This is a genomic window from Paenibacillus thalictri (assembly GCF_004307995.1).
GTDB classification, from domain to species: Bacteria; Bacillota; Bacilli; order Paenibacillales; family NBRC-103111; genus Paenibacillus_AF; species Paenibacillus_AF thalictri.
Map to the genome: position 1 here is coordinate 403,700 of NZ_SIRE01000005.1, position 57,671 is coordinate 461,370.

At 49.1% G+C, this 57,671-nt stretch carries 48 protein-coding genes and 1 riboswitch (2 of these 49 running past the window's edge); of the genes, 38 read left to right on the forward strand and 10 right to left on the reverse strand.

Features of this window, described 5'->3' with window-relative positions:
- Nucleotides 1-545, reverse strand: partial view of a Crp/Fnr family transcriptional regulator gene (locus EYB31_RS08395; protein ID WP_131012836.1) — the 5' portion only. 145 nt of this gene lie to the left of the window's left edge; 545 of the gene's 690 nt are visible here — the first part of the coding sequence; it begins with the start codon at nucleotides 543-545; its stop codon lies off the left edge, out of view.
- Between the two features lie 256 nt (nucleotides 546-801).
- Between EYB31_RS08395 and EYB31_RS08400 the strand changes: the two genes are divergently transcribed.
- The 3 genes from EYB31_RS08400 (at nucleotide 802) to EYB31_RS08410 (ending at nucleotide 3,358) form a co-directional block, all read left to right on the forward strand.
- On the forward strand, nucleotides 802-1,560 hold the full coding sequence (locus EYB31_RS08400) for an HAD-IIB family hydrolase (RefSeq protein WP_240762202.1): 759 nt from the start codon (nucleotides 802-804) through the stop codon (nucleotides 1,558-1,560).
- A gap of 225 nt (nucleotides 1,561-1,785) precedes the next feature.
- A complete protein-coding gene (locus tag EYB31_RS08405; protein ID WP_131012837.1) occupies nucleotides 1,786-2,505 on the forward strand; it encodes a GNAT family N-acetyltransferase in 720 nt (239 codons plus the stop codon).
- Between the two features lie 76 nt (nucleotides 2,506-2,581).
- Nucleotides 2,582-3,358: a class I SAM-dependent methyltransferase gene (locus tag EYB31_RS08410; RefSeq protein ID WP_131012838.1), complete on the forward strand. Its 777-nt coding sequence runs from the start codon at nucleotides 2,582-2,584 to the stop codon at nucleotides 3,356-3,358.
- A 148-nt stretch (nucleotides 3,359-3,506) separates the two neighbouring features.
- On the opposite strand, the gene xerS is transcribed toward EYB31_RS08410, so the two are convergent.
- A complete protein-coding gene (xerS, locus tag EYB31_RS08415) occupies nucleotides 3,507-4,586 on the reverse strand; it encodes a tyrosine recombinase XerS (protein WP_131012839.1) in 1,080 nt (359 codons plus the stop codon).
- 305 nt (nucleotides 4,587-4,891) lie between these two features.
- Between xerS and EYB31_RS08420 the strand changes: the two genes are divergently transcribed.
- From EYB31_RS08420 to EYB31_RS08470, 11 genes are all read left to right on the forward strand, one after another.
- Nucleotides 4,892-6,709 (forward strand): cache domain-containing sensor histidine kinase, encoded by a 1,818-nt coding sequence (locus EYB31_RS08420; RefSeq protein ID WP_131012840.1) that lies wholly within the window; start codon nucleotides 4,892-4,894, stop codon nucleotides 6,707-6,709.
- The gene (locus tag EYB31_RS08425; protein ID WP_131012841.1) at nucleotides 6,706-8,259 is read left to right on the forward strand and encodes a response regulator; all 1,554 of its coding nucleotides are present in this window, start codon (nucleotides 6,706-6,708) and stop codon (nucleotides 8,257-8,259) included. The genes EYB31_RS08420 and EYB31_RS08425 overlap by 4 nt, the downstream gene beginning before the upstream one ends.
- A 106-nt stretch (nucleotides 8,260-8,365) precedes the next feature.
- Nucleotides 8,366-9,718 carry an ABC transporter substrate-binding protein gene (locus EYB31_RS08430; RefSeq protein ID WP_131012842.1) on the forward strand — a complete coding sequence of 451 codons (1,353 nt, stop codon included), beginning with the start codon at nucleotides 8,366-8,368 and terminating at the stop codon, nucleotides 9,716-9,718.
- Between the two features lie 88 nt (nucleotides 9,719-9,806).
- Entirely contained in the window at nucleotides 9,807-10,673 is an 867-nt protein-coding gene (locus tag EYB31_RS08435) for a carbohydrate ABC transporter permease (RefSeq protein WP_131012843.1), read from the forward strand.
- A 71-nt stretch (nucleotides 10,674-10,744) separates the two neighbouring features.
- Nucleotides 10,745-11,569 (forward strand): carbohydrate ABC transporter permease, encoded by an 825-nt coding sequence (locus EYB31_RS08440; RefSeq protein ID WP_131012915.1) that lies wholly within the window; start codon nucleotides 10,745-10,747, stop codon nucleotides 11,567-11,569.
- A 279-nt stretch (nucleotides 11,570-11,848) separates the two neighbouring features.
- On the forward strand, nucleotides 11,849-12,589 hold the full coding sequence (cysC, locus tag EYB31_RS08445; protein WP_131012844.1) for an adenylyl-sulfate kinase: 741 nt from the start codon (nucleotides 11,849-11,851) through the stop codon (nucleotides 12,587-12,589).
- Nucleotides 12,589-14,010 (forward strand): sulfatase family protein, encoded by a 1,422-nt coding sequence (locus EYB31_RS08450; RefSeq protein ID WP_131012845.1) that lies wholly within the window; start codon nucleotides 12,589-12,591, stop codon nucleotides 14,008-14,010. Before cysC ends, EYB31_RS08450 begins: the two co-directional genes overlap by 1 nt.
- A 387-nt stretch (nucleotides 14,011-14,397) precedes the next feature.
- Complete coding sequence (locus EYB31_RS08455; protein WP_131012846.1) at nucleotides 14,398-15,855, forward strand: sulfatase family protein; 1,458 nt, start codon at nucleotides 14,398-14,400, stop codon at nucleotides 15,853-15,855.
- Nucleotides 15,856-15,895: 40 nt separating this feature from the next.
- Nucleotides 15,896-16,705 carry an ABC transporter permease gene (locus EYB31_RS08460; protein ID WP_131012847.1) on the forward strand — a complete coding sequence of 270 codons (810 nt, stop codon included), beginning with the start codon at nucleotides 15,896-15,898 and terminating at the stop codon, nucleotides 16,703-16,705.
- Nucleotides 16,681-17,496, forward strand: a complete 816-nt coding sequence (locus tag EYB31_RS08465; RefSeq protein ID WP_131012848.1) for an ABC transporter ATP-binding protein — start codon at nucleotides 16,681-16,683, stop codon at nucleotides 17,494-17,496. Before EYB31_RS08460 ends, EYB31_RS08465 begins: the two co-directional genes overlap by 25 nt.
- A 19-nt stretch (nucleotides 17,497-17,515) precedes the next feature.
- On the forward strand, nucleotides 17,516-18,631 hold the full coding sequence (locus tag EYB31_RS08470) for an aliphatic sulfonate ABC transporter substrate-binding protein (protein ID WP_240762230.1): 1,116 nt from the start codon (nucleotides 17,516-17,518) through the stop codon (nucleotides 18,629-18,631).
- Nucleotides 18,632-18,798: 167 nt separating this feature from the next.
- On the opposite strand, the gene EYB31_RS08475 is transcribed toward EYB31_RS08470, so the two are convergent.
- Nucleotides 18,799-19,497: a response regulator transcription factor gene (locus EYB31_RS08475; RefSeq protein WP_131012850.1), complete on the reverse strand. Its 699-nt coding sequence runs from the start codon at nucleotides 19,495-19,497 to the stop codon at nucleotides 18,799-18,801.
- Nucleotides 19,494-21,041 carry a sensor histidine kinase gene (locus EYB31_RS08480; RefSeq protein ID WP_131012851.1) on the reverse strand — a complete coding sequence of 516 codons (1,548 nt, stop codon included), beginning with the start codon at nucleotides 21,039-21,041 and terminating at the stop codon, nucleotides 19,494-19,496. The genes EYB31_RS08475 and EYB31_RS08480 overlap by 4 nt, the downstream gene beginning before the upstream one ends.
- Nucleotides 21,042-21,146: 105 nt before the next feature.
- Between EYB31_RS08480 and EYB31_RS08485 the strand changes: the two genes are divergently transcribed.
- Nucleotides 21,147-22,526 carry a sedoheptulokinase gene (locus tag EYB31_RS08485; protein ID WP_131012852.1) on the forward strand — a complete coding sequence of 460 codons (1,380 nt, stop codon included), beginning with the start codon at nucleotides 21,147-21,149 and terminating at the stop codon, nucleotides 22,524-22,526.
- Between the two features lie 180 nt (nucleotides 22,527-22,706).
- Here EYB31_RS08485 and EYB31_RS08490 read toward each other — a convergent pair whose 3' ends face one another.
- Complete coding sequence (locus tag EYB31_RS08490; protein WP_131012853.1) at nucleotides 22,707-23,540, reverse strand: AraC family transcriptional regulator; 834 nt, start codon at nucleotides 23,538-23,540, stop codon at nucleotides 22,707-22,709.
- 138 nt (nucleotides 23,541-23,678) lie between these two features.
- Between EYB31_RS08490 and mgrA the strand changes: the two genes are divergently transcribed.
- The 4 genes from mgrA (at nucleotide 23,679) to EYB31_RS08510 (ending at nucleotide 29,573) form a co-directional block, all read left to right on the forward strand.
- Nucleotides 23,679-24,671, forward strand: coding sequence for an L-glyceraldehyde 3-phosphate reductase (gene mgrA, locus EYB31_RS08495; protein WP_131012854.1), 993 nt, complete (start codon nucleotides 23,679-23,681; stop codon nucleotides 24,669-24,671).
- 248 nt (nucleotides 24,672-24,919) lie between these two features.
- Nucleotides 24,920-27,679 carry an alpha-mannosidase gene (locus EYB31_RS08500; RefSeq protein WP_131012855.1) on the forward strand — a complete coding sequence of 920 codons (2,760 nt, stop codon included), beginning with the start codon at nucleotides 24,920-24,922 and terminating at the stop codon, nucleotides 27,677-27,679.
- Between the two features lie 303 nt (nucleotides 27,680-27,982).
- Complete coding sequence (locus tag EYB31_RS08505; protein ID WP_131012856.1) at nucleotides 27,983-28,330, forward strand: YciI family protein; 348 nt, start codon at nucleotides 27,983-27,985, stop codon at nucleotides 28,328-28,330.
- A 7-nt stretch (nucleotides 28,331-28,337) separates the two neighbouring features.
- Nucleotides 28,338-29,573 carry an RNA polymerase sigma factor gene (locus EYB31_RS08510; RefSeq protein ID WP_131012857.1) on the forward strand — a complete coding sequence of 412 codons (1,236 nt, stop codon included), beginning with the start codon at nucleotides 28,338-28,340 and terminating at the stop codon, nucleotides 29,571-29,573.
- A gap of 98 nt (nucleotides 29,574-29,671) precedes the next feature.
- Here EYB31_RS08510 and EYB31_RS08515 read toward each other — a convergent pair whose 3' ends face one another.
- Nucleotides 29,672-30,850 carry an MFS transporter gene (locus EYB31_RS08515; protein WP_131012858.1) on the reverse strand — a complete coding sequence of 393 codons (1,179 nt, stop codon included), beginning with the start codon at nucleotides 30,848-30,850 and terminating at the stop codon, nucleotides 29,672-29,674.
- Between the two features lie 132 nt (nucleotides 30,851-30,982).
- On the opposite strand from EYB31_RS08515, the gene EYB31_RS08520 reads away from it, so the two are divergent.
- Both EYB31_RS08520 and EYB31_RS08525 read left to right on the forward strand, forming a co-directional pair.
- Nucleotides 30,983-32,341: a phospholipase D-like domain-containing protein gene (locus EYB31_RS08520; RefSeq protein ID WP_131012859.1), complete on the forward strand. Its 1,359-nt coding sequence runs from the start codon at nucleotides 30,983-30,985 to the stop codon at nucleotides 32,339-32,341.
- A gap of 250 nt (nucleotides 32,342-32,591) precedes the next feature.
- Entirely contained in the window at nucleotides 32,592-33,512 is a 921-nt protein-coding gene (locus EYB31_RS08525) for a tyrosine-type recombinase/integrase (protein ID WP_240762206.1), read from the forward strand.
- A 224-nt stretch (nucleotides 33,513-33,736) separates the two neighbouring features.
- Here the strand turns inward: EYB31_RS08525 and EYB31_RS08530 are convergent, their stop codons facing one another.
- On the reverse strand, nucleotides 33,737-34,636 hold the full coding sequence (locus EYB31_RS08530; RefSeq protein WP_131012861.1) for an AraC family transcriptional regulator: 900 nt from the start codon (nucleotides 34,634-34,636) through the stop codon (nucleotides 33,737-33,739).
- A 251-nt stretch (nucleotides 34,637-34,887) separates the two neighbouring features.
- On the opposite strand from EYB31_RS08530, the gene EYB31_RS08535 reads away from it, so the two are divergent.
- From EYB31_RS08535 to nrdF, 11 genes are all read left to right on the forward strand, one after another.
- A complete protein-coding gene (locus EYB31_RS08535) occupies nucleotides 34,888-35,739 on the forward strand; it encodes an aldo/keto reductase (RefSeq protein ID WP_131012862.1) in 852 nt (283 codons plus the stop codon).
- A gap of 49 nt (nucleotides 35,740-35,788) precedes the next feature.
- Nucleotides 35,789-36,769, forward strand: a complete 981-nt coding sequence (locus EYB31_RS08540; RefSeq protein ID WP_131012863.1) for an aldo/keto reductase — start codon at nucleotides 35,789-35,791, stop codon at nucleotides 36,767-36,769.
- 115 nt (nucleotides 36,770-36,884) lie between these two features.
- Nucleotides 36,885-37,886 (forward strand): aldo/keto reductase, encoded by a 1,002-nt coding sequence (locus tag EYB31_RS08545; protein ID WP_131012864.1) that lies wholly within the window; start codon nucleotides 36,885-36,887, stop codon nucleotides 37,884-37,886.
- Nucleotides 37,887-38,142: 256 nt separating this feature from the next.
- The gene (locus tag EYB31_RS08550; RefSeq protein WP_131012865.1) at nucleotides 38,143-40,443 is read left to right on the forward strand and encodes a helix-turn-helix domain-containing protein; all 2,301 of its coding nucleotides are present in this window, start codon (nucleotides 38,143-38,145) and stop codon (nucleotides 40,441-40,443) included.
- Nucleotides 40,444-40,683: 240 nt separating this feature from the next.
- A complete protein-coding gene (locus tag EYB31_RS08555; RefSeq protein WP_131012916.1) occupies nucleotides 40,684-41,499 on the forward strand; it encodes an ABC transporter permease in 816 nt (271 codons plus the stop codon).
- Nucleotides 41,500-41,516: 17 nt separating this feature from the next.
- Nucleotides 41,517-42,413, forward strand: a complete 897-nt coding sequence (locus EYB31_RS08560; RefSeq protein WP_131012866.1) for a carbohydrate ABC transporter permease — start codon at nucleotides 41,517-41,519, stop codon at nucleotides 42,411-42,413.
- 18 nt (nucleotides 42,414-42,431) lie between these two features.
- The gene (locus tag EYB31_RS08565) at nucleotides 42,432-44,096 is read left to right on the forward strand and encodes an ABC transporter substrate-binding protein (protein WP_131012867.1); all 1,665 of its coding nucleotides are present in this window, start codon (nucleotides 42,432-42,434) and stop codon (nucleotides 44,094-44,096) included.
- A 151-nt stretch (nucleotides 44,097-44,247) separates the two neighbouring features.
- Nucleotides 44,248-45,693, forward strand: coding sequence for a sulfatase family protein (locus tag EYB31_RS08570; protein WP_131012868.1), 1,446 nt, complete (start codon nucleotides 44,248-44,250; stop codon nucleotides 45,691-45,693).
- 266 nt (nucleotides 45,694-45,959) lie between these two features.
- Nucleotides 45,960-46,168, forward strand: a riboswitch (cobalamin riboswitch).
- 140 nt (nucleotides 46,169-46,308) lie between these two features.
- The gene (gene nrdI, locus EYB31_RS08575) at nucleotides 46,309-46,668 is read left to right on the forward strand and encodes a class Ib ribonucleoside-diphosphate reductase assembly flavoprotein NrdI (protein WP_131012869.1); all 360 of its coding nucleotides are present in this window, start codon (nucleotides 46,309-46,311) and stop codon (nucleotides 46,666-46,668) included.
- A complete protein-coding gene (nrdE, locus tag EYB31_RS08580; RefSeq protein WP_131012870.1) occupies nucleotides 46,655-48,739 on the forward strand; it encodes a class 1b ribonucleoside-diphosphate reductase subunit alpha in 2,085 nt (694 codons plus the stop codon). The genes nrdI and nrdE overlap by 14 nt, the downstream gene beginning before the upstream one ends.
- Nucleotides 48,740-48,767: 28 nt before the next feature.
- Nucleotides 48,768-49,727, forward strand: a complete 960-nt coding sequence (gene nrdF, locus EYB31_RS08585; RefSeq protein WP_131012871.1) for a class 1b ribonucleoside-diphosphate reductase subunit beta — start codon at nucleotides 48,768-48,770, stop codon at nucleotides 49,725-49,727.
- 62 nt (nucleotides 49,728-49,789) lie between these two features.
- Here nrdF and EYB31_RS08590 read toward each other — a convergent pair whose 3' ends face one another.
- Complete coding sequence (locus EYB31_RS08590) at nucleotides 49,790-50,680, reverse strand: LysR family transcriptional regulator (RefSeq protein ID WP_206105443.1); 891 nt, start codon at nucleotides 50,678-50,680, stop codon at nucleotides 49,790-49,792.
- A 28-nt stretch (nucleotides 50,681-50,708) separates the two neighbouring features.
- Here EYB31_RS08590 and EYB31_RS08595 point away from each other — a divergent pair, with 28 nt between their 5' ends.
- Both EYB31_RS08595 and EYB31_RS08600 read left to right on the forward strand, forming a co-directional pair.
- On the forward strand, nucleotides 50,709-51,365 hold the full coding sequence (locus EYB31_RS08595; RefSeq protein WP_240762208.1) for a chromate transporter: 657 nt from the start codon (nucleotides 50,709-50,711) through the stop codon (nucleotides 51,363-51,365).
- Nucleotides 51,350-51,904 carry a chromate transporter gene (locus tag EYB31_RS08600; protein WP_131012872.1) on the forward strand — a complete coding sequence of 185 codons (555 nt, stop codon included), beginning with the start codon at nucleotides 51,350-51,352 and terminating at the stop codon, nucleotides 51,902-51,904. The genes EYB31_RS08595 and EYB31_RS08600 overlap by 16 nt, the downstream gene beginning before the upstream one ends.
- Nucleotides 51,905-52,035: 131 nt before the next feature.
- On the opposite strand, the gene EYB31_RS08605 is transcribed toward EYB31_RS08600, so the two are convergent.
- Together EYB31_RS08605 and EYB31_RS40110 are read right to left on the reverse strand one after the other, a co-directional pair.
- Complete coding sequence (locus EYB31_RS08605; protein WP_131012873.1) at nucleotides 52,036-52,413, reverse strand: hypothetical protein; 378 nt, start codon at nucleotides 52,411-52,413, stop codon at nucleotides 52,036-52,038.
- Complete coding sequence (locus EYB31_RS40110) at nucleotides 52,410-52,559, reverse strand: hypothetical protein (RefSeq protein ID WP_165452304.1); 150 nt, start codon at nucleotides 52,557-52,559, stop codon at nucleotides 52,410-52,412. Before EYB31_RS40110 ends, EYB31_RS08605 begins: the two co-directional genes overlap by 4 nt.
- 316 nt (nucleotides 52,560-52,875) lie before the next feature.
- Between EYB31_RS40110 and EYB31_RS08610 the strand changes: the two genes are divergently transcribed.
- The 4 genes from EYB31_RS08610 to EYB31_RS08625 all read left to right on the forward strand — a co-directional run.
- On the forward strand, nucleotides 52,876-54,624 hold the full coding sequence (locus EYB31_RS08610; protein WP_165452305.1) for a sialidase family protein: 1,749 nt from the start codon (nucleotides 52,876-52,878) through the stop codon (nucleotides 54,622-54,624).
- A gap of 129 nt (nucleotides 54,625-54,753) precedes the next feature.
- A complete protein-coding gene (locus EYB31_RS08615; RefSeq protein ID WP_240762210.1) occupies nucleotides 54,754-55,644 on the forward strand; it encodes an ABC transporter permease in 891 nt (296 codons plus the stop codon).
- Nucleotides 55,645-55,666: 22 nt separating this feature from the next.
- Complete coding sequence (locus tag EYB31_RS08620; protein ID WP_131012875.1) at nucleotides 55,667-56,533, forward strand: carbohydrate ABC transporter permease; 867 nt, start codon at nucleotides 55,667-55,669, stop codon at nucleotides 56,531-56,533.
- A 9-nt stretch (nucleotides 56,534-56,542) separates the two neighbouring features.
- A protein-coding gene (locus EYB31_RS08625) for a response regulator (protein WP_131012876.1) crosses the window boundary here: on the forward strand, nucleotides 56,543-57,671 show its 5' portion. It continues 452 nt past the right edge of the window; 1,129 of the gene's 1,581 nt are visible here — the first part of the coding sequence; its start codon is at nucleotides 56,543-56,545; the stop codon falls past the right edge of the window.

Below are 57,671 nucleotides of genomic sequence, written 5' to 3' on the forward strand. Positions count from 1 at the left end.
GCCGCGATCTCCGCCGTATGCGTTGTGTGAAGCTCCTTGCCGAAATCTTTGGGAAGACCGGTGGAAAGAAGATAAGACGCGAACCTTTCTTCCACCGATGACAACAAATTCACGCGGGATGCCGCTGTGCAGGTCTGAAGTTTATACGCCATATGCCGAAGCAGTTCATTAAGGAAAAGGGGATCCCCCATCAGATGCTGTCTAACTTCCCGAATCGGAACGAATATAAACGAGCAAGGCCTGATGGCCTCTACCCGGGACTGTACAGCCACATTTTGAATCAACTCGATGTCGCCGAAGATCGAAACGGGATGGCAGAACCGCAGCAGAAGGGATTTCCCTGTTTCTAGACTGGAAGACACTCGCGACTGTCCTTCAACTTGAATATAAATTCCGTCCAGCATCTCGCCTTCGGAGAGAATGGTCTCATTGGCATCGTATGTGCGGAAATGTAAGTTCAACGCTGCCACGCTGCTGAACATTTGATCCAAATGATGAGTGGCTATATGGTTTTGGATTCGTTCGGAATCATGATGCGTTTTCATAAAATCCTCCTCAACGGACATGTGGCCGCTGAAAAAGTGAACGCTGCATGAGCGAATCATACTTACGATCGCCAATTGTCCCCGAATTTCTTGAATTTACCTGCTTGTGGCAGGTGAAATTCAGGGACAAAAGCGAACGCTGGCGCTTCTCCAGCATGATTTCGCTCACTTAAGCTACTTTTTCAGTGGCCTCAACGGACATCGGTCCTTTTCATTATAATTCAATTTGCTATCATTAGAAAAACAAGGGGGAATCATGATGATACTGGTTTTTGATCTGGATGGAACGATCTGCTACAAAGGAAAGCCGTTAAGCCCTAACATGGTCGAATGCCTTGACCGCCTTGTTGGAGAAGGGCACGAGCTTATTTTTGCTTCGGCGAGGCCGATACGAGATTTGCTGCCTGTGCTGCCCGATCATCTTCGGTTTTGCTCCTTGGTCGGAGGAAATGGAGGATTTGTCCAGCGGGAGGGCCGTTTGCTTTCGGTTTCGTATCTGGAGAAAAGCATCGCCGATCGCATTTTGCAGCTCATTCGAAAATACGAAGCTGCGTTTTTGATCGATAGCGACTGGGATTATTGTTATACGGGAACCTCCGATCACCCTATACGCCAAAACCTGGACCCGGGTGGCGCAGCCCGAAACCTTGCGCTGGACGAGTTAGCCGCAATGGTCAAAATCGTCATTTTGCAAAGTTCGAATTTTGATCGCTTGTACTCGGAGCTCGCTGCGCTGCCTGTGGCCATCTATTTGCACGGGAACGAGAAGATTATAGATATCAGCCCAAAAGGAATCGATAAATGGACAGGATTGCAGAAGCTGGGCGTTCAGCAAAATCAATTCATTGCTTTCGGGAACGATGCTAACGACGTGCCTATGTTCGTACATGCCCACCGGTCCGTTTGCGTAGGGAATCATGCAGAACTTCAAAACGTGTCGACGGATAACGTCGCGTGCGACGAAGATGAGGTTATAAGGAAAATAGAGGAGATAGCGGCCATCTTAAAACTATAATAAGTATCCGGCGTGTTCCGAAAGCGGCTTTTTTCATGCCAAGGCCCCTGCAAGCAGTCGAGCTTGTTCCGCACGATATTTCTGTGCTTGATGAGGCGGCAGGAGCGGATTATTCCATTATGGTCAATCTTTCACTCCATTATTTTTGCAGATTCTTGGTACTATGAACGTATTAAGTGATGAAAAAATAAGCAGAAACGTCTGAATGGAATGAGGAGTGATACGATGAGCGCTCGAGATATCATCCCGTTATCCGGCAGTGAGCTGATGGAGCTCCATGCGGCAGCGTTGTTTACTCATGATCCGAATATGCGGCTTCGCGCGATTAATGAACCATGGCCGGGCGCGGCCCAAGCTCCCCGTTTTTTCTTAGGGCGGACGATGGAGGGGCCAACTGTACGCCGGTACCGGCACGATCTCTCCGATGAGCTAATTGAGCGGTTGGAAACGTTATGCGCGGAAGAATCCGAATTGTGCGATGTTCAGGCGAAACCGCAGCACTTCAAGGCCTATATGGATTTGCTCCATGCAGATCGTTTCACGATGGGGCCGTGTTATCGGGTTGCGGATCAAGCCCCGCATGCGGTTCGAACGGTCAGCCTTCGCGGGGACGATATAGCTGACGTTTTAAGCGGCGGGTTCGAATGGCTGGCATCGGAAATCGATTACGCGCAGCCCTGTATCGCACTTGTGCTCGACAATCGGGCCGTTTCGGTATGCCGGAGCGTTCGCATTACAGCGCAAGCGCACGAAGCGGGGCTGGAGACGTTGGAGCCGTTTCGCGGGAAGGGCTACGCCGCGGCGGTTGTCGCCGGTTGGGCTGCGGAAGTGAGGAAGATGGGAGCTGTCCCGTTATACAGCACCTCGTGGGAGAATACGGCGTCGCAGCGTGTGGCGGAAAAGTCCAACCTGATCTTCTACGGAGTTAACTTTACGGTCATCTAAGAGCAAGTGGGGACATAAATACCGATTAAGAGCAAGCGGCAACATAAATACCGATAGTTGAAAGGAACAAGAAGTGATGAATATTTTGGAGCATAACGGATCGGCGTGGAATCATCAGGTCGAATCCGGCAACGAATGGACCAAACCCGTGACGGCGGACACCGTCGAGAGGGCCCGACGAGGGGAGTGGGAGATTATTTTGACGCCGACACGTCCCGTACCTTCCGGCTGGTTCCCGGATTTAAAAGACTCAAACGTGTTATGTTTGGCGTCGGGAGGCGGCCAGCAAGGACCGGTATTGGCTGCCGCCGGCGCCAAGGTGACCGTGTTCGATTACTCCGACAAGCAGCTCGCCCAAGACCGGTATGCAGCCGAAAGAGACGGGCTGCAGTTGACGACCGTTCAAGGGAATATGGCGGACTTGAGTTGTTTTGCGGACGCTTCGTTCGATTTTATCGTTCATCCGGTCTCCAATGTGTTTGCCGAAAACATCCTGCCCGTATGGAAAGAAGCGGCCAGAGTGCTGAAAACAGGCGGAACATTAATTGCCGGATTTATGAATCCGCTGGTATACATATTTGATGTGGAAGCGGAGGAACAAGGCCAATTCGTAGTGAAACATTCGATTCCATATGCCGATATTACAGATTTGTCCCAAGAACGTCTGGAACGGCAAATCAGGGAACATACGCCGCTTGAATTCGGGCATAGTCTTGAGGATCAGATTCAAGGACAAATCGAAGCAGGGCTTGTCATAACCGGATTTTACGAAGACCATTTTGGCGGCAAAAGCTCGCTTGACCCTTATATTAACACGTTTATTGCAACCAAATCGGTTAAGATGAAGGCGTAACCACTAGACGCGGGCGCGCCGGCAAATAGAGGGATTCACACTTAAGAGGACTGCCGCCATGCTGCGCAGTCCTCTATTTAACCTCATTTATATTTAATGTGGTAAAGTAATCGCGAAGTGTCATAATAACAACCGAATCGGAAAAGATCTACTCCTTCTGGCGGTCAATTGCTTCAGCCATCGTCTTATCGGTTAAGTGCGCGTATATTTGCGTTGTCTCCGGCGAAGAGTGGCCAAGCTGCTCCTGCGTTTTATATAAATCGTTTCTCATGTAATAGTCGGTGGCAAACGAATGGCGCAGCTTATGTACGGACAGGTAAGGTTTGCCGAAGCGCTTGGCATATTTGACGACCATCTCTTGTATGGCGCGTTTGGTCATCCGTTCGCCTTCTTTTTTTCCGTTGGCGACCGCGAGAAACAGCGCTTTTTCCCGCTTGGACGGACTGTACCGGCTTTGCCGCAGCTCCAAATAAGGAACCAGCAGCTCAATCGCTTCCTGACGGAAATAGACGGGTGTTTTGAACGTATCGTCGTTTTTCCCTTTGCGGTACACGTACGCCAGCTTTTTTTTCAAATCGAGATCGTCGATATTCATATTGACGACTTCGGATACACGCAGCCCGGAATTAAGAATCAGGCTGACGATGCACGTATCGCGCACCTTGTTCAGCTCATAAAAATAAAGCGCTTGTTTGTTATTGGCGATTTCCTGCTGGTACCCGTTGTTCACGTATTCGATAAACTCCCACAGCTCCGCCTCCTGCAGCAGCTTTCCTTCCAGCTTGGCCGCGGTATCCTTTGGTTTGTTCGTCCGCTTGATCTCCAGCTTGGCCATCACATTGCGTTTCAGCAATGGATAAAAATGCTCGTCTTCGGCAATTTGGCTCAAATAATGAAATAATGAGCGGAGCGAGGAGAGCTTGCGGGAGATGGTCGTCCGGCTGTTGGTATTTTCTTTGCGCGTAGCCAGAAACATTCTGAAATTGTCCACGCTTTCCATATGCAGCTTCTCCAGCTCCTCAATCGATACGTCCTTCAGCGATGAGGCGCTGCTGAGCCCTTCGGCCATCAGCCAGGAAAAAAAGGTCTCATAATCGCGAACATATTCCAGCAGGGAAGAAGGCGACAAGTCGGGCAGCTTATAGTTAATGAATTTTTCCACGAACCAAGGCATGGACGGCAGCTTTTTGTCCAGCTCGTGGCGGTCTTTGATTTTGATCACATTCATCGAATAACACCTCGGAACATAAAGTTGTCGAAAGAGTTAACATAATAAATATTATGTATCCTTGATAGCGGTATAAATATAATTGTGCAAGGCTGTACCTTTCAGTATAGTTGACGTTCCAGGCACACACAATGTTTTTGGCGGTACGATATAGAGATAACATGGCCACTTCCGTGTATGACACTGACACTTAAGTTTGGTATTATGGAAATAGCAGGGAACAATACGAGTATCTGGACATCGGCAGCATTGGATTACTTGGACTTGAGCAACGATATCCATCTAGCTGACGGAGGGAATGTTCCATGAGACGATGGAATGACCGAATGTTAAAAACAAAGATGTTTATTTCATTTTCTATTGTCTCTTTATTTATTGTCGGAGTCACTTGTCTTATATTTTATTTCACAAATACTAGCGATATTAAAAACCAGACGTTTTCTTTGTCCAAAATCATCGCCAAACAATTCTCCGAAATGATTGATTTGTATATGCAAAATGTCGAAGAATTATCGCTCGCCATTTCCATAGATCCCGCCATTCAAAGCAATCTATTCGATTTCTCCAAAGCAACAAGTTCCATTGAAAAAGAAACGATCGGTTATAAGCTGAATCCGGTGCTGTTTAATTTCTCCTACCCTAAATCGTATGTGACGAGCATCTCCATCTATACCTCGGACGGTCAAGGATTCCATTATACCAAACCGGCCAACACGAACCCTGACGCTTCGTTTACAGCAAAAGAAGTGCATTCGTTTGCCGGAATGCTGGGCAGCAAATCGTTTATATTAATTCCTGCCAAAGAGAAGCAAACGCTTGCGGGCCAACCCGGCAAAACGGTTTCCTTCATCCGCAGAATTAATAAAATCCCGACCCAAAACATCATTGGATTCGTCAACATTAACGTCAATGTCAACGCGTTTAAGATGGTGCTGACCAATACGAAAGCAAATGAAATTGAAAACAAGATGTATGTTTTGATTGTTAATGACGAAGGACGAGTCGTTTTCGAGAACGGGGCCGGATCCATAGGAAATTCGTCTTCAGGCTTTGACACATCGGTGCTCAAGGGGAATGTACAAGAAGGTGAATTGATGTGGAATGCCGCTCCGCATTTGTACACGTATGAAAAGTCGGAGTATACCGGGTGGAGCACCGTCATTCTTATTCCCAAAGACGTGGTGCTGGCCAAACAGAAGCGGATTCAAAATATCGTAGTGATTGTCGGTTTCATCACGATGATGTTAGTTGCCGCTGTTTCCTACATTTTGTCCCACCAAATTACGCTGCCGCTAAACAAGCTGATGCGGAAAATGTCCCTCGTCGAGCAGGGCGACTTCAACCAAAGAATGGAATATGCCGGGAGAAACGAAATCGGCAGGCTGAGCCGAATGTACAATCATATGCTCGATAGTATAACACGCCTGATCCGAGAAGCGTACGAGTCGAAGCTGGCGGAGAAAAACGCCCAATTATCGGCGCTGCACGCGCAAATCAATCCGCATTTTCTGTACAACACCTTAAACATTATGAAATCAATCAGCCGGTTGAGGGGAGTCGAAGAAGTAGCGGAAATTTCCGAATCGCTCGCCGGGTTATTCCAATACAGCATGAAAAATCTCCATCAGCCTGTAGCGCTGGGGGAAGAGATCGCTCATATCAATAATTATTTTAATATTCAGCAGCACCGGTTTGGCAACCGGTTGGAGCTTTCATACGATATTCCGGACGATCTGCTGCACGCTTCGCTCCTCAAGCTGACCATCCAGCCGCTTATTGAAAATGCGGTAAATCACGGGTTGCGCCGAAAAAGAGCAGGCGGCAAGGTGAAGGTTCATGTTTCGCATGAGAACGGGATATTATGCGTGAGGGTAACCGATAACGGGGAAGGTATCGCTCCGTCCAAGCTGGACAAGCTGTACCGCGCGCTGGAAGCGACCGGGCTGCAGCATAGTCAGGATATTGCCGGGGTCGGATTGTTGAATATCCATCAGCGCATTCAGATGTTTTACGGGAAACCATACGGTCTGGAGCTGCGGAGTAAGCAGGGGGAAGGAACGGAAGTTGCGTTAACGATCCCGTATCATATAGTTCAACCGGTGAAGGAGGAGAGGGCATTATGAATATTTTTGTTGTAGAGGATGAGCGTTGGGCTTTGGCCGAGCTTGCCGAGCTGATGAAAAGCTACGAGCCGGACCACCGGATTTACGTATTTGAAACCGGCGACGATGCCTTAAGCGCGGCCGGTAACATTCATCCTCACCTGGTGATCACCGATATCAATATGCCGGGAATTGACGGCTTGGAGCTGATTGAGCATTTGCACCGGATGGATCCGGCTATCAAAAGCATGATTTTGAGCGTCCATGATCAATTTGAGTATGCGCGCCAAGGAATGAAATTCGGAGTGTTCGATTATTTGCTGAAGCCGGTAAAAAAGGATGCCTTATATAAAGCGGTGGATCAAGCGATCGGGCATATTACAAGCGACAGCAAACGTTCGGAGGAATGGTTAAACGGCTCCATAGCCCAGATGCTCCTGACTGCCGATACGCCGGACTATGACGTGCTGCGTTCCGTGAACCGTGCAGCCTATTTCATCATCCTGCTTCATCTCGATACGGAATCCTCCGCCGTCAAAGGCTGGAAAGATACATGGATTCACGCTCGCGATTTAAAGAAACGATTTGCCGCCGCTTATTGCGCCGAAGAGGAAGTCGTATGCGTCGACCTCGATAGCCGGACAAGAGTACTTCTCATACCGGTCGTTGATGCGGCCCGCACAGACTCGGTCAAACAAAATGCAGCGTCGCTATTTCAACAATTACAATTGCTGCCCGTACCGGCTCATGTGGGCTATGAGGTCAAACCAGAAACGGCGACGCTTTATGCGCGATTCAGCGAATTAAAGCAGCGGATGGACGAGCATATATCGTTTGGGATGCCGACATTCCTTGAGCCGGGCGTAAATCGTCCCGATGCCGATCTAAGCGGTCTGTGGGATAAGGTGCGGTTGATGGAAGCGCAGTATAAAAAAGGCGACATGTTAAAGGCGCAAGCTGTGCTTCGGCAATTGCTGGCCGAACTGGAGCGCAAGCAAATATCGAGACGCCAGCTGAAGTTGTTCATCCACGATATGTTGTATTCGCTGAAATACAGTCTGTATGCTGCCAAAAACGGCATGGTCATCCTAAACGATTTGCAGGAAGACACCGCAATGTTAAACGGGACAGCGGGATATGAACAATTGCTCGAATGGCTGCATGATAAAATCGTCCATCTTTATTGCGGAGCCGAACCAAAGGATTTAAACCCGAAGGGACTGATTCCGGTTCTGCTTCAACTGATACACAGCAATTACCGGGAAAATATTTCATTGCAGCAGTTTGCCGCCGACCACCATGTCAGCCTTGGTTATTTGTCGAGGATGTTCAAAAGCCAAACCGGAACGACCTTTTCGGAATATGTGACAGGTTATCGGATCCGTAAAGCCAAGGAACTGTTGTCGGGTGGGGTCGAACGTCTGCAAGAGGTCAGCCTGCTAGTCGGTTACGAGGACTCCAAACATTTCAGCATGTTGTTTAAAAAAATAGTGGGAGAGTCGCCCATTGCTTATGCAAGACGAAACGCCGCAAAGCAAACGCTTACAAATAGGAAAAATCACCCCCTCTAACAAGTACAATTCACAACTGTTCAATGATTTGTGCCGCAAATACAATAAAATTACAAGCAATTGATGATGCAAAACATCCGACCCAAACAATTAGGAGGAACTTTTCATGAGACGAGCCAGCTTGATTTCTGCAATTTCTTATGCGGCAGTAGTAACCACCGTACTCGCGGGCTGCAGCACTTCCCAGCCTGCCGCCGGTCCCGCCCCCGCCAACCTGGCGCAGACGCCGGCAGCGCCGGCTCCGGCCAAGCAGGCCGATCCGGTAACCCTGACACTGCTGATCGGCTCTACCGGTACTGCGTATCCGGCCACACAAGCGATGGCGGCCGAATTCGAGAAAAAGTCGGGCATCAAAATTAAATTCGACATTAAACCGGACGGCACCGAAGGGGATAATCTGGTGAAAACACGTCTGGCTACGGGGGAGATGGCGGATGTTCTGTTTTATAATTCCGGGTCTCTGCTTCAGGCGCTGAACCCGGAAGAAAACTTTGTTGATTTGTCCAAAGAACCGTTTGTTGCCAACCTGCTTGATTCCTTTAAACAAACCGTTTCTGCGGGCGGCAAAGTGTTTGGCGTGCCGGGCGGATCATCCAATGTCGGCGGCATTCTTTACAACAAGAAGGTATACGAGGAGCTTGGCTTGAAAGTACCGAAAACATGGGCCGAGTTTATCGCGAACTCCGACAAAATCAAGGCGGCGGGAAAAACCGCTGTCATCGGTTCCTACAAAACAACCTGGACGTCCCAATTGTTCGTGCTGGCGAACCAATATAACGTACAAGCCCAGGTCCCTAATTTCGTTCAGGAATATACGGCCAATAAAGCGAAATATGCCACAACGCCGGCTGCGCTCCGCGGCTTTGAAATGACAAGCGAAGCATTTCAGAAAGGGTATTTAAACAAAGATTTTCTCGCTACTACTTATGACGGCGGCTTAAAAATGCTCGCGGAAGGAACCGGCGTGCAATATCCGATGCTGACGCATGCGGTTGACGCGCTGGCGCAAAATTTCCCCGATAAGGTTAAAGATATCGGCGTATTCCCGGTTCCCAGCGACGATGCCAACATTAACGGTTTTACGGTCTGGATGCCAAGCGCTTATTACATCAACAAAAAAAGCAAAAACGTTGACGCCGCCAAAAAATTTGCTGAATTTGCGGTATCCCCTGAAGGGTTGAAGGCCTACATGTCCAAAAGTAAAGCAAACGGGCCTTACGTTGTCAAAGGGGTTAATGTTCCCGATGATGCTTATCCTGCGGTGAAAGAAATGCAGCCTTATTTTGACAGCGGCAAGACGTCTCCTGCGCTGGAGTTCGTGTCGCCGGTCAAAGGGCCTAACCTGGAGAGCATTTTGATCGAAGTTGGTACCGGCCAGAAGAAGGCCGCAGATGCTGCCGCCGATTACGACAAGGACGTGAAGAAGCAAGCCCAACAGCTTAACCTGCCGGGCTGGTAAGATGAGCTTTCCCTAAGCTGTATGTTTTGCCGGCCCTGCAGCACGTTGCAGGGCCGGTTTCATCAACAAGGAGAAGGAGAGATAACGGATGAGATTGGCACAGACCAAAATGTACAGCTACTACTTTTTGCTCCCTGCGGGCATCATTTATTTCGTTTTTTATTTGCTGCCGACCGTCATGTCGTTATTTTTCAGTTTGACGCGGTGGACATTAACGAAATGGCAGTTTATCGGTTTGGACAACTATGTGATGTTTTTTGAGGAATCGGCATTAAAAATCGGTTTTTCAAATACGCTGGTCTACGCGCTTGTTACATGCGCCCTGAAGGTCGTTCTTGCGCTTCTGCTCGCTACGCTGCTGACATCGCAAATCTGGTTTAAGGATTATTTTCGTTCTATGGTGTTTTTTCCGACACTGCTAAGTACGATTGCGGTAGGGATCGCGTTCAGCACGATGATGCATCCGACCCAAGGGGTGATCAACACCGGCTTGGCCGCCATCGGCATATCCGGTCCCGATTGGCTTGGCAATACCAAAATCGCCTTGCTGTCCGTTGCGCTCGTCGATGTGTGGAAGGGCGTCGGCATCGCAACCGTCATATATATTGCCGGCATTTTATCGATTCCTCAGCATTATTACGAAGCGTTGAAAATAGATGGCGGCAACGCTTTCCGGGGCTTTTGGCACATTACGCTCCCGCTTAGCCGACCGGCGATGAACTCGGTCATTATATTGGCTTTTATCGGCGGCTTGCGCAGCTTTGATCTGATTTGGGCGATGACCAAGGGGGGACCCGGCTTTTCGACAGACTTGATCGCTTCCATCATCTACAAGCAATATCAGGCCGGCTTTTACGGACTGGCGACGGCAGGCAACGTTATTTTGTTTATCGCGATTTCCGTATTGGCGTTCCCGCTGTACATGTTCTTGAATCGAAAAGAGGTGGACCTGTGAGTAAAACGGCGCAAAATGACGTTTCCCTGATCCGAACTGCCGAGCAAAAACGGGCCGCCGCCACCGGCAAAATGGCGCAAAAAGTAGTTGTCAGCTTTATATTGCTTGTGCTGTCGACGATTATTTTTTGGGTTCCTTTTTATTTTGTTATCGTCAATTCGTTGAAGACGCCCGCTGCTGCGGCCGAGATGAATATGGCTTGGCCGGCGACGCTGCATATCGCGGAAAATTACAAGGCCGTGCTGCTGGCTGCCGACGGCATGCTGATCCGGGCCTTTTACAACAGTACGCTGCTGACCATTTTGTCGGTTGTGGGACTGGTATTTGTCAGCTCGCTTGCCGGATTTGTGCTGCAGCGCAGGGAGCGGGGCAGGGCGGCATCCATGTTGAACTTCCTGGTGCTTGCGGGACTGATGATCCCGCCGGCGGTTGTGCCGACGATCTGGGTGCTGAATTCGGTAGGTTTGTTTAAAACATTGGCCGGATTAACCATGGTCGAAATAGCGCTGCATTTTCCGTTTTGCGCCATATTGTATAAGGCGTTTACCGCAACGATCCCGAAGGATATCGATGAGAGCGCATTTATGGACGGCTGCAGCGGGTTTAAACTGTTTACCTATATCATTTTCCCGCTGTTGAAGCCGGTTTCTTCCACAATTATCATCATTCAATCGGTCAGCGTGTTTAATGATTTCGTCAATCCGCTGTATTTTTTGCCCGGTTCGGACAATGCGACAGTTCAGCTGACGTTATATAACTTTATGAGCCAATATATCTCATCCTGGAATTTGTTGTTTGCCGATGTCGTGTTGATCTCGATTCCGCCGTTAATTTTGTTTCTTTTCTTTAACAAAAGGATTGTTGCCGGGATGACAGCCGGATCAGTCAAAGGGTAACGCGGCGTCTAGGGCCTGATAATGTTTTTCGAAAAAGACCGCATTGGCTACACGGATGGCGGTATAGACAATGAGGACGTGAGCGCTGCGCACTAATATAAAGGAAAAAACAAATGTTGGAACCCGGGTAGGACAGAGGCCACTGAAAAAGTAGCGTAGTGAGCGAAATCATGCTGGAGAAGCGCCAGCGTTCGCTTTTGTCCCCGAATTTCACCTGCCAAAAGCAGGTACCATTCAAGAAATTCGGGGACAATTGGCGATCGTAAGCATGATTCGTTCATGCAGCGTTCACTTTTTCAGTGGCCTCGTAGGACATGGGATCAGCAAGGAGGAAAGTACATGGAAAGCTCCTGCGGTAGTGTACTTTGGTTTACCGGTCTCTCGGGCTCGGGTAAAACAACAACGGCGCAGCATCTTTACAAGTTACTGAAAGCGGAAGGAAGGTCTGTCGAGCTGCTGGATGGTGACGAACTGCGCACGGCAATTTGCCGGGGGCTCGGATTCAGTCGCGAGGACCGGCTGGAAAATATACGCCGCATCGCCTACGTCGCAAACCTGCTGTCCAAACACGGCGTTACCGTTCTCGTTTCGGCGATTACGCCATACCGTGAAATGCGGGAGTATTTGCGCAAGCACGTTGCCGGGTATGTGGAAATTTACGTCAAATGTCCGCTGTCCGTTTGTGAGGCCAGAGATGTCAAAGGGCTGTACGCTAAAGCCCGGCGTCAGGAAATTAGGATGTTTACAGGAATTTCCGATAGCTATGAGGAGCCCGAACAAGCGGATATCGTCATTGATACTGTACATCAAACCGTTCAAGACAATGTTTTGCATATTACGGAAAAGATTAATGACATTAATCACCTTGCTTTTAGCGGTGGGAAACTGGGATTGGCGCGGGAACAAGCTGCTGTCGGCAAGGCCGATAAGATCGGTAAGACCGACAAAGCCGATAAGGGCACGCGAGGGGCGACCGGTTCAGCAGCCGGGGTTGGCCGTTTGCCTGGGGGAGATCGCTGATGAAAATCATCATGATCTCGCTTGATACGTTAAGAGCAGACCGGCTTGGGTGTTACGGTTACGGCAAACCGACGTCGCCGCACATCGACAGGATCGCTTCCGAAGGGGTTCTTATGGAGCGTGCTTATGCCTCGGATATTCCGACGGAAGTTGCCCATTCGGCTATTTTTTCCGGCAATATCGGGCTCACGACCGGACTGGTTTCGCACGGCTCGGAACTCACTCACCTGCCTAAATCGTTTGATTGGCTGCCGACCAAGCTAAAAGCCGCCGGGTTTGTTACCGGCGCTGTCGACAATTTGTACAATCTGAAGGAATGGTTCGCCCGGGGGTACAGGCATTATATCAACAGCTCCGGAAAGAAGCGGTGGATTGACGGGCGGACGGTGAACGATCTGGCTATTCCGTGGATCCGCGGCCATAAGGATGAAGATTTCTTTTTGTTTTTGCATTATTGGGATGCCCATACCCCGTATTTGCCTCCGGAGCCCTATACGGATTTGTTTTACGGAGAAGGCCGGGATCCGTTTGGGCCCAGCAATCCAAGCATGAACCGGGCGTATTCGCATCCGGCATATCCTTTTTTCAAACATCACCATTACAACTTGCTCGGACCGGTAACGGATGCGGAATATGTGAATGCGCTGTATGATGCGGAAATTCGCTATTTGGACGATTTGCTCCGCGAGTTGGACGAAGTGTTGGAGCATGAAGGCATCCGTGAGGAAACGCTGCTGATTTTGTTCGGCGATCATGGGGAAAGCCTTACCGAACATGATATTTTCTGGGATCACTGCGGTCTTTACGAGCAAACCGTGCATGTCCCGGTTATTATGCGATGGCCCGGGCGTATCCCCGAAGCTAGACGGGTTCCAGGTTTCGTGCAGCATGCGGATCTGATGCCTACCGTCTTGGAGGCGATTGCGGAGGAAACCCCGATCGGCATCGACCTCACATCGTTAACGTTGTCCGGCAAGCTGGACGGACGCAGCTTATGGCCGGCAATTCGCGGTGACAGCGCGGGAACGATGGACGAAGTGTATTTAAGCGAATGTGCTTGGCAGGCAGCGAGAGCAATTCGGACGGAGCAATACAAGCTGATCCGCTACTACGATGCCGGGCCATTCCGGCGTCCTTCGGCAGAGCTTTATGATTTGCGGCAGGATCCGGAGGAAACCGTCAATTTGGCGGACCGGCTGCCGGAGTTGGCTGCAGAGCTGGAAGAGCGGATAAACACTTTTGTAGGGCAAAAGCTGAAGGGACGTCCGGATCCGATGATGGTGCAGATTCAACAAGCGCAGCTGCCGTTTCGCCGGAGAATCGAAATGATTCTGGGCGCTGTCGGTTTATCTTGGGAGTCATGGATGGCTGATCCGCAGCGTGAGCGGTATGACGTTTTGGAGGGCGCCCGAAGGAAATGAATAAACTAAATGATGGAGCCGTACCGCTATTTAAGTGGTGCGGTGATTTTTTTTATCCGGGGAGGAAATAACCAAGGGATGTGAAAGTCTGCTAAAGTTTCGCGCTTTATTTAATGTAGTTAAATAAAAAAAGTTAACATAACAAAAATTATGTATTCTCGAAGTGAATACAAGTATAATGGTACAGGACTGCATTTTTCAGATTAGCTGACAACACGGGTACAAGTCATGTTTTTGACCGTCATGCACTTTACAATGTAAAAAAAGGTTGATAAAATTTCAAACTTATCAGCATCGATTCGTTGCAGTACAATGAACCATGCTGGCGGAAAGCGCTATCAGCAGAGACATTTCATACATCGTCATACAGGGGGGTTAAACGTACATATGAGAATGATTTATATCGATATCGATTCACTCCGTCCGGACCATATGGGCTGTTACGGCTATCAGCGGAACACGACGCCACATATCGATTCGATTGCTGCCGAAGGGGCCAGGTTTAACGATTGCTACTGTGCTTCATCACCTTGCGTACCTTCGCGTGCGAGCTTTATGTCGGGCAGATTTGGCGTGAATCACGGCGCGCTGACGCATTGGGGGCCTGGCTGCGATTTCGATTATCCGGAAGGAGACGGCCACTCCGAAGAAATTCCGTTCCTGACGAGATATTTGCGTAAAGCCGGAATGAAGACGGTTACTTTTTCATCTTTTGGCGACAGGCATCATGCCTGGTGGTATTTCGCCGGTTGGAACGAAGTGCACAGCCACTCGCTGAAGGAAGGCAACGAAGATGCCGACGAAGTAAACGCAGCGGTCATCCCTTGGCTGAAGGCGCACGGGAAAGAGGACAACTACTTCTTGCACATCCAGTATTGGGACCCGCATACGTTGTATACTTATCCGAAAGAATATGCGGATCAATGGAACGGCACGCCTGTGAAAGCGTTCCCGGATGAACAAACGATTGCTGAGCACCAGCACGACAGCTTCCCGCGTTCGGCGACATTCCTGCATTGGGCCGACCGTTTCCCGGAGACGATGCCGGGGCAAATCGGCAATCGCGAAGACTTCGCTCATCTGCTAAACGGGTACGACGGCGGGATCAGCTACATGGACCGGCATATCGGCCAACTGCTCGATACGCTCACCGAGCTTGGCATCCGCGACGAAGTGTGTTTTATTATTAGCGCAGACCACGCGGAATCTCTGGGTGAGCATGGCGTCTACATGGAACACGGCAATGCTTCCGAGTCTGTACATCATATCCCGTTGATTGTCAAAATTCCTGGAGTGACGCAGCCGGGTCAAGTGGTTGACGGTTTCGTCTACAATGTCGATGTGATCGCATCCATTGCCGATTTGGCCGGATTGCCGGTGCCGTCCGGCTGGGATGGAGCGTCGTTCGCGCCTGCTTTGCGGGGCGAGCATTGGCAGGGCAGGGATTATCTCGTGATGGACCACGCCTTGTATGTGTGCCAGCGTGCCGTTCGTGACCGCAAATGGTCGTTTATCCGCACTTACCATGAAGGACTGTACGATTTTCCCCAGGTCGCTTTATATGACATGGAGAGCGATCCGTATCAAACGACCAACGTCGCGGAACAGTATCCGGATGTCGTTCGGGAGATGGACCACCGCCTGATGGAATGGATGCAGACGCACATCTACAGCGCAGGGAGCAAAATCGATCCATTGCAAAAAGTGGTCGAAACCGGGCCGTGGAAATACATGACGGTAGGCGAGTGGATGCGCCGGCTGCAGCGGGACGGCTGGGAGGACGCTGCACAAGATTTGGCCGGAAAATACGGCGCAGAAAGCTTGAAATCCGCTTACGGCGCGTAATGGTACTGCCGAACTGAAAATCGAAGAGGAAGGTACGCTCATGAATACACAAACTTCAGTTCAACTAAGAAAAAAGCAAGTGCCGATATGGAATCGGATTTCCCCCAATATTATGGTGTTTGTCTCGCTTGTGCTTGGTCTTATCGTATGGACGCTGCTGGCGGCGATTCCTACGGTGGGCGCCATTATATCCAGTCCGCTGACGATTATTAAAACATTCGGCACGGAACTGGCGAGCGGCCGACTCTGGAGCAACATCTGGGCCAGCGTGCTGCGGGTATTGGGAGGTTTCTCGCTTGGCTTGCTCCTGGCGATTCCGGTTGCTTTCCTGATGGGCTGGTATCGCACTTTGCGCGGATTAATCGAGCCGTGGATCCAGTTTTTCCGGACCATTCCGCCGATCGCACTGATCCCATTGGTCATCGTTGCGCAAGGCGTCGGGGAAGGAGCTAAAATTTCCGTCATCTTTGTTGCGACCTTCCTGGTTATGGTCATCTCGATCTATCAAGGCGTGCGTAATGTGGACGTGACACTCGTGAAAGCGGCACGTGTACTTGGCGCAACGGACCGCGACATTTTTCTGGAAGTCGTTGTGCCGGCATCGTTTCCGTATATTTTGGTAGGCGTACGCCTTGGTCTGGCCAGCGCCTGGACGACACTTGTCGCCGCCGAGCTGACCGGCGCTTCCAAAGGGCTGGGCAACATGATTATGGAGGCGGGTCTGTACTTCCGGATGGATCTGATCATCTTGGGCATCATTGTGATCGGTTTGATCGGTTATGCGATGGACAAAGGGGTACTTTACTTGGAGAGGAAGCTGACAGGATGGCAAGAGCTGCGGAAATCGTAAATGCCGTAACAAGCGGCCGGCCCAAGATCGAAATTGCCGGTTTGGCCAAATCGTATCAAGGCCGCCAAGGAGACGTCATTGCGCTGCAAAACGTTAATCTGACGATTCAGCCCAATGAATTCGTCTGCGTTGTCGGTCCAAGCGGCTGCGGCAAAACAACGCTGCTGAACATTATCGCGGGCCTGGAGGACGCCTCTTCGGGTTCGGTCAAGGTGGACGGCCGCGAAGTGATCGGGCCGGGTAAAGAAAGAGGCGTCGTGTTCCAGCAATATGCGCTTTTTCCTTGGAAAACGGTGCTGAAAAACGTCGAATTCGGCTTGAAGTTGAAAGGGATGAGCAAACGCGAGCGCCGGGAAAAAGCCGAGATGTATATCGAGCTTGTCGGCCTGAAGGACTTCGTCCATGCCTACCCGAAAGAGCTGTCGGGCGGCATGAAGCAGCGGGTGGCGATTGCCAGAGCGTATGCGGCCCAACCGGAGGTGCTGCTGATGGATGAACCGTTTGGCGCGCTTGATGCCCAGACCCGGGCGCAGCTTCAGGAGGAACTGCTGCATACGTGGGATACGGAGAAGAAGACATGCTTTTTCATTACGCACGATGTGGAGGAAGCCGTCATCCTCGCGCAAAAGGTCATCATCATGAGCGCCAGACCCGGCAGAATCAAGGAAATCATCGATGTCGACATTCCGTATCCGCGCAACCAAGAAACCAAGCTCAGCGAGCGTTTCACGCAAATCAGAAACGAAATCTGGGCTAAGGTATACAAAGAATACTTGGAAGTAAAAAAATGAAAAGGGGATGTATTTGAACATGTTATCTTTTATCGGCAAATCCAAACGCAAGTTAACTACCGGGGCGCTGCTGCTTTCCACCTTGCTTATGCTCAGCGCTTGCGGCACAAACGGCTCCGGCGCTTCAGCGGGAGGCTCGGCACCGGCACCTGACGCGGGTAAAAGCCAAGCTGCCGCACCGGCCGCCTCCGCTCCTGCGCAAGCACCCGCTTCTGCGCCTAAAGACGTTGCGCCGATTAATGTGGCGTATATGCCGGATATGCACGGTGCGACTCCAATTGTGCTTGGCGAAGAAAAGGGATATTTTAAAGAAGCGGGTTTGAAAGTTAATGCCGTTAAGTTCCTTAGCGGTCCGCCGGAATTCCAAGCGATGGCATCGGGTGATATCGATATCGCATATATCGGACCTGGCGCTACCTTCCTCTCCGCGCAAGGCAAAGGCAACATCATCGCGATCGACAGCTTGAATACCGGCGATATGGTGTATGCAACGAAAAAATCGAACATCAAAGATTGGAAAGATTTGAAAGGGAAAACCGTCGGCGTACCGAAAGGCACTTCCGGTGAAATGATCCTCAACCTGGGTATCGAAAAGGGCGGTCTCAAGCCGTCCGACGTCAACATCGTCAACATGGACGTAGCGGGAGCGGTATCCGCTTATGTATCCGGTAAAGTGGACGCAGTGGCGATCTGGTCGCCGTACACGGCGGAGATCGAAAAGCAGGTCGGCAAAGACAACATCGTGAAGCTTGGCGACAACAAAACATTTTTCCCGGAATATGTATTCCCGCAAAGCTGGGTTGTCAATCCGAAGTTCCTGAAGGAAAAACCTGAAGTGGTCGAAAGATTCCTGCAAGCCTGGGCCAAAGCCAACGATTACCGGATGAAAAACATCGACGAATCGATCAAGCTGACCGCCAAATTTACGCAAGTGCCGGAAGACTCGCTGAAAGCGCAAGTGGAAACAACCGAGTGGATCGATTCGAAAAAACAAATCGACTACTTCAAAGACGGTACAGTGTTCAAATGGTATGAGAATTTGGAAAAATTGTTTGTGGCCGGTGAAAAACTGACTGAAGTTGTTCCGGCTGATAAATTCGTCAGCAAAGATCTATACCTAAAAGTCATTAAATAACAGACGTAACGCCGCTTGATAAAAGCCGATCTTTCCTACACCTTAGGATGATCGGCTTTTTGTTGTTTTTGCATCATGTTTTGTTCATGAATGGAAAATATGATTGATCCATGGAGGCAGCGGCGCAAGCGTTTCATGTGGAAATGTGCATGAGGCGCTTGCGCCGTTTATTTGTGGCGCAGCGGGTTTTTGCGGAACAGGTGGGTAACATTGAGCTCCTGGAGCAGGTGAATGACTTCTTTGGTGCGGTTTTTGTTGAATTTTTTCAGGATGCCGTTGATTTGCGATTTGATCGTGGACATTTCCACTTTGCGTGTTTTGGCGATATCGGTGAGCTTCTGATCCTGCAGGAGCAGTTCGATCACTTCCATCTCGGTGGGCGTCAGTTGGGCAAGAATCGTCATGGCCTCGAACATTTTTGCTTCGCTGCGTTTGATTCGCGTAAACTCATTGCGGATTTTGTAGGCGATTTCCGGACGGATTGGGGAATTGCCCGCTCTCGCCGCACGAATGCTGTTCATGATTTCACGCGGTTTTGCGGTTTTTAATACATAATCGACGGCTCCGGCTTCAAACGCGTTAAACACGGTTTCATCGTCTTCATGTACGGTAAGAAAAACGATTCGGATGTCAGGCCACTGCTCCATAATCCGTTTGGCCGCAAAGATGCCGTCGTGTTTGACGTCCATCTCGATATCCATCAGCATGACATGGGGCTTGTAGGTTTCGGCCAGCTCGAACGCTTCACTGCCGCTGGCGGCGATACCGACCAGCGACAAACCTTCCTCATTGCGTACCAGCTCGGCAAAATGCTCCCTTAATACATCCAAATCCTCGGCGATTACAACTCGAATCGGTTCTGTCATGCAATCTCATCCTTTTTCTGTGCGGTATCGGGTTTGCTGCGCTCGTAATGGTAGACCGGAAGGAACAGCTGAAACACCGTTCCGGCGCCAGGCGTGCTTTCCACATGGATATGCCCGAAGTGGCCCCCTACAATTTGCTTGACATAGGACAATCCGACGCCCCAATTTTTATTCGTGTTTTTGTTCGTATAAAACGGATCGAAAATGAGACTTAATTGCTCCGGTGTCATGCCGATTCCGTTGTCTTCAATTTTCACGATAACCCACTGATTTTCCGAATAAGCGCTGAGCTTGACAACACCTTCCTGCTGCTTGTGGATCGCCTCAAACGCATTGATAATGGTGTTGGACAACGCTTCCGCCATATGTGTCTCGTCAACCAACAACATCAGCTCCGGAGATATGGGAGAATGGACCAATGACACATGGTCGGGAATCTGAATGTTCTCGATCGTTTTCTCCACAAGCTCATGTAATGGGACCGGTTTCATTTGCAAATAAGTCGTTTTAAACGATTTGTACAGCTGATCCAGCCGGTGCAGCGTTTCGTTGACGATAGACGACATCTTATCGATATGAACAGCCATTTCATCGGGCGATAGCGGAGCCTCGTTGCGGCGGGACGATTCCAGCGTCGATTGCGTCCGTCCAAGCAGCAGTTGGACCATCAGCAGCTGGTTTTTGATCGCATGAGTGAACACCTTGGTCCCCATGTCGGCTGTCTTCAGCTTGCGTTCCAGGTGCATGTCCAGCATGCCCAGCCGGTTCTCCACCTCCGTGTACTTCCATATAAACACGATGCTGACAATCGACAGCATGCCGGTAAATCCGATCCCGATATACCATTCGGGAATCGTCAGCGGCGGGTTAAAATTGGAGAAGTCGGAGTACAACACGTAATACGTGCGGACATCGGATACTTGCATCGGCCCCATAAACCCAAGGTAAAAATAAAACAGCACAAGCGCAAACACGCCAAGCAGCACATATTTGATCTGGTGTTTGAACCACGGAATCGTAATGCGGCGGTACCGCCATACCATCATCGATACGGCGACGACGGCCGAAACGACAAGCCAGCCCCGCGTGATCCAACTGACGGCGTATGAGCTGTTGCGGTCAATCACGCTTAACAGCCATCTGTACACCAGCGGATCGTAAAAAATGATGTTTAACAGCGGCAGCAGCGCATTAAGCAAATAAGTTTTCCACATCTGGCGAAACGGTCTGTAGTAAAATAAAGCTAAGGACAAGCCGATTAGGCTGAATATAAACAGCGACCGTCCGATCGTGATCATCCGGCTGATTCCTTCAATGGTAATGGAGGAGTGAAGCAGCAAGTTGCGGATATAATCGTTAAAAAACAACACGACGTTCACTTTGTAATAAAATCCGCCAAATTTGGCGATAAACAAGACGAGGCCGGACATGCTGAGAAACCAGCCGAGCAGCATCAACCCCATCCAATATGCGGAAGGATGCCTTGCTTTCGTAATAAACAGCGTAATGGACGCGGCCATTAAAATCAGCAATAAAATAGTCATGGAGTCACCTTGTCATCTGTCTTCAATATTCATATCATATCACTTGGATAAGTTGTAGAAAACACATTTTGCTTGTGATTCTGGCTTTAACATGGGGGAGAAGCTGTGGCACTTATTGGAATCGACATCGGAACAACTTCGATTTGCGGATTGCTGATCGATAGTGTAACCGGCGGGTTGTACAAAGCGCTGAGCCGGCCCAATACAGCAGCGCTGCCATCTGCGCAGCCGTGGGAATGGCTTCAGGATCCGGAGCGGATTTGGCAGACGGTTAAATATATAGTTGATGAGCTGGCGGGTACACGAACGGACATTCGGGCAATCGGCGTAACCGGACAAATGCACGGCATCGTGTATGTCGACGATGCAGGACAAGCGGTATCGCCGTTGTACACTTGGCAGGATCAGAGAGGCGAGCTTCCCGCGGGTAATGGCCAAACGTATGCCAGCAAGCTCTCAAGTATGACAGGTTACCGGCTTGCTACCGGTTATGGAGCCGTGACGCATTATTATTTGGCCGTTAACGGGCAAATCCCCGAATCAGCAGCAGCGCTGTGCACCATCGGCGATTTTGTAGCCATGAAGCTGGCCGGTCTGAACCGGCCTGTTACCGACGCGACCCATGCGGCCGGGCTTGGGTTGTTCCGGCTCGACCGGCTGCAATTCGATGAACCTGCCGCGGCGTTGGCCGGATTGCCTGGCACGATGCTGCCGCAAGTCGTCGCCAGCGGAACGGTCATCGGGGCCACTGCGAGTGGTATCCCGGTTGTATGCGCGCTGGGAGATAATCAGGCCAGCTTCCTTGGCACGGTCCGGCATGTGGAGCAAACCGCTTTGGCGAACATCGGCACGGGTTCTCAGCTGTCCGCTTATTCCGCGGTTTTGCCGGAGCTGCCGCAGCAGCTGGAAGCGCGTCCTTTTCCGGGAGGCGGGTATCTGCTGGTCGGTGCAGGATTAAGCGGCGGCAAATCTTACGAGCTGCTCGAACAGTTTTTTCGTGAAGTATGCAGGTTGTTTACCGGCGTGGAACCCGGCAGTTTGTATGAGCGGATGAACGAGCTGAGCGCTCAAGCTTGGGAAGCCATGAATCCGGCACATGGCGGGCTTCAGGTGAACACGCAGTTTTACGGTACCCGGCACCATGCTGAACAGCTGGGTTCCATCGAGCGGATTTCACCCGCCAATTTTAAGCCGCAGCATCTGATAAAGGGATTTATGCAAGGGATGATCGCGGAGCTTCTCGCTTTTAAGGCGGCGTTTCCGCACGGACTACAAGCCTCGTGGAAGGAATTGCGCGGTTCAGGCAACGGCATTCGCCGTAACCCGGCGCTGCAGCGCATGTTGTCCGAATCCTTCGGACTGCCGCTTGCGATAAGCGAACACGACGAAGAAGCTGCTTATGGGGCCGCGCTTTGCGCAGGAGCGGGATGTGGTGTGTTTGGCGATTTTCTGCATATCGGCTTTGTTCACAAAAAGGAGCGGTAGGCGCAGGAGGGAGGTTCTGCAGCTGTAAAGCGGCTCCTTGGCGTGCTTGGCTTGGCAGCACCCGTCGTGTAAATCGATATGATCGATCGGCCCCGGCGCTTCAGAGGCTTATGGGAGTGCCGCATAAAACGAGAGGCTGTAACGGCTGCCGCTTTGCGCTGCACGATGGGGTCATGCCGCTCAGGACGACTTTCTGTATTCGGTCGGCGAAACACCGTTAAGCTTCTTGAACATTTTGGAGAACAGCAGCGGGTCTTTATAGCCGACGGAGCCGGCGATTTCGCCGATCGAAAGCGACGGATTGCCCATCAGCTCGCATGCTTTGTTCATGCGAAACTGGATTAGATAGTCTTGCGGCGACAGCCCCGTAGCTTGCTTGAACAGCTTGGACAAATATTTGCGCTCCAGTCCGATCCAATCGGCCATCTCGGCAATGGTGACTGTTTGGGAGTAGTTGATGTGAACAAATTCGATCGCTTTTTTGACGTAGGTTTCCTGCGGATTGTCCATTTTGGCAGGCGCATGACCGGCCTCGGCTTGTTCGATCAGCAAGGATAACAAGGCGTACAAATGGCTGAGCAGACGGGTGCCGCTGCTTACTTTTAATTGGCACGCTTCGTAAATGTGCCGGAAGATCAGCTCAAACGCTTCAGGCTGCCGGCATTGGACCACGGGTTCAAAAGGCGACAGACGGGCAAGGCGTAAATAGGTCCCGGCATTAATCCCGTCGAAGGCAACCCAGGAATACGTCCACGGATCCTGTTCGTCGGCGCGATAATAAGCAACGACGTCTGGACTTAGCAGGAATGCGCCGCCCGGGCCAAGCTCGTAGGTTCGTTCGCCCACGCGGTAGATGCCTCGGCCGCTGTGAATGTACAAAAATTTGTAATGATCTTTAAGCGCCGGTCCCCATGAATGCCCGGGCGCGCATTGCTCCGACCCGCAGTAGAAAAGCTTTAATTCTATAGACGGGATAAACCCGTCCGACGTATAGCGGTAATCATAATGCGACATGGACAACCTCCTTGCGAACGGTATGATGATAAACGAGAGACATAATGCCATATTTATCATACATGCTGACATATGGATCGGACAAGCCGGCAGGTAGAATAAAATCATGACTTGTTAGCATCCAAAGGAGGATATTTCATGAGTTACATTCCAAGCAATGAACGTTATGATTCTATGGTCTACAACCGCTGCGGTCAAACAGGGCTTAAGCTGCCTGCCGTATCGCTTGGTTTATGGCATAATTTCGGAGGACTTGACGTATACGAAAACGGCCGCGCCATGGTGCGCCGCGCTTTTGATTTGGGCATCACGCATTTTGACTTGGCGAACAACTACGGGCCGCCTCCCGGCAGCGCCGAAGAAAATTTCGGCAGCATATTAAAAGCCGATTTTGCCGGATACCGCGATGAAATGATCATCTCCACCAAAGCCGGTTATTTGATGTGGCCAGGGCCTTACGGTGATTTCGGCTCCAGAAAATATTTGATTTCGAGCCTCGATCAAAGCTTGAAGCGGATGGAGCTGGATTATGTCGATATTTTCTATCATCACCGCCCGGATCCGAACACACCTCTCGAAGAAACGATGGGGGCGCTCGATCACATCGTGCGTCAAGGCAAAGCGCTTTATGTCGGTATTTCCAACTATGGAGCCGAACGCGCCAAGGAAGCTTTGACGATTCTGAAGCGCTTGGGAACGCCGGTCGTTATCCACCAGCCAAGGTATTCCATGTTAGACCGCGGAGCAGAAAACGGCTTGCTTGACGTACTGGAGGAAGCCGGAGTGGGAAGCATCGCTTATTCGCCGCTGTATAAGGGGATTCTGACCGACCGATACTTAAACGGCATTCCGCAGGATTCTCGCGCGGCAGGCAAAAGCGTGTTCCTGAAGCCGGAAGAGCTGACGGAGGAAGTGCTGGGCAAGGTTCGCAAGCTAAACGAGCTTGCCGCACAGCGCGGGCAGAAGCTGTCGCAAATGGCGATTGCCTGGGTGCTTCGCGGCGGCCGTGTCACAAGCGCGCTGATCGGCGCAAGCAAGGTGAGCCAAATTGACGATGCGGTAGCCGGATTAAGCTGGCTTGAATTCAGCCAAGATGAGCTTGATGCGATTGAAGCCATCTTAAAAGGGTAAATTGGAGCTTCGTCCCGTACTTCGGGGCGAAGTTTTTTTGTCTATGAAATAGACGGTACAACCGCATAGGCACAGCTCCAATTGCGCAACACAGCGGTGTTGGAAAGAAATGCTATTTACCGGGAAGGATTTGTCTTATAATAAACCATACAGGTTAACCCTGCTGCCGTGAATGGCAGCCCATTCACAAAGACCCCGCGATTCAGACGCTCGCACTTATTATGAAGGTTAAGGAGCAGTGAACCATCGTGTATCAAAAACATACGCATGTGATCTCGCATTCCCATTGGGATCGGGAGTGGTATATGCCGTTGGAACGGCATCGTGTCCGTTTAGTGGAACTGCTGGACACTTTAATCGAATTGTTCGACAACGACGCCGATTTTCGCAGCTTTCATCTGGACGGGCAGACGATCGTATTGGAAGATTATTTGCAAATTCGCCCGGAAAAGCGGGAACGTTTGATTCAATTAGTACAAGAAGGCAAACTTATTATCGGACCTTGGTATATTTTGCAGGATGAGTTTCTAACGAGCAGCGAAGCGAACATCCGTAATTTGCTGATCGGACATCGCGACGCTTCCCAATACGGGGCCGTATCCAAACTGGGGTATTTCCCCGATTCGTTTGGCAATATGGGACAAGCTCCGCAAATTTTACGGCAAGCGGGTATAGATACCGCCGTCTTCGGCAGAGGCGTTAAGCCTGTCGGTTTTAATAACGAGGCCAAAGGTGAATACGAATCGGCATTCTCCGAAATGTATTGGCAATCTCCGGACGGCTCCACGGTCCTTGGTATTTTGTTCGCCAATTGGTACCATAACGGCATGGAAGTGCCCTCTGATCCTACAGAAGCTGCGGCTTATTGGCAGCGTACATTGCAAAATGCGGAAAAATTCGCCTCAACGCCGCATCTTCTATTGATGAACGGATGCGATCACCAGCCTGTACAAACGGATTTATCGAAAGCGCTTCAAACCGCGAGGAATCTGTATCCCGAAGTTGAGTTCATTCATTCTAACTTCAGCGAATATATCCGGCATGTAAAAGACACGCTCCCCAAACAGCTAGCTACGATTCGCGGAGAACTGCGAAGCCAACGCACCGACGGCTGGTGGACTTTGGTCAATACGGCGTCTGCCCGCGTATACATCAAGCAGGCGAACCAGCGTGTACAAACCCATCTGGAAAAAGCAGCCGAGCCGCTGGCCGCGTTGGCCGCGTTGACCGGCCATCGATATCCATCTCATTTATTGACGTATGCCTGGAAAACGTTAATGCAGAATCATCCGCATGACAGTATTTGCGGCTGCAGTGTAGATGAAGTGCATCGTGAAATGATGGTCCGCTTCGATAAAAGTATTCAAGTGAGCGAGCAGATCGTCGAAGACAGCTTGCAGGCGATCTGCTCCAATATCGACACCGCAGCTATTTTCAGTGAAGACGATGTACCGTTTACCGTATTCAATACATCCGGCCGGCAACGTACCGGGGTCGTCTCTGTCGACTTAAAAGTAAAGACCATTCCGTTTGGGAAATACGGGCGCGAAGAAACGATTGAACTGCTTAAATCGATGCCAATTGAGCATTTTACACTGAAAAATGGTTCCGGGACCCTCATTGATGCCCAAATAGAGGATCTAGGGATTACCTTCGGGTACGAATTGCCCAAGGACCGCTTTCGTCAGCCTTATATGGCCCGCTCGGTTCGAGTCCGTTTTCTGGCGCAGCAAGTTCCGGCGCTTGGGTATAGAACGTACGCATTATGTCCATCCGCATCCAATAATAGCTTGGCTATGATTGCTGAAGCAACAACGGCAGCCGTGACGTCAGATGACTTACCAAGGCTGGAAAACGAATATTTGGTTGTCACCATTGCGGAGAACGGCTCGTACGATGTGACGGATAAAAGAACAGGCCGGACATTTTCGGGATTAGGCGTGTACGAAAATTCCGGAGACATCGGAAACGAGTATGTTTTTCGCGCACCGGATGGCGATGTGCCGCTGACAACAAGCGGACTCACTGCGCAAATTCGGACTGTGGAGCGCAATGGATTTCGCCATATGATTGAAATCGTACATGAATGGCATGTACCATCAGGCGGGGATGAGCGACTGGAGCAAGAAATTCGGGAATATGTGCCTTTTCTTGAACGCCAAGCGCAGCGAAGCCGGCAAACCGTGCCGTTAAACATAATAACCTGCCTTACCCTTGAACACGGAGTCCCCCAAGTCAACGTGAAAACATCTTTAGTTAATCACGTTAAAGATCATCGGCTACGGGTGCTTTTTCCAACGGACATTGTATCGGATGTTCATTATGTCGATTCGATCTTTGAAGTGGCCCAAAGGCAAACCGTGCCGGCGGAAGAATGGAAAAATCCAAGCTACTGCCAGCATCAGCAAGCATTTGTGAATGTGCGCAATGAAACGAATGGACTTACCGTATCTAATTTAGGCCTTAACGAATATGAAGTTTTACGCGATTCCCGCGGCACGATCGCGCTTACCCTTCTAAGAGCGGTACAGGAATTAGGGGATTGGGGTGTATTTCCGACACCGGAAGCGCAATGTCTAGGGGAACATGAATTTTCCTATTTCCTTATTCCTCATGGTGCAGAGGAGGGGGCAATCGATTCTTATGCTGCGGCTTATCAAGCGCAAATTCCCTGGCTGACCGTACAAACATCTGTTCAAAGCGGGGACTTACCGGCTGAACACCGTTTTTTGGGCTGGGAAGGGGCGGGATTGGCTTTAAGTACTGTCAAATTAAGCGATTCGGTTGGTGCGGGAGCAGGGGATCATCTGATTATGCGCTGGTTTAATATGACAGACAAGCCCACTGACCTGCAGCTGCAGCCTATTTCGGGTACCGCTGGATCGCCGTTTAAAAGCAATGTTTTGGAGGAAGCGGGAGAAAACTTAAGTTTCCATGACAACATACCTGTGAGGGGTGCGGAGATCGTCACCATTGGAGTGAAACGGGACTTCAAGAAGGGCAAATAACGTCATGGGGTCAAGAGGTCAAGAGGCAGTCTTGGCCTTTGGTCGATGCATTTTGGAATTTTTCGTTGGATACACGTTATAACTCAACATAACAAATGTTATGTAAACAATTAAATTGTGTTACTAAGGGTTCCGCTAACATTTTAACGAAATTATGATGTTAAGCATTTTTAAAGGGCGATCATTTCGCAATTCGATATGAAAACGAAAAATTTTTTAAAATAATGTAGAAATCGGCTTTCTTGAAACGACATAATTACGTGATAGAAAATCACGACTTAAAATATGGAGGGAGCTTGTATTATGCATTTTACACTTATGTTTTTCGAAAGCCCGGAGGATTTTGCCGCACGTAAGGATCCGGAAAAACAAGAGGAATACCTCGCAGGCTGGTCACATTATGTGCATGCTTTGCGTGATTCTGGAGTTGTTGTCAGCGGATTTGGCCTTCATGCTCCTGAAACGGCTGCGACTGTAAGGCGGCGTGATGAAAACATGTTTGTACAAGATGGGCCTTTTACGGAGACAAAAGAGCAGCTCGGCGGGTTATTTGTGATTGACGTGCCGGATCTGGACACCGCGCTGGAGTGGGCGGCCCGGGCCCCTGTAAATGCAGCTGAAGTGAGACAAAATCTCCCAGCCGTAAAGTAAAATATCGATGAATACTCATGATGTTGTAGAGAGCACCGTACGCGATTCTTATGGCCGGATCATGTCTTATCTAGCTGTAAACTGGCGCGACTTAGAGGCGGTTGAAGATGCGCTTGCGGATGCTCTTGTTTCCGCTTTGGAATCATGGCCACGGACAGGTATTCCAGACAAGCCGGAGGCATGGCTGCTTAAGGTAGCTCGAAGGCGGCTTATGGATCGCGCCCGCCGTGACCGTGTTTCCGAAAGAGCTTTGCCGGCTCTGCTCGCCATGTCGGAGCAAGCCCATAAGATGGAGTCCACTGAAGTTTCTTTTCCTGATGAACGATTAAAAATGCTGTTTCTGTGCTCGCATCCGGAGATTGACCCGTCGATTCGCACCCCGCTTATGCTGCAGACCGTACTTGGCATTGATGCCGGCCGCATTGCGTCTGCGTTTGTAGTCAAACCTTCTACGATGGGTCAGCGGCTTACGCGTGCAAAAGCAAAAATTCGAACCGATCGTTTGACGTTCGCCTTGCCTGATGCCGAACAGTTGCCCCAACGTTTAGACGCCGTATTGGAGGCGATTTATGCGGCTTACGGCAGAGGTTGGGATGACCTGGCGGGAGTGGACTCGCGCCAAAAAGGCTTAGTTGATGAGGCGATTTACTTGGGCAAGCTGCTAGCGAAAAATATGCCTGAGGAACCCGAAGTGCTAGGTCTGCTTGCGTTAATGCTGCACTGCGAAGCCCGGAGGAATGCCCGACGCGATGACATGGGAAGGTATGTTCCGCTCTCTGAGCAGATCACGTCACGCTGGTCAGTCCCCCTGATGACGGAGGCAGAACATTATCTTTGTGCAGCTGCGCGATCAGGCAGAATGGGGCGGTTCCAGCTCCTCGCGGCCATTCAATCGGTTCATGCCCAGCGGGCACGGACCGGACGAATTGAATGGAAGGAAATCGCAGTGTTATATGAGGGACTCACCCGTTTGAGTCCCACTCTCGGAGTTCTTGTCGGACGAGCGGCAGCTGTTGCAGAGGCCTATGGAACTGAACAGGGATTGGCTCATCTTGAAGTTATTCCTCAGGCTAAAGTCGTGAACTACCAGCCTTATTGGGCGCTCGCTGCCGATTTGTACAAAAAAATGAATAGAATCGAGGAAGCTCGGGCGGCTTATAGCCGTGCCATAGGGCTTTGCGAAGATTTTTCCGTAAAACAATTCCTGCATCAGCGAGCTAAGGAATTGAGCGATATTCAATGAAAGCATACAAAGGATCTGCCGCGGCAGATCCTTTTGCATGATTGTAAGAAGAAAGTATGACACGCCGCGGTGAGACCGGAGATTGCCTTTCAGATTTATTAGGCAAGTTTTTTTATCTGCTGTTCTTGAATATCCAGGACTCCGCTTATCTGAAAAGTCGCCCATGCAGAAGCAAAACAAACAGCTGAAAAAATCCCGATTGCCGCAAACCCATTAAACCAGGAATAAAGCATTCCTGCAGTCCAGGCACCAAGTGTTACAGAGGCGTACATGGTCGCATTAGTCAAACTGGTGATGGTCCCCCTGATGGATGGATTTAGCTCCGATAATAAGCTGGCAATCACAGGTGTCATTATATTAAGGGCTACCGAAATACTTAAATACACGATACATATCGTCCAGATCCATGGCATGTGCGGCAAAATAATAAACAAAGGCACAATCAGCAGACTGGAGAAAAGTATGGTTTTATAAGGCTTATACCTTTGGACAATCAAAGCACTGCATAAACTTCCTAGCAAATTGCCAACCCCGATAAAAATCATCATGTATCCAACTTGTTCCACCGAAAAATGGAATGTATCGGTGATCCATTTGCCGATAAAAGAGAAGGAAGAAAAGTTACCCAATTGGAATAAAAAATAAGCAGCATATACACGTCTTGCTTTTTCACTTGTAAGTAAGGGGATGTATCTTTTAAAAATTGCCCTATTATTTTTAGACGTGGTGCGCGGTTTCATCGACGGCATGATGAAAAGAACCAAAACGGTTAATACGAGTGAAAATCCGCCGACTGCAAAAAACGAGAAACTCCAGTGTGTGGAAGCTAACAAGCTTCCTACGGGAATACCAAGTACTTGGGCGACAGCTAGCCCGGCCAACACAATCCCAAAAACCTTCGTTATCTTTGGAACCGGAAATAAAGACGGGATCGCGGCCCATACCTGCGGACCTGTAAAGGATGCGCTGACTCCAGCTAAAAAGCGAAATAACAGCATGGTCCAAAAGTTATTTGCATAGCCGCATAAAAACGTGGTAATGGAGAAACAGAACATGCCCCAAAACATCACTTTTTTGCGATCCCACCCATCGGATAACGGTCCTGCGATTAAGGCGAATACGGCATACCCTAACGCATATGCACCCATCAGCCACCCGGAAATCCCAGTAGGGATATGATACAAGTTTTGTAGAGTTGGCAGCAGAGGTGAGATCAAAAATACATCGGTACCGATTACAAACATGATCAAAAACAATAAAAAAATCACCATACGCATTTTGAGAAGTCTCCTTTTTGGTTTAAATTTTCATACTCATGAATAAGTCGAATGAGTTAGAAGGATTTTTACATTATTTCTTCATTTTCTTATGCTAAACTAGTAGTAATCCTATTAAAAAGGAGCTGCAGCATGTCGCATATACCTTATATCGAATCCGGTTCATATCCCGTGCGGCTGGGAAATACCGTGCGGCCTCTTGTGGACAGCGCCCCCACGTTCCGTCGCATATGTGAGGCAATTGAAGGAGCACGGCAGAGCGTGTGGCTGTCCATCACTTTTATGGATCCCGAATTTCAAATGCCGGATCAACGAGGCTCCATATTGGATGTATTGGACCGGGCCGCCGAAAGCGGACTTGATGTTCGCATCATGTTCTGGCGTCCAAATCCGGAGAGCAGCGGGTATGGTCAAGCTTTCGCAGGCTCTAGCGCCGAGCGGGACATGCTTGCCGCTCGTGGTTCGAAGTTCCGGGCACGTTGGGACCGCGCATATGGCCGGTATTGCCAACATCAAAAAATATGGCTTATCGATGCCGGGGCACCGTCCGAAACGACGTTTGTCGGCGGGATCAACCCGACCTTCAAAACGTTTGAGCCTGGACACAAAGGGGAGGGGCATCGACATGACGTTTATGTCGAAGTGACAGGCCCGTCTGCAACCGATGTTCACCATAATTTCGTCCAGCGATGGAACGAAGCCAGTGAACGGATGGAAGCGGACGGAGTGTGGGGTCACAATAGCGAAGACGATCTGCCTTTTCCTGAACAAGTATCCGCTTCATGCGGAAATACCCCGGTGCAGATTCAAAGGAATATATATGCCGACCGGTACCGTCAGAGTTATGCGGCACCCGGGAGTTCCGCTATGGATATAGCGGCCGGCGAGCATTCCATTACCGAGCAATACATACTAGCAATTGATGCTGCGCGCCGCACGATCTACATTGAAAATCAGGCGCTACCGATTCCGGACATTGCCGTCAAATTGGAAGACGCGCTTAAACGCGGCGTAGATATTGTGCTGCTAGTTCCGGCCGAACCGGAAAATCATGTGCGTGAAGCTCGTCGCGATCCGGCCCGCAAAGGATATTTTGATCATATTGAGGCGCTTGGCCGTTACGAGAATTTTACGCTTGCCGGCATAGCGGGACCAAATGAGCAGGGGGGACGCAGCAGCATTTACGTACACGCCAAAATCATGCTAGTCGATGACGAATGGGTCACAATCGGCTCCTGCAACCTGCACGCGAATTCGCTGATCGGCCATTCCGAGATGAACGCTGCGATATGGGATTCCCATATGGTGCAGGCGTTTCGCCGTCAGCTGTTTCTCGAACACCTGGCACAAGACACGAAGGAAATGAGTGATCGCCAGGCACTTCGTCTGTATCGCAGCATCGCTCATGAAAACAAGCTCAAAGGTTTACGCGGCGACTACGATTGGGAAGGGCTTGCATTTACGATAGATCCCAAAACATATGGTGAATAAATCGGCTTATAGACGATGCCGAGCTGCCGCTGAAATAGAAGGAAAGGAACTTGCTCATCAAAAAGGATGTGCAGGTTCCTTTTTTAATTTAAATAGTCCACATACCGGTTCACGGCTACAGAAGAGAGCGGAAAGGGGGCTGCTTTTTTTGAACATAAAGCGCTTTTTTGCTATAATAAAATTGCATTAAATCTATATTTAATGCAATTTCAGTTTAAAACGATCGGATAGGTGCTTTTTGATGATAGATATGGCAACTTTAGAGCATTACGAGCAGGAGCTGGAGTTATTTTTGGTCTATATGAAGGACCGTGAGTATTCAAAAGACACGCAAAAAGGATATATGCACGACATCAAGCACTTTTTGAGCAGCTTGAAAGGAAAGCAGCTATCCGAAGTGACTCCGATTCAAGTGATGCATCATCTAACGTCCATTCGTGAGACGGGAGCTGGCGCCCGATACCGGAATAGAAGCCAATCGGCAATCCGGTTATTGTTTAAAGTGATGATTAAATTTCATGTTTGCACTAACAATCCTGCATTGGATATCGAAAAAGCTAAAATTGAGAAAAACCGGAAACCAACCTTCTTGGAAAAGCAAATCTTGGATGCGTGCACACAAATGATCAGCAGCAAATATATGATTCGCGATGTGGCGATTGTTGCTTTGATGGCTTATGCCGGACTGCGGGTTAGCGAAATCGTGCGCTTGAACACATTTGATTTCAGATACGAAAGCGCTGAGATCGCTGTATTTGGTAAAGGCGATAAATGGCGGTATATCCCGCTTCCTCAAGAGATCGGCGAGTTTCTTCAAGAGTACTTGTCGCACAGAATACGGCCGCGCAACAAAAAAGATGAGATGGCTTTTTTTGTTTCTCAATTTGGGCGCCGAATCAGCAAAAGGATGGTTCAGACGATAGCCGAAAAAACGTTCGCCGCTTTACTCGCGGAATATCCGCAGCTTCAAGGCGTGCAATTATCCGCACATAAACTAAGGCATTCATTTGCTACCGATTTGCTGCGAAACGGCACCGATATACGGACCGTGCAGGAATTGCTTGGCCATGAGGACATCTCGACAACGCAAATTTATACGCATGTATTTGATGAGACCAAAAAGCAAGCCATGAGCAACGTGCGGCCGGTGCTGCCGAAATTGGCGAAATAAAAAGCTTGCTCCGGAAAACCTTGTATATCAAGGTTTTTTGCTTTTCTACGAACCTGTCTTCGCGAAAGAGGCAAGAGGGCGGCTGCTAAAAGTATACATAATATATGTTATGTATACTTGTTCGTTTATTTTGGCGGAATGAGAAAAATGTTGTCCGGTGCCTCTTTCGCTCTTATTAAGTGAGTGTCCTCACGAGAATTTGATCTTTATTCCTCTCTGTTCGCTCATATGCCTTCTTTTAACCGCTTTATGTCCGCTTTGGGAGGAAAGCCAAACATACGAGAATATTCACGACTAAACTGGGATGTACTTTCATATCCAACTCGAAATGCGACATCAGCAGCATCAGTTGATTCGGACAATAACAACCGCCGCGCTTCCTGCAACCTGATTTGTTTTTGGAACTGAATGGGGCTCATAGCAGTTATATCTTTGAAATGTCTATGAAATGTCGAAACACTCATATTCACTTTTTCCGCAAGCTTCTCAATCCGAAATGACTTATCATAGTTATTCGTGATATGCTCGATAGCCTCTTTTATTTGAGAGGCAGAGCTGCCCTCTATTACAATCTGTTCCAGCGCAACCCCATTCTGCCCCTGCAAAACCCGATAGAGAATTTCCTTTATAAACAGCGGCGCAAGTATTGGGATATCCTGTGGAGATTCTAACAAACGAACCAACCTCATTACTGCGTCCAGCAAAGATAACTCCAATCGACTAACAAACATCCCCCGCTTAACATCCTCTTTCGCACCTACGCGGATTTCAGAATCATTTAAAATCTCTAGGATTTGATTAGCCGAAAATTCAAGTCTAAAACCCAAATACGGAACATCAAAAGAGGCTTCAGTGATTTGGGCAGTAACCGGCAGGTTTACGGATGCAATAAGATATTCCGCAGGGCTGTACTTATAGCGCTCCTGTGCCAACCAAACCTCTTTTGCCCCTTGGGCCACGATACAAAACGAAGGTTTGTAAACTCCATAACTTGGTCCAGACATATTAGAGCGACGAATGAAAAATAAAGACGGAATGGCAGTTGCGTAAACACCGTCTCCATTTACGTGACGCTTAATGATCTCCACGAGCTCGTTTTGCTGCTTATATATCCGTTCAGCCATAAAATCCTCCTTATTCCTAAAACCTTGGTCTTTTCAGTATAAAGCATACTTACGTGTTTTTTAAGTTGTTGTGAGAGAATTAGGCAATCATTTGACATGATTAGGCTTAAGGTCTTCTATTCTTTGTTGCATAATAAAAAATATGAAGGGACAGTCGACTTCCGTTCGACGAATTGACGGTTGCACTTCAGAGAAAAGTAATGAACAGGTAGTTTTACACAAATTTTAAAGATACTTAAGGAGGAGATTGGATGCAAAAAGTGATTTTGAACAATGGTGTTGAGATGCCTATACTCGGTTTTGGTGTTTTTCAGATTGCAGATCAACATGAGTGTGAACAATGCGTTGATGATGCTATTATGACGGGTTATCGACTGATTGATACAGCGGCGTCTTATCTTAACGAAAAAGCAGTTGGCAGAGCGATCAGCCGTAGTGGCGTGGCACGAGAGGAATTATTTATCACTACAAAACTATGGGTTCAGGATACCGGTTATGAACGTACAAAAAAAGCATTTGAAAAATCTTTAGAAAGATTGCAATTAGATTATTTGGATTTGTACTTAATTCATCAGCCATATGGCGATGTGTTCGGCTCTTGGCGTGCTATGGAGGAGTTGTATCGTGAAGGAAAAGTTCGTGCAATTGGCGTCAGTAACTTTCACGAGGATCGTCTAATCGATTTGATCATTCATAATGAAATCGTTCCTGCAGTGAACCAGGTTGAAACACACCCTTTCAACCAACAAATCGAAAATGCAAAATTCATGAAAGAGAATCAAGTTCAGATCGAATCTTGGGCGCCGTTTGCTGAAGGAAAAAATAATCTGTTTCAGAATGAAATATTGGTATCCATAGCTGAAAAGTATAATAAATCCGTTGCTCAGGTGGTTTTACGCTGGCTGATACAAAGAGAAATTGTTGTGATTCCAAAGTCGGTTCGTAAAGAAAGAATGATCGAAAACTTAAACATCTTTAATTTTGAATTAAATCAGGAGGACATGGAGTCGATTGCTGCGTTAGATACGAAACAAAGCCTGTTCTTTTCACATCGCGATCCTGAAAAAGTGAAATGGCTCGGCAGCCGTAAGCTTGATATTTAACGTTCCTGTATGAACGAAAAAATAATATTTGAAAGCGAGGAACAATCAAATGGAATATGTGAAACTTGGAAATACCGGGATGGATGTATCGCGGCTTTGCCTTGGCTGTATGAGCTTTGGTGTAGCAGAGAGGTGGCACCATCCATGGGTGCTCGATGAGGAGCGAAGTCGTATTATTATAAAAAGAGCTCTTGAATTAGGTGTTAATTTTTTTGACACGGCGAATGTGTATGCGGACGGAACAAGCGAGGAAATCGTTGGAAAGGCATTAAGGGACTATGCTAATCGTGATGAAATTGTCCTCGCGACAAAGGTTTATCACCGCATGCATAAAGGTCCGAATGGCGCAGGTCTTTCCCGAAAAGCAATCATGAGTGAAATTGATAAAAGCCTTAAGAGACTGGGAACCGATTATGTAGATCTTTATCAAATACACCGTTGGGACTATCAAACACCGATCGAAGAAACTATGGAAGCATTACATGATGTTGTGAAGGCTGGGAAGGCAAGATACATTGGTGCTTCTGCCATGTACGCATGGCAATTTCTGAAGGCGTTGCATGTAGCTGAGAAAAATGGATGGCCCCGGTTTATATCGATGCAAAATCATCTCAACCTCATGTACCGTGAGGAAGAAAGGGAGATGCTGCCGCTTTGTAAAGAAGAAAAAATCGGTGTGATTCCGTATAGCCCTCTTGCCAAAGGAAGACTAACGCGTGATTGGGAGGAAAAGACACATCGTTCTGAAACTGATCAAGTGCAAAAGTCCCAATATGATCCTACTATAAATTCCGATCGATTGGTTGTAAAGCAGGTTGCCGCTATCGCGGAAAAACGAGGCGTTCCTCGGGCCAACATCGCACTTGCTTGGATATTGCAGAAGGAACCGGTTACAGCTCCCGTTATCGGTGCTACGAAAATGTCTCATCTCGAAGATGCAGTCGCTGCTCTTTCGATTACATTAACACCTGAAGAAGTTGCAGCATTAGAACAGCCGTATGTTGCTCATCCGATAATTGGCTTTCAGTGAAACTTGAAATCCAGTGTCTATCAGAACAAATGGGCCGAAATCATTATCTACGACACTGATCGCAAAAAACATCCAATATATGAATGCCTGTACATCGGGAAAAGGAGTAAATCAAATGGAAATTCGTTCACTGGGGCAAACGGGACTAAAAGTAACGAACTTGTGTGTCGGTACGATGACATTTGGCAACCAAGCGGACAAACAAACCTCCTTTAAGATACTCGACAAGGCTTTTACTGCCGGTGTGAATTTTATAGATACGGCAGATGTGTACCCCATTGGGAGGCAATCGGCTGAAATAGCAGGTACAACCGAGTCAATTATCGGGGAATGGCTGCAAGGAAAACGAGACAAAATGGTTCTTGCAACCAAGTGTTTTGGCGCGATGGGAGATGGTCCAAATGATCAGGGGTTGAGTAGGAAGCATATCATGACCGCTGTCGAGGACAGTCTTCGTCGTCTCAAAACGGATTATCTTGATCTTTATCAAGCGCATCAATTCGACCTTAATACACCAATGGACGAAACGTTGCGTGCATTAGACGATCTCGTTGAGCAAGGTAAAGTCCGATATATCGGTGTATCGAATTGGCGTTCTTGGCAAGTATCGAAGGCAAACGGAATTGCCGACAGAAAAAATTATAACCGCATTGCGAGTATTCAGCCGCGCTATAATCTGTTGTTTCGAATGATTGAGGATGATTTGATTCCGATGGCTCTTGACGAAGGAATTGGCGTCATATGCTACAATCCATTAGCGGGCGGAATGTTAACGGGGCGCTATAGAAAAAATTCGAACATCGAAGAAGGAACTCGTTTCGGGCTGGGGAATAATGCAGGTTCGTTTTATCAGCAGCGCTATTGGCAAGAGGCGACGTTTAACGCGGTTGAGCGTTATCATTGCTGGTGCCAAGAACGCGAACTTGACCCGGTCGCAACGGCTGTGCGCTGGGTTATGCAACAACAAGGAATCACCTCGGCTATTATTGGTGCGAGTCGTCCGGAGCAATTGGATGCAAGTTTACGGGCTGCAGACATGGATGCATTAACGGAACAAGAATTGGCGTGGCTCGACGGGTTATGGTTCTCATTACCTCGTCGTCGCGAGTTTAGTTAAGTTCAGTTTCATGGTAATAGAAAGGGGCTTCCACCCAGGTGGAGCCTCTTTTTCAATGAGGAAACGTGTGATTATCCATTCAAGGTACAAAGAGTACATCGGCCCGAGAATACGCACCGAGAAACAGAGCATTTCCATTTACGCAACTTTTAAATATAATAAATGCATGGAATATTGCCAAATGACAATATGATTTGTACGTTTTGTATAATAGGCCTGAGTGGAAGCGTTTTATAAAAAGGGGAGAACAAAATCAATGATCCGCAGGATGAACGCCGCAACCAACAGTTTCATATTAGCCAGATACGCGCTGCCATTTTTCATTATTTTAATGATGTCGCTTGTGGTCGGGATTGTGACGTATGACCGGACATCTTCGGTTTTGGAAGAGGAGGTTAAATACTCCAACCAGGTGCTGTTGAAGCAAGGCATGAGCGTGCTGGATAAACGCTGGGAGTCGGTGGATGTTTTCATTCGGCGGATCACCAACGATTCCAAAGTCACTTTGCTGCAGCTGCTCCCCAGCCCTTATAACAGCGCCAATCTGTACAGATTGATCGAAGCTCAGAATCGGCTGAAAGAATACTACACCGACAACGGACTGATGACGGATTATTACATCTTTTTCAAAAACAACGGCTTGGTGCTCAATAATGAATTTAATTCGCCGGTGGGGGATTTTCCCGACTATGTGCATTATGTGGATGAGAAAGACGATTATATGCGATCGCTGCTGGGAACGTATTATTATCGTCAGGTGCTTCCCGCCAAACCCGTTTTGCTCAAAGGCATCACGCAGCCGGTGATCACTTATTTGCATTCCTTTGGTTATTCCAACTATTCCAACGCGACCGTGATGGTGTTTATCGACAACCGGGAAATTGTGAAGCTATTTGACGGTTTGAATATTTCCGGCGGCTGGGCGTACATTGCGGATAAAGAAGGCAACATCATAACAAGCGTTACTGGAAAAGATGCCAAACAGACGCTGCATCCGATCCATCTGCCGGACAAAAACGGCGTGGTCAAACAAAAGATCGGCAATGAAGAACTTATCATTACATATGTAACGTCGGAATATAACGGGTGGACGTATGTCGCCGCGCAGCCGTCTCATGTCGTTTTAAGTAAAATTAACTACATTAAGAAAACCACCTTAGTCATTTTCTTTATTTTCCTTTTCATAGGCGCTGTGATCGCCGGTTATGCGGCATACCGCAACAGCAAGCCGGTGCAAGCGATTGTGCAGACGTTGTCCAAAATTCCCGCCGAACCGTTCCACCTGGGCAGCAATATATTTCGCACCATTAACAATTCCATTTCAGCGATTATCGAAACCAACCAGGAGCTGAACATGAAGATGGAGCATCAGCTGCCGTTTTTGCGGGCATCGTTTTTTGAGCGGCTGCTTCGCGGGCAGTTTCGTTCCGGCGGCGAGATTGAGGCGGTGATGCAGCATGTCCGATTGGAGTTAAAAGGCGGCTCCTATCTGGTGGCCGTTCTGACGTTTCCGGCGAGCATCCAGGAGTTTATTCCAAGTGAAATCGAACATCTGACGCAGAAAAAATTTCTGATCCACGAAACCGTGTCCGCGCTGATGCCGAAGGATCTGTTTTTGCATGATGTGGAGGAAGATAAAATCGCTCTTTTGTTTGCCTTTCAGGCTACCGATGCCGGGGACATTTACGCGGAGAGCGGCGCCAAACTAAATGACATTCAGCAGCACATTTATCGCGAGCTTGGCATGGTGACGTTTATATCCGCAGGCAACCCCTATACGCAGTGGATGGATATTTCCAGATCGTTTGCGGAGGCGCAGCAGGCGCTTGTGAAAGGCCGCCATAACCGGATGGTTTGGTTTAAGGATATCCAGAAAAGCAATAACAGCTATTATTATCCAGAAAATATGGAGCTGCGGCTCATCAACATGGTCCGCTCGGGCAACGAAGAGGACCTCGCCAGGCTGCTGAACGAGCTGCATCAGCAAAATTTTGTCGACAGAGAGCTGCCTGTGATGGTGTTAAAGGTGTTTTTGTTCGATTTCTTCGGTACGGTGCTGAAAATTTTCGAGGATACCGGACATCAAGGCGGTTTCGAAAACGCTGCAGAGTTATACGCCTTCACCGATACGATCGAAAACATCGAAAAACATTATATTAGCCTGAAGATAAGCTTGCTAACGACGTGCCGCCATGTGCATGCACAACGAAGCGCTAAACAGATGATGTGGTTTCAGGACATCCTTGAGTTCATCGATGCCCGTTATTCCGACATGGGGCTGTGCTTGGCCATGCTCGCAGACCGGTTCAGCGTGTCCGAGACGTATTTGTCCAAATATTTTAAAGAAAGCACGGGCATTAACTTTTCCGATTACCTAGAAAACCTGAGAATAACACAGTCGAAAACGCTGTTGCTCGAAACGCACAGGCCGGTAGGCGAGATCGCGGCGGAGGTCGGGTACGGCTCAGCGAATACATTCGGACGGGCCTTCAAACGAGTGGTAGGGCTGAGCGCCATGGCGTTCCGCGAGGCCGAGAAGGGGAAAAGCAAAAATTGAAGAGCCGGAAAAAATTGCACAAAGCCCAATCGTAAGATTTGCACCCTCTGCAGGTACTTCCTGTTTACGCGGCCGAAAGATCTGCCTTATAATCCGAATTGACCACGGCCGGGTACATTTCATGAGGGGGAGGTCCACACGTACAACTCCAGCTTTATAAGCCGCGCGCTTCGCGGATGGCAGCTTTATGTTTTGCTTATTGTACCGCTTGTGTATTTGATCGTGTTCCGATACGTTCCCATGTATGGGGCACAAATTGCGTTTAAGGATTATTCGGTTACCAAAGGCATATGGGGCAGCTCCTGGGCAGGCTTTAAGCATTTCATCCGGTTTTTTCAATCCTACGATTTCTGGCGGATCATGGAAAACACGCTGCTGCTCAGCTTGTATCATCTTATTGCCACGTTCCCGTTTCCGATTATGTTGGCGTTGGGTTTAAACCATATGAAGCACATCCGGTTTAAAAAAGCCGTTCAGATGGTGACTTACGCGCCGCATTTTATTTCCGTCGTTGTTATGGTTGGTTTGATCCTGCAATTTTTATCGCCGCGCTCCGGTCCTTTTGCCGCCTTAGTGCAGGCGATTGGGCTCGAGCCGGTCAACATCATGGGAAATCCCGCTTTATTCAAAAGCGTGTACGTGTGGTCGGATGTGTGGCAGCATACCGGTTTTGCCTGCATTATTTATCTCGCCGCGCTGGCCGGCATCGATCCTGCGCTCCACGAGGCGGCCAAAATGGACGGCGCGTCGAAGCTGCGAAGGGTATGGCACATTGATTTGCCGGGCATTATGCCGATTGCGACGATTTTACTCATTCTGAACTTCGGACGTATCTTTGATCTTGGCTTCGAGAAGGTGCTGCTGCTGCAAAACCCGTTAAATGTGCGGACGTCGGAAATCATCGATACCTACGTGTACAACATCGGACTCAAGTCCATGGTGCCTAATTTCTCTTATGCTTCCGCCATCGGGTTGTTCAAAAATGTGATCGCTTTCGCGCTTGTCATGACGGTAAACCAAATTTCCAAAAAATTAGGCCAGTCCAGTCTTTGGTAACTCCGGGAGGAATCGTCATGGAATCGGCTTCTATGAAGGAGTCAAATGGAGACAAATTATTTAATTACATTAACTATACAATGATGCTCATTGTTTTTATTGTCGTGCTGTACCCGATTATTTTTATCGTCAGCTCATCGTTCAGTTCCAAGGAAGCGGTTTCAACGGGGCAAGTGCTGCTCTGGCCGGTGCAGTTCAGCTTGGAAGGATATGAAGCGGTATTTCGCGACCGCTCCGTGCTGCATTCGTTTGGCATGTCCGTTTTTTACACGGCTGTCGGCACTGCTATTAATGTGGTGGTAACCATTCTGGCCGCGTATCCGCTTTCGCGTAAAGATTTGGCCGGGCGCAACGCAGTGATGGCTTTGTTTGCTTTCACGATGTTTTTTGGCGGCGGGCTGATTCCGAACTATTTGCTGGTCAAAAGTTTGGGATTGTTAAATACGCCTTGGGCGCTTTTATTGCCCGGCGCACTCAGCATCTGGAATATGATTATTACCCGGACTTATTTTAATACGACGATCCCGGATGAACTGCTGGAAGCGGCGCAAATGGACGGCTGCAACGACTTCAAATTTTTGTGGAAAGTGGCGCTCCCGCTTTCCGGACCGATTGTCGCTGTGATCTCGCTGCTGTACGGAGTCGAGCATTGGAATCAATATTTTAACGCGCTGCTTTATTTGAAAGATCCCGAGCTTTACCCGCTGCAGCTGGTGCTGCGTGAAATATTGATCCGCAGTCAAGCTAGCATGGATATGGTCGCGGACTCTAAGCAAGCGGCCGAGCTGGCCGGACTTTCCGAGCTGCTTAAGTATTCATTAATTGTTGTTGCGACGATTCCGCTGATGGCGGTGTATCCGTTTGTCCAACGTTATTTTGTCAAAGGCGTGATGATTGGCGCATTAAAAGGATAATATTTGAGGAGGGTCACTATGAATCAAATGAAAAAAGGGATATCGGTTGCAGTTGCCGCGATGTTATTGACAGCCGGCTGTCAGAACGGTGCGAACGGCGGCAGCGCGCAAGCGGGCCCAACCGGCCAAGCCGCGGGCGGAGACAACGGCAATAAGGCCGTTCAAGAGGCAGGCACGTTCCCGATTACGAAGGAAAAGACGACACTGAAGGTGCTGGCGGTCAAAAGTCCTTATGTGGAAGATTATACAACCAACGAGTTCACCAAATGGTATGAAGAAAAGACCAATATTAAAGTGGAGTGGCAATTCGCGACCCCTCAAGATAAGCAAGAGAAGTTGAATGTGATTTTGACCAGCGGCGATTTGCCGGACGTCATTGTTGGCTTTGGCGTGTCTCCCGCGCAGCAAATGGTTTATGGGCAGCAAGGGGTGTTTCTGCCGCTCAACAAGCTGATCGACAGCTATGGCGTGGAAACCAAAAAAGTATTTGAGATGTACCCGGAAATCAAAAAAGCGACCACTGCGCCCGACGGCAATATGTATTCGCTCAGCGGTGTTGACCGCAATCCGCACGCCATGCTGCAGCAAAAAATGTGGATTTATACGCCGTGGCTGAAAAAGCTGAATTTGGAAATGCCGCAAACGACAGACGATCTGGAAAAGGTTTTGAAAGCGTTTAAAGAGATGGATCCGAACGGCAACGGCAAAGCGGATGAAATTCCGATGGCCGGCGGGGTTCAGGACCCGTTGACCGGCGTCGACAGCTTTATTATGAACTCGTTTATTTTAAATGAGCTCCCCGACCAGCTTATTTTTGACGACAAGAGCAATATCGACGTCATTATCAATAAACCGGAGTATAAGAAGGGGCTGCAATATTTAAACAAGCTTTACGCTCAAGGGCTGATTGCCTCCGAATCGTTTACGCAAAATAACGAGCAGTTAAAAGCGATGGTGGAGAAGGGCGACCCGAAAGTTGGCGTTATTTCTTCCATTATTCCTCAAGTATTCTCCAATATTGCCGGCACCAGATGGCTGGACTACAAGACCGTACCGCCGCTTAAAGGGCCGGATGGCGTAAGGCAATCGCCTTACCGGTATTATGCGTTTAACGGCGGAGGATTCCTCATCACAAGTAAAGCGAAAAATCCGGAAGCGGCGTTCCGCTGGGCGGACGCGCTGTACAATCCGGAGATCGGGATGCGCGCGAATATCGGCAGCGAAGGGATCGGCTGGAAGAAACCGGAGAACGGCGAGCTTGGGTTAAACGGACAGCCGGCCAAGTGGATCCGTTCCATGCCTTTTGGGACCGTGCAAAACAACAACTGGATGCAGACGACGTTTTACCATTTCACACGGGAAATGTTCGAAGGGCTGGCCGCCGCTCCAACCGAGGTGCCGCGCGTGTTGTACGAGGAAACGACGAAAAACTACGAGCCGTATAAAACAAAACAAAGCCAGTCCGTGCCTCCGATCTTTTTTAACGAATCGCAATCCACTGAACTCAGCGACTTGCAGAAAACAATTAAAGATTACGTCAAAGAAATGTCCACACGGTTTATTATCGGTGACGCTTCGATTGACAAAGAATGGGATAAATATTTGAAAACGCTCGACAGCATGAATCTCAAACGGTATTTGGAGATTTACAACGAAGCTTACAAAGCGCAATACAAGAAGTAAGACCCGAGTGGGGTTCGACTAACCGCCGCGCAGCGCCACAACGCGCACTTGGGATCGCGCGCGTTGGAGACGAGATCAGCGGAAGTCCATACACGGGCGGGGCTTATCCAGCTTGACAATTATCAATATAAGAAGCGGAGGATGAAACAAGATGGAAAAACCGAATATTCTTTGGATTTGCACGGACCAGCAGCGCTTTGATACGATGGGCTGCTACGGAAATACATCGGTTCGCACACCGAATATCGATAAACTGGCGGAAAACGGTGTTTTGTTCGAAAACGCCTTCTGCCAAGCGACCGTCTGTACGCCCAGCCGGGCGAGCTTTTTGACCGGACGTTATCCGCGCACGACCCGCTGCCGGCAAAACGGGCAAAACATGCCCGAGGATGAACTGCTGGTCACCCGTTTGTTGGCGGATGCCGGATACGTAGGCGGATTGTCGGGCAAGCTGCATCTTTCCGCGTGCAATCCGAAGGTGACTGCCGGGACGGAACGGCGCATTAACGACGGATACTCCCAGTTTCACTGGTCCCACCATCCGGAGGATGACTGGGCGACCAACGAATACATTCAATGGCTGCGCGCCAAAGGGAAGGCGTATCGCCCGCAGCCGACTGAAGGCAGCCGTTATGTACAGATAGGGCCGGATGCGGAGGACCATCAGTCCGCTTGGTGCGCAGAGAAGGCGATTGAGTTCATTGAAGCCAATGAACGATATAGCCGGCCATGGTTTTTTTCGGTCAATATGTTTGACCCGCATCATCCGTTTAATCCGCCACAAGCTTATTTGCAGCGTTACCTGGACCGTCTGGACGACATCCCGCTTCCGAATGTTGCGCCGGGCGAACCGGATTCCAAAACATACTTCCAGCGTTATGACCACAATGGAGCTTACGGGGATTCCAAGTTGTATCCATTTTCCAGTATGACCGATCAGGATCACAAGATGGTGCGCGCGGCTTATTGGGCGATGGTTGATTTAATTGACGAGCAGGTTGGCCGAATGATCGAGGCGTTGGAACGGACGAACCAACTGGACAATACGATCGTTATCTTTATGTCCGATCACGGCGAGCTGTTGGGGGATCACGGCGTATATTTGAAAGGGGCTTTCTTCTACGAGCCTTCCGTTCATGTGCCGCTCATCATTTCCAATCCTTCACGATTCACCCCGAACCGGAGAAACCGGGAGCTGGTGGAGCTGACCGATCTGGCTCCTACATTAATGGAAGCGGCGGGTTTGGACATTCACCCGGGCATGCAGGGCAAATCGCTGTGGCCGCTGCTTACAGAAGCAGAGAGGGGAGACGAAAAGCATCGGGAGGACATCTACTGCGAGCACTATAATGCAAGCTCCAAGCAAAACGGAATCGGCGGTTTTGCCACGATGGTGAGAACGGACCGTTACAAGCTGGTATCTTACCATAAGCGCAATGAAGGGGAATTGTACGATTTACAGCAGGATCCGAATGAGACTTGCAACTTGTGGAACGATGTGAACTTCTTGGCAGTCAAACTGGACATGTACGAACGTTTGTGCGACCGGATGGCGGAGACGGTAGATCCTTTGCCGGAGCGTCTGGCGGTGTGGTAGAATCGGGGCTCAAACGGCTTCACAACCGGCGGTTTATATTTGAATTCCGGGACTAAATAACTAATTTTGCAGCGAAAAAGAACTGGCGCAAACATGCGCCGGTTCTTTTTTAACCCCGCAAAAAGCTTGCTACAGCTGGTCTTTGGCGGCATTTATTAGCAAAAAGACGAGGCTGGAGATAGGCCAAAACCTATAAAAATACGAAAACAAGAGTCATCTTATCCATTGACAAACACCATATATTGATATAAATTATTTACTACCGACTACATATTGTTTGAACAGGTGCTTTTCGTTGAACGAAACGAGAAAGCTTAATAGGGAAGTCCGGTGAGAAGCCGGCGCGGTCCCGCCACTGTAAGAGATGAGGATCGATCTATTGTATGCCACTGGCTGATTGGTTGAACCAAGCTGGGAAGGCGATCGGTCACGATGATTCTCTAGCCAGGAGACCTGCCTGTTTACTTGACACGGCCTGCGGAGAACAGGAAGATGTCCGTGATGTCTTTAATGAAGTATGTCATTTGGCATGCTCGTTTTAGCGCATTCGGTCTCTCTTGCCGAACGCGCTTTTTTATGCCTACTCCGCCAGGAACAAGGAAGGGGAAAAGTTGCATGTTGATCGCTTACGACTCCAAGACGGGAAATGTCCGCCGTTTTGTGGAAAAGCTGAATATGCGGATGGTTCAAATTGAGGACAAAATGACCGTGGATGAACCGTTTGTTTTAATTACCTATACAACGGGTTTCGGTCAAGTCCCCCCCAAAGTGATGTCCTTTCTTCAAAAGAATTGCAACAATTTAATAGGTGTTTCAGCAAGCGGAAATCGGAATTGGGGAGAAGGTTTTGCCCGCAGCGCCGATCATATCGCAAAATTATACAGAGTACCCGTGTTAAGCAAGTTTGAGCTTTCAGGAACACAGCAAGATGTGGAAAGATTTAAACAGGAGGTGCGTTCGGTTGCTGCATATTGAGTTGAACAATTTATTGCTGCAAAGAGATACGGATGGCTTTTTTCAATTGGAAAAAGATAAGGAAGCCGTTAGCGCGTTTATGGAAGAAGTACATAACAAAAGTATTCATTTTGCGGACACAACAGCCAAAGTCCGTTATATGATCGATAACGATTATTATGAGGATGTTTATCAGCATTATACACCGGTGGAAGTTGAAGAAATCTATGCCCTCGCGCACAGCTATCGCTTCGAATTTCCTTCTTATATGGCGGCTTCCAAGTTTTATACGGATTATGCGGTAAAAAGCAATGACCGTTCGTTCTACTTGGAACATTACCCGGACAGAGTTTCGATTGTGGCCTTGTACCTTGCCCGCGGCGATATCCATACGGCAAAAATGCTGACGAGCTCCATGATGGATCAGCGCGTACAGCCGGCAACTCCGACATTTCTAAATGCGGGCAAAAGCCGGCGCGGAGAGATGGTTTCGTGTTTTTTGCTGGAGATGGATGATTCGCTGAATTCAATTAACTATGTTCTCGGCACTTGCATGCAGCTTTCCAAAATCGGCGGCGGTGTTGCCGTCAATTTATCCAAATTGCGCGGTCGCGGCGAGCCGATCAAAGATGTCGAAGGTGCGGCCAAAGGCATTATGCCGGTGCTCAAGCTGATGGAGGATGCATTCTCCTACGCCGATCAAATGGGACAGCGCAGAGGGTCGGGGGCAGCGTATTACAACATTTTCGGCTGGGATATTATGGAGCTGCTGGACAGCAAAAAAATTAACGCCGACGAGAAAACGCGCCTCAAGACGCTTTCGATTGGACTGATCATTCCTAATAAGTTTTATCAGCTGGCGGAAGAAAATAAACCGCTGCATGTGTTTGCTCCGTATTCCGTTTATAAAGCATATGGAAAACATTTGGACGATATGGACCTTGATCTGATGTACGACGAATTGCTGGCCAATGACCGTGTACGCAAAAAAGTTGTGATGAGCGCACGTGACATGATGATCAAAATTTCCATGATCCAGCTTGAATCCGGATATCCTTACATTATGAATAAAAGCAACGCCAATCAGGCGCATCCGCTTAAACGGCTCGGCGGTATCAAAATGTCCAACCTCTGCACGGAAATATTCCAGCTGCAGGAGACATCGGAAATCGCCGATTACGGCCAACTCGATGTAATCCGGCGTGACATCAGCTGCAACCTGGCATCTCTGAACATCGTTAACGTGATGGAACTGAATAAAGTGAAAGAATCCGTCAAAGAAGGAATCATCGCACTGACGGCGGTTACCGATATGACGACCGTGGCTAACGCTCCCGGCGTTGCCAAAGCAAACCAAGAGATGCATTCGGTCGGACTCGGCGCCATGAACCTTCACGGCTATTTGTCTAAAAATAAAATCGCTTATGAAAGCGATGAAGCTAAAGATTTTGCGCGGGCCTTTTTTATGATGATGAACTTCTACTCGTTAGAACAAAGCATGGAAATTGCCAAAGAACGCGGTGTTACGTTTACCGGGTTTGAACTTTCCGATTATGCTACCGGCACGTACTTCGACCGTTATACCGAAACGGATTACAGACCGGTCACAAGCAAAGTGCAGCAGCTGTTCCAGAAAATGACGGTTCCGTCTCCGGAAGACTGGGCGAACCTGAAGATCGCTGTACAAACCTACGGATTATATCATGCTTATCGGCTTGCTATTGCACCGACACAAAGCATTTCTTATATTCAAAACGCAACATCAAGCGTTATGCCTATCGTGGAGCAAATCGAAACACGCACGTATGCCAACTCCACGACGTATTATCCGATGCCGTATTTAAACAGAGACAACTATTTCTTCTATAAATCGGCTTATCAAATGGATCAGTTCAAGGTGCTCGATTTAATCGCAGAAATTCAAACGCATGTAGACCAGGGGATATCCACCGTTCTGCACGTGAACAGCGACGTAACAACAAGACAGCTTGCACGTTATTATATTTACGCGGCTAAAAAAGGACTGAAATCTCTTTATTACACTCGGACAAATCATCTTTCCGTTGAAGAGTGCATCAGTTGTTCCGTATAAGATAAGCCGGAAAGGGAGCGTTACAGCAATGGGTGTTTGGAAAGCCGTGAATTGGAACCGTCCGGACGACGATTTTACGGATACATTCTGGAAGCAAAATATTATGCAGTTTTGGACGGATGAGGAAATTCCGCTGTCTGACGACAAAATGTCCTGGCTGACATTAAACGAAGCAGAGCGGGAGCTGTACATGAAGGTTCTTGGCGGCTTAACTTTGCTCGATACGGTGCAAGGCGGCGTTGGAATGCCCAAAATTCTTGATCTGGTCGACGGGCTGCAGCGCAAAGCCGTGCTTGGCTTTATGGGCATGATGGAACAAATTCACGCCAAATCGTACAGCAGTATATTCACGACATTGGCATCGACAGAAGAAATCGACGATATTTTCCAATGGGTTGAAAACAACCGTTTCTTGCAAACCAAAGCGGAGACGATAACGCAATATTACAACAATATTCAATCACCTAAAGCTTTGTACTTGGCGATGTCCGCTTCGGTGCTGCTCGAAAGTTATTTGTTCTACAGCGGCTTCTTTTATCCGCTATATCTGGCCGGGCAAGGGAAAATGACAAGCAGCGGCGAGATCATTAACCTGATTTTGCGTGATGAAAGCATTCATGGCTTGTATGTCGGCATGTTGGCTCAGGAGCTGTATGCCGGATTGGATGAAGACGAACGGCAAGCCGCTTACGAGACACTGCAGGGACTGCTCCGCTACTTGCACAGCAATGAAGAGCAATATACTGAAGAGTTGTATTCCAAAGTAGGACTAACAAGCGAAGTAAAAGCTTTCTTGCGTTATAATGCCAACAAAGCGATGATGAACCTGGGACTTGAACCGTTATTCCCGGAAGAGGATATTAATCCGATTGTCCTTAATGGGATCAATACCCGTACGAAGCAGCATGATTTCTTCTCCAAGAAAGGCAACGGATATATTCGGACTGTAAATGTAGAAACATTAACCGATGATGATTTCCGGTTTTGAGATGAATAGAGCAAAATCGCTTTATGCCGTATGACATACCAGTCATAACGGCATTTTTTATGTCACCCGAAGCCCAAAGAGACAGCTTGGGTTATATGCCAAAGAAACGTCTTGAGTGGTGTTGTCATATATTTATCCCGATGGTGAACGGCAAATAATTCATTTTCCAACAAGAGGTCCTGAATAGACAGTGAAATCAATTTTCCTTGCGATAACGGCTCGTTGACAAGAACATCCGGCAAAATCGCAATGCCCAATCCAGCCTTGGCGGCTTCTATTAATGCCAGGGAATTCACGCTTGTCCATGTGGGCTGCGCAGTGTATCCGGACAAATAAAGCGCGCTGTCTAAAGTATCGCGGATCGCGCTGCCTTTTTCGCGCAATAATAGCTTTTCGGAGCAAAATTGCTGCAGCGTCAACTCCTTGTGAGCGATGGGGTAATCGGGAGCGCACACAATATATAACGGATATGATGCAAAAGGGGTACATAAATAAGGGCCTTGGGGAGCTGCCCCTTCAACTAATGCGATGTCCGCTTTGCCGTCGCGCAATATGTCAATGGCATTTGCTGCGCTGACCACATCGACATGGATCGGTATATCAGGCAAATCTTGTTCAAAAGCTTTTAATATTTTCGGTAACCAGAACGCCGCAATGGTAATGCTGGAAACAATGTGCAGGGGGGCTAGTTTTTCTAAACAGCGAAACCGTGTATCCAAAGCTTCGCATGAAGCTAAGATCGGTATAATTTCCTCCAGCAGGAGCCGGCCGCTTTTGGTAAGCTGAACGCTTTTGGATAACCGGTCAAATAATGCCGTTCCTGCCTTTTCTTCGAGTTCTCGTATCGCATGAGATACAGCGGATTGCGTGATATATAACTTTTCCGCGGCTCTTGTGAAGTTTCCTGTTTCAGCAACTGCCCGCAATATTTCAAAATGCCGAAGTGACATCATATGTGCTTCCCCTCCATGAGTAAAACTAATGGTTATTACGAAATATTATCATTTTACTAATGGATCAACAACCTCCATAATGAGTGACAAGGAGGCGGAGCAGATGATAAGCGAAAAAAACAAGCTATACATATGGCTTCTGGGCATCAATTTATTTATCAGCACGTTTACATTTGGCGGGGGATATGTGGTTGTTCCGATGATTCGGAAGTATTATGTATCCGGAAAAAAACTATTCAGCGAAGATGAACTCGTTGATATGGCAGCTATTGCCCAGTCTTCTCCGGGAGCCATCGCAATCAACTTGTCAACCCTTGCGGGGCTTCGGGCAGCAGGGATGAAAGGCGCTGTAATCAGCTGCATTGCCGCTGTCATGCCATCGTTTGTTATATTGGTGTTGGTTTCCAAGTTTTATGCTGCTTTTGCGGCGACTCCGTTGATTTCCGCGGTGTTGAGAGGCATGCAGGCAGGTGTGGCGGCCCTTATCGTTGATTTTATTGTTGATATGTGCGGTATGATAATCAAGGAACGCTCTATATTTCTTGCTTTGGCGGTTCCGGCGGCATTTGCCGCGAGCTTTATTTTTGAAATCAACGTCATATTGATCCTTGCAGTGTGCTGTGTTGTCTGCATCGTGCGGGTGTGGCTAAACGAAAGGCGGCGAAAACGATGGGGGAACTATTAACGCTGTTGCTGGTTTTTTTTCAAATCGGTTTGTTCAGTATCGGGGGCGGGTACGCAATCATCCCGTTTATTCAAGACCAGGCAGTTGAAAAATACGCATGGGTATCACAACGCGTTTTTACCGATATCATCACGATTTCGCAAATGACACCCGGCCCGTTAGCGGTTAACACCTCCACATTTGTCGGCTTACAGATTGCGGGGATACCGGGCGCGATGATTGCAACTTTTGGCTGTGTGATTTCAGGTGTCGGCATTTCGATATTGCTGTATCGCTTTTTCCAGAGATTTAACAAATCGGTCTATGTATTTGAAGTTTTGAACGGCCTGAGATCGGCTTCACTGGGCCTTATTATCTCCGCAACTGGAACCATATTGCTGTTGACGTTTTTTGGGACATCGGCAATAAGCGAAGCAGGCGATGTGGATTGGCTTGCGGCAGCCCTGTTTGCAGCTTCTTTGTTGGCACTGAGGCGATGGAAGATGAACCCGATCCTTCTTATGGTTCTGACGGGTGTTGTGGGAGGTGTTATTTATTAGAAAGCCGTCCGGCAGCAGCCGGTCAAACGAGGAGGGGGAGGGGATTTCAAGATATGTTTATGATGGAGCAGCTTGCCATGAGGCAGCTGCTCTTGCTTTTTCACAGGATGCGTGTTTCCGGTTCAGTTCAACTATGAAATCGGGAATTTTTGTCGATATTCATGTAGTTCTTTTTGAAAACGATGGAAAGGACTTGATAACATTTTTATATTCCTTTTTAATTTGGCCTTCTTTTTCCGATCATGCTGACACTCATTGAGCTGATCAATATGTTTATCGATTTTTTCACGTAGGGTTAGGATAAACCCGATGGCAATGTGAGATTTAGCCAACTCATGAAGATCGGTAGCAAGAGCCTCACTCAAATTCCGAAGATCCGGAAGGTGTAGCGACTTTGTCACATAAAAGACCTCTGGCGTAAAGTCCTCACGGTAATCTTGTCCCGGGACTTGATCCCAAAAGTCGTTCCATTCTCGCAGTAGGCCGGTTTCATACAAAAAGAACTTCAAAAACCCGCATAACCATGCCGTGCAACTTGTATTTCGTTTTTGGCATCCAATACCTGTGACAAGATGTCGACACCCTTTACAACAGGATCCTCCATCGGCGATACAAACATGACAAATGGAATCGGACCCGATCTCATGTAACGCATGAATCCCCATTGTTATGACGGTTTGCCTGCTTATCCGCATGGAAGGTGCGGTCGATTCGTGAGAGGATAACGAATCTTGATGTGATGAGTTAATATTCGTAGAGCCCGGCATTCGCACCCACTCCTTATGTTATTTTTAAAAAATCAAATAATCAGATATTTGAATGTAATGGGTATTATACAGGAATTGCAACCAAATCACAATTCATGCGCCGACCCATGCGAAACATTAATTCATCCCCCTTTTGACACGTCCGCTGAAAAATTAAGATATAACAAGGCGTACAATCACTGTCACCGAAAGGATGGGGTATCGATGAGTTTACCGGCGAGCGAAGGCGTCAAAGATGGACGAAATATTAAATGGGGTGCGGAAATCCCCCGCGAGCATTATTGCGATCAGCCGTACGTGGTCGTGGCGGAGGGCGGGCACTGGGTGTGCGTGCTGACGACCGGACGCGGAGTCGAAGGCGAGCAAGGCCAACATGTTGTTTCTGCGATCAGTTATGATCAGGGCCGCACATGGTCGGAGTTGACGGATATCGAACCGGCCGACGGGCCGGAGGCGTCATGGGTGATGCCGCTGCTTGTGCCGGGCGGAAGAATTTACGCGTTCTACACCTACAACAAAGACAATTTGCGGGAAATGAAAGCCGATTTCGAGCATATTCAGAAAAGGGTGGATACGTTAGGTTTTTTGATGTTTAAATATTCCGATGACGGAGGCATCTCCTGGTCGGAGCAGCGTTATCACGTGCCGATCCGCGAGATGCAGATCGACCGGGACAACCCGTACGGCGGCGCGGTGCAATATTTTTGGGGCGTGGGCAAACCGATCGTCCATGAGGGAGCCGTTTATATGGGGCTCGCCAAGGTAGGCCGCTTCGGGGACGGCTTTATGGCGACTTCCGAAGGAATCTTTCTGAAAAGCGCGAACATCCTGACGGAATCCGATCCGGCGCGCATTAAATGGGAGACGCTGCCCGAAGGGGAAAGCGGCATTCGGGCTCCGCTTGGCAAGGTGGCTGACGAGCATAATCTGGTCGGACTTTCGGACGGCAGCTTGTATTGCACGTACCGCACGGTGGAGGGACATAACGGGCAGGCGTACAGCCGTGACGGCGGCCACACATGGACGGCTCCGGAATATGCGGAGTACCAGAGGTTCGGCCGTAAAATCAAGCATCCGCGGGCGGCCAACTTTGTGCGCAAATTCAGCAATGGCAAATTCATCTTGTGGTTCCACAATCACGGCAAGGACAACCGGGCCACACCTTCGCTTGCGTACCGCGACCGCAATCCGGCATGGCTGTGCGGCGGCATCGAACGGAACGGATATATCGAATGGTCGCAGCCGGAAATCGTGCTGTTCGACGACGATCCGGCGGTGCGTATCAGTTACCCCGATTTTATCGAGGACGGCGGACGGTATTTTATTACCGAGACGCAAAAAACGGTTGCCCGCGTTCATGAGATCGACCCCCAATTGCTGGAAGCCATGTGGAACCAGCATGAGAATAACAGCGCGGCCGCGCGTGGTCTGGCGCTGGAGCTTGCCGGCCCGAACCTGGCCGGCGCTTTCGCGGAAATGCCGCCGCTGCCGGCGCTGCGCGAGGGAGGGGGCTTTGCAGTCGACGCCTGGATATATCCAGCGGCAGGAGACGCCGGCTCCATGCTGCTCGATACCCGCGGCAAAGACGGCAAAGGCGTGGCAATCAGCATGACCGAACGCTGGACGCTGCGGATTACGCTAAATGACGGCAGGAGCGAAGCGGCCTGGGAAAGCGATGCGGGCATCATTTCGCCCAACGCCTGGCTGCATGCCGCGATTATTGTGGACGGCGGGCCTAACATGATCACCTTTGTCATCAACGGCCAGCTGTGCGACGGCGGCGCGGAACGGCAGTTCGGCTGGGGCCGGTTTTCCCCGTACATGCTGGATGTGAACGGCGGGGAGAAGGCGCTGGTCGGACCGGATTGGAAAGGGATTATCGGCAAACTTCGCGTCTACGACCGGTATTTGCTGACTTCCGAAGCGGTAGGTAACTACAGAGCGGGCTTGTAAACCGGCAGCGGGCGGACCATCGCCTTAACTGTCCCCCCGAAAACATGAAGATAACCATGTGTTCCGGCTAACTGACGGCGCTTACAATAAAACATGACCTCTTATTTTACAGAAAGGAGCCGGAGCTAATTGAGGTTAATACTTAAGCATAGATGGCTGTATGCGCTGCTTTTTCCTTCGATTGTCTATTTTGCCTTGTTCCATTTTTTGCCCTATTACGGGCTGTCGATTGCGTTTAAAGACTTTTCTCCGTTCCGCGGCGTAGCGGGCAGTCCGTGGGTCGGCCTGAAGCATTTCAAGCAGCTGATGGACAATCCCGACTTCACGCGGCTGCTGACGAACACGGTGCTTGTCAGCTTGTACAAGCTTGTCTTCGGGTTTCCCGTTCCCGTCATCTTTGCGCTGCTGCTGAACGAAGCGCGAAACGCCTTGTTTAAGCGAACGGTGCAGACAATTACTTATTTCCCACATTTTTTATCATGGGTTGTGTACGGGGGGATCGTAGTCTCCTTTCTCACCCCATCCGGCGTGATCAACGCGATGCTTCAGTCGCTGCGGCTGGATGCGGTCAATTTCCTGATCGACGAAGCGTATTTTCGTCCAATCATCGTGGCGACCCATATTATGAAGGAGTTCGGCTGGAGCGCGATCATTTATTTGGCGGCGCTGGCCGGCGTCAATCCCGAGTTGTATCAATCGGCGACCGTCGACGGAGCGGGCAGGGGGCATCAACTGCTGCATGTCACGATTCCGGGCATCATGCCTACGGTTACGCTGATGTTTATCATCAATCTGAGTCACATTCTCGACGCAGGCTTCGAGCAGATTTACGTGATGATCAATCCTTCGGTGTATCAGGTCGGCGACATCATCGACACCTACGTGTACCGGATGGGACTGGAACGCGGCCAATTCAGTCTGGCAACGGCCGTTGGCCTGTTCAAAGGCGTTATCGCCTTCGTCCTTGTCGTATCGGCGAACGCGCTGCTCAGGAAGGCCGGCCAGCGGTCGATTTGGTAGCACACAAAAAGGAGCTGTAAGCATGCGTGCAACATCCTGGACCTTCGGGGACTTTATCATATTCCTCGTTTTGACGGGGGCGTGTATAATAACGTTAGCGCCTATCGTTCATGTATTTTCCGTATCGCTTAGCGGTTCGGAGGCGGTATATCATTCCAGTCTTATGTTATATCCGAAAGAGCCGACCCTTCAGGCGTTCCGCTACATCTTTGCCACGCCGACGCTGATCCGCTCCTTCGGCATCACCGTAACAATTACGGTGGCGGGGACCCTGCTGAATCTGCTGTTTACGATTACGGCGGCTTACGCTCTTTCCAAAAAATATTTACCCGGCCTGAAGGTGTTTATGCTGATTGTTGTTGTGATCATGACGTTTAATGCGGGAATTGTGCCGAATTACTTAAACGTCAAAGCCTTCGGCATGATCAACAGCTTGTGGGCAATGATCATTCCGGGCATGGTGAATGCCTTCTACCTGATCTTAATGAGAAATTTCTTCATGGATCTGCCTCAAGAAATCGAGGAGTCAGCCAGAATGGACGGCGCAGGGGAACTGATGGTGGTGGCGCGTGTGGTCATTCCGCTATCGCTGCCGGTCATCGCCACGGTAGGGCTGTTTTACGGCGTCGGGCACTGGAACGAATTTTTCAAAGGCGTTTTTTACATTACCGATGCAAGCAAATGGCCTTTGCAAGTGCTGCTGAAAACCATCGTATTTGATCAAAATTTCAACGATTTGACAAGCGCCGACACGACCAATGTGAACATCGAGCCGGCTAACGTACAGGCCGCTTCCATCATGTTTGCGACTGTTCCGATTGTGCTGGTATATCCGTTTTTGCAAAAGTATTTTGTCAAAGGAATCGTCATGGGCGCCGTAAAGGGGTAGACGCGATCAATGAGTTCGGTTATGGACATTTTATTGGTAGAAGACGAAACCGAAGTGCTGGAGGGAATTTGCCTGGCCCTCCGGCAGCTTGTTGCGGACACATGCCGTATTTATGCGGTCGGCAACGCCGAAGACGCGAGGGAGATTTTGCAAGCCATCCGACCCCGCGTTATCGTAACGGACATTGTGCTGCCGGGAATGTCGGGGCTGGAGCTGCTGGAGGAAGTGCGGACCATCCCCGGTTATTCTCCCAAAACGATTGTCATCAGCAGCTATAACGAGTTTGCTTACGCGCAGCAAAGCCTTCGGCTGGGGGCGCTTGATTACGTGCTGAAGCCGTTCGACAAGTCCGAGTTTATTCAGAAAATCGCCGGCGTGTTGGAGCTGATCGAAGGGGAAGACCGCAAGATCAGCGAGCTGCAGCACCAAATCGAGCATTCCCGGATGGGTACGAAGGTGCTGATGGACCAGTATATTTTAAGCTTCTGCACCAAAAAAACGCACCTTCAGGAGCATATTTATCATCGGCTGCAGTTATGGAACTTGACGTGGCTTACCACAACGCCGTACCGCCTGTTCGCTTTCGGGCTGCACGGCGATGCGCATGGGCGTGACAAGGAGGTCGAGCTGCAGCTGTTTGCCGTAAGCAACGTAGCTGCGGAAACGCTGCAGCGCTTCCCGCCTTCCTATTTGCTGAAAAATGTGCATAACCGCTGGATTGTCATTACCGCGTACCCTGATGCAGAACAAATCATGGAAGATATCCGGGATAATGTGCGGAAATTTCAAAGACAAGAGCTATTTTTCGGGGCAAGCGCAACGATGTTTTCGTTTCAATCGCTGTCGGATGCCTACGATCAGGCGATTCAGGCTTTGCGTTGGGCGTTTGCCAACCGAAGTCCTTTGTTGTTTTACAGCGACATATCCGAAGGACGCGGGGAAAACATGTCCGGCGACGCCGATGCCGACTGCGTATCCATGCTGATGAACGGCGACTCGGAAGGAATTGAGGCCGTTGTCGGGCGCAAGATCGACAATATGGTTCGCTTCACCCACGTGCAGCATCGCAAGCAGCTGGCGCAAAGCTGTCTGGACTGGATTATTGCCGTGCAGGCGCTGCTGAACGAGAAAACCGGTT

What these genes read in the sequence shown, in the direction of transcription:
- EYB31_RS08590 (WP_206105443.1), bottom strand. Translation starts at nt 50,680, where the DNA reads ATGATGTCACTTCGGCATTTTGAAATATTGCGGGCAGTTGCTGAAACA.
- EYB31_RS08540 (WP_131012863.1), top strand. Translation starts at nt 35,789, where the DNA reads ATGGAATATGTGAAACTTGGAAATACCGGGATGGATGTATCGCGGCTT.
- EYB31_RS08560 (WP_131012866.1), top strand. Translation starts at nt 41,517, where the DNA reads ATGGAATCGGCTTCTATGAAGGAGTCAAATGGAGACAAATTATTTAAT.
- EYB31_RS08455 (WP_131012846.1), top strand. Translation starts at nt 14,398, where the DNA reads ATGAGAATGATTTATATCGATATCGATTCACTCCGTCCGGACCATATG.
- EYB31_RS08460 (WP_131012847.1), top strand. Translation starts at nt 15,896, where the DNA reads ATGAATACACAAACTTCAGTTCAACTAAGAAAAAAGCAAGTGCCGATA.
- EYB31_RS08595 (WP_240762208.1), top strand. Translation starts at nt 50,709, where the DNA reads ATGGTTATTACGAAATATTATCATTTTACTAATGGATCAACAACCTCC.
- EYB31_RS08420 (WP_131012840.1), top strand. Translation starts at nt 4,892, where the DNA reads ATGAGACGATGGAATGACCGAATGTTAAAAACAAAGATGTTTATTTCA.
- EYB31_RS08505 (WP_131012856.1), top strand. Translation starts at nt 27,983, where the DNA reads ATGCATTTTACACTTATGTTTTTCGAAAGCCCGGAGGATTTTGCCGCA.
- EYB31_RS08520 (WP_131012859.1), top strand. Translation starts at nt 30,983, where the DNA reads ATGTCGCATATACCTTATATCGAATCCGGTTCATATCCCGTGCGGCTG.
- xerS (WP_131012839.1), bottom strand. Translation starts at nt 4,586, where the DNA reads ATGAATGTGATCAAAATCAAAGACCGCCACGAGCTGGACAAAAAGCTG.
- EYB31_RS08600 (WP_131012872.1), top strand. Translation starts at nt 51,350, where the DNA reads ATGGGGGAACTATTAACGCTGTTGCTGGTTTTTTTTCAAATCGGTTTG.
- EYB31_RS08400 (WP_240762202.1), top strand. Translation starts at nt 802, where the DNA reads ATGATGATACTGGTTTTTGATCTGGATGGAACGATCTGCTACAAAGGA.
- EYB31_RS08610 (WP_165452305.1), top strand. Translation starts at nt 52,876, where the DNA reads ATGAGTTTACCGGCGAGCGAAGGCGTCAAAGATGGACGAAATATTAAA.
- EYB31_RS08535 (WP_131012862.1), top strand. Translation starts at nt 34,888, where the DNA reads ATGCAAAAAGTGATTTTGAACAATGGTGTTGAGATGCCTATACTCGGT.
- EYB31_RS08450 (WP_131012845.1), top strand. Translation starts at nt 12,589, where the DNA reads ATGAAAATCATCATGATCTCGCTTGATACGTTAAGAGCAGACCGGCTT.
- EYB31_RS08510 (WP_131012857.1), top strand. Translation starts at nt 28,338, where the DNA reads ATGAATACTCATGATGTTGTAGAGAGCACCGTACGCGATTCTTATGGC.
- EYB31_RS08620 (WP_131012875.1), top strand. Translation starts at nt 55,667, where the DNA reads ATGCGTGCAACATCCTGGACCTTCGGGGACTTTATCATATTCCTCGTT.
- EYB31_RS08515 (WP_131012858.1), bottom strand. Translation starts at nt 30,850, where the DNA reads ATGCGTATGGTGATTTTTTTATTGTTTTTGATCATGTTTGTAATCGGT.
- cysC (WP_131012844.1), top strand. Translation starts at nt 11,849, where the DNA reads ATGCAGCGTTCACTTTTTCAGTGGCCTCGTAGGACATGGGATCAGCAA.
- EYB31_RS40110 (WP_165452304.1), bottom strand. Translation starts at nt 52,559, where the DNA reads ATGCGTTACATGAGATCGGGTCCGATTCCATTTGTCATGTTTGTATCG.
- EYB31_RS08530 (WP_131012861.1), bottom strand. Translation starts at nt 34,636, where the DNA reads ATGGCTGAACGGATATATAAGCAGCAAAACGAGCTCGTGGAGATCATT.
- EYB31_RS08570 (WP_131012868.1), top strand. Translation starts at nt 44,248, where the DNA reads ATGGAAAAACCGAATATTCTTTGGATTTGCACGGACCAGCAGCGCTTT.
- EYB31_RS08425 (WP_131012841.1), top strand. Translation starts at nt 6,706, where the DNA reads ATGAATATTTTTGTTGTAGAGGATGAGCGTTGGGCTTTGGCCGAGCTT.
- EYB31_RS08565 (WP_131012867.1), top strand. Translation starts at nt 42,432, where the DNA reads ATGAATCAAATGAAAAAAGGGATATCGGTTGCAGTTGCCGCGATGTTA.
- EYB31_RS08435 (WP_131012843.1), top strand. Translation starts at nt 9,807, where the DNA reads ATGAGATTGGCACAGACCAAAATGTACAGCTACTACTTTTTGCTCCCT.
- EYB31_RS08525 (WP_240762206.1), top strand. Translation starts at nt 32,592, where the DNA reads ATGGCAACTTTAGAGCATTACGAGCAGGAGCTGGAGTTATTTTTGGTC.
- EYB31_RS08490 (WP_131012853.1), bottom strand. Translation starts at nt 23,540, where the DNA reads ATGTCGCATTATGATTACCGCTATACGTCGGACGGGTTTATCCCGTCT.
- mgrA (WP_131012854.1), top strand. Translation starts at nt 23,679, where the DNA reads ATGAGTTACATTCCAAGCAATGAACGTTATGATTCTATGGTCTACAAC.
- EYB31_RS08480 (WP_131012851.1), bottom strand. Translation starts at nt 21,041, where the DNA reads ATGACTATTTTATTGCTGATTTTAATGGCCGCGTCCATTACGCTGTTT.
- EYB31_RS08550 (WP_131012865.1), top strand. Translation starts at nt 38,143, where the DNA reads ATGATCCGCAGGATGAACGCCGCAACCAACAGTTTCATATTAGCCAGA.
- EYB31_RS08430 (WP_131012842.1), top strand. Translation starts at nt 8,366, where the DNA reads ATGAGACGAGCCAGCTTGATTTCTGCAATTTCTTATGCGGCAGTAGTA.
- EYB31_RS08410 (WP_131012838.1), top strand. Translation starts at nt 2,582, where the DNA reads ATGAATATTTTGGAGCATAACGGATCGGCGTGGAATCATCAGGTCGAA.
- nrdI (WP_131012869.1), top strand. Translation starts at nt 46,309, where the DNA reads ATGTTGATCGCTTACGACTCCAAGACGGGAAATGTCCGCCGTTTTGTG.
- EYB31_RS08405 (WP_131012837.1), top strand. Translation starts at nt 1,786, where the DNA reads ATGAGCGCTCGAGATATCATCCCGTTATCCGGCAGTGAGCTGATGGAG.
- EYB31_RS08545 (WP_131012864.1), top strand. Translation starts at nt 36,885, where the DNA reads ATGGAAATTCGTTCACTGGGGCAAACGGGACTAAAAGTAACGAACTTG.
- EYB31_RS08555 (WP_131012916.1), top strand. Translation starts at nt 40,684, where the DNA reads ATGTATGGGGCACAAATTGCGTTTAAGGATTATTCGGTTACCAAAGGC.
- EYB31_RS08475 (WP_131012850.1), bottom strand. Translation starts at nt 19,497, where the DNA reads ATGACAGAACCGATTCGAGTTGTAATCGCCGAGGATTTGGATGTATTA.
- EYB31_RS08470 (WP_240762230.1), top strand. Translation starts at nt 17,516, where the DNA reads ATGTTATCTTTTATCGGCAAATCCAAACGCAAGTTAACTACCGGGGCG.
- nrdF (WP_131012871.1), top strand. Translation starts at nt 48,768, where the DNA reads ATGGGTGTTTGGAAAGCCGTGAATTGGAACCGTCCGGACGACGATTTT.
- EYB31_RS08465 (WP_131012848.1), top strand. Translation starts at nt 16,681, where the DNA reads ATGGCAAGAGCTGCGGAAATCGTAAATGCCGTAACAAGCGGCCGGCCC.
- EYB31_RS08440 (WP_131012915.1), top strand. Translation starts at nt 10,745, where the DNA reads ATGGCGCAAAAAGTAGTTGTCAGCTTTATATTGCTTGTGCTGTCGACG.